The organism is Haladaptatus sp. T7, from assembly GCF_026008575.1.
Classification (GTDB): domain Archaea; phylum Halobacteriota; class Halobacteria; order Halobacteriales; family Haladaptataceae; genus Haladaptatus; species Haladaptatus paucihalophilus.
This window is the reverse complement of sequence record NZ_BROP01000011.1, coordinates 57,672-103,406: the sequence shown is the minus strand read 5'-3', so window position 1 is coordinate 103,406 and position 45,735 is coordinate 57,672. Positions and strand designations below refer to the sequence as shown.

The 45,735-nt window shown below is 55.4% G+C and carries 28 protein-coding genes and 1 pseudogene (1 of these 29 cut by a window edge); 14 read left to right on the top strand and 15 right to left on the bottom strand.

Annotation, left to right across the window (positions count from 1 at the left end; translation table 11 throughout):
- The 4 genes and pseudogenes from OPC11_RS21415 to OPC11_RS21400 all read left to right on the top strand — a co-directional run.
- Positions 1 to 469: DUF6610 family protein (locus OPC11_RS21415; RefSeq protein ID WP_342765964.1), on the top strand; the 469-nt coding region annotated here is incomplete at its 5' end.
- A gap of 72 nt (positions 470 to 541) precedes the next feature.
- Positions 542 to 889: pseudogene (locus OPC11_RS21410) on the top strand (hypothetical protein).
- A gap of 86 nt (positions 890 to 975) precedes the next feature.
- Positions 976 to 1,902, top strand: a complete 927-nt coding sequence (locus OPC11_RS21405) for an ImmA/IrrE family metallo-endopeptidase (RefSeq protein ID WP_264783347.1) — start codon at positions 976 to 978, stop codon at positions 1,900 to 1,902.
- A 109-nt stretch (positions 1,903 to 2,011) separates the two neighbouring features.
- Positions 2,012 to 2,878, top strand: coding sequence for a hypothetical protein (locus tag OPC11_RS21400; RefSeq protein WP_264783346.1), 867 nt, complete (start codon positions 2,012 to 2,014; stop codon positions 2,876 to 2,878).
- Positions 2,879 to 2,948: 70 nt separating this feature from the next.
- On the opposite strand, the gene OPC11_RS21395 is transcribed toward OPC11_RS21400, so the two are convergent.
- Positions 2,949 to 3,887 carry an ADP-ribosylglycohydrolase family protein gene (locus OPC11_RS21395; RefSeq protein WP_264783345.1) on the bottom strand — a complete coding sequence of 313 codons (939 nt, stop codon included), beginning with the start codon at positions 3,885 to 3,887 and terminating at the stop codon, positions 2,949 to 2,951.
- Between the two features lie 66 nt (positions 3,888 to 3,953).
- Here OPC11_RS21395 and OPC11_RS21390 point away from each other — a divergent pair, with 66 nt between their 5' ends.
- Positions 3,954 to 4,970 carry a metallophosphoesterase gene (locus OPC11_RS21390; protein WP_264783344.1) on the top strand — a complete coding sequence of 339 codons (1,017 nt, stop codon included), beginning with the start codon at positions 3,954 to 3,956 and terminating at the stop codon, positions 4,968 to 4,970.
- A 144-nt stretch (positions 4,971 to 5,114) separates the two neighbouring features.
- A complete protein-coding gene (locus OPC11_RS21385; RefSeq protein ID WP_264783343.1) occupies positions 5,115 to 6,155 on the top strand; it encodes a sister chromatid cohesion protein PDS5 in 1,041 nt (346 codons plus the stop codon).
- Positions 6,156 to 6,194: 39 nt separating this feature from the next.
- Here OPC11_RS21385 and OPC11_RS21380 read toward each other — a convergent pair whose 3' ends face one another.
- Positions 6,195 to 6,959 (bottom strand): hypothetical protein, encoded by a 765-nt coding sequence (locus tag OPC11_RS21380; protein WP_264783342.1) that lies wholly within the window; start codon positions 6,957 to 6,959, stop codon positions 6,195 to 6,197.
- A 5-nt stretch (positions 6,960 to 6,964) separates the two neighbouring features.
- On the bottom strand, positions 6,965 to 7,825 hold the full coding sequence (locus OPC11_RS21375) for a hypothetical protein (protein WP_264783341.1): 861 nt from the start codon (positions 7,823 to 7,825) through the stop codon (positions 6,965 to 6,967).
- Positions 7,826 to 7,921: 96 nt separating this feature from the next.
- On the opposite strand from OPC11_RS21375, the gene OPC11_RS21370 reads away from it, so the two are divergent.
- Positions 7,922 to 9,376 (top strand): hypothetical protein, encoded by a 1,455-nt coding sequence (locus OPC11_RS21370; protein WP_264783340.1) that lies wholly within the window; start codon positions 7,922 to 7,924, stop codon positions 9,374 to 9,376.
- Positions 9,376 to 10,803 carry a hypothetical protein gene (locus OPC11_RS21365; RefSeq protein ID WP_264783339.1) on the top strand — a complete coding sequence of 476 codons (1,428 nt, stop codon included), beginning with the start codon at positions 9,376 to 9,378 and terminating at the stop codon, positions 10,801 to 10,803. Before OPC11_RS21370 ends, OPC11_RS21365 begins: the two co-directional genes overlap by 1 nt.
- A 450-nt stretch (positions 10,804 to 11,253) precedes the next feature.
- Here the strand turns inward: OPC11_RS21365 and OPC11_RS21360 are convergent, their stop codons facing one another.
- Entirely contained in the window at positions 11,254 to 16,332 is a 5,079-nt protein-coding gene (locus tag OPC11_RS21360) for a DUF3883 domain-containing protein (RefSeq protein WP_264783338.1), read from the bottom strand.
- Between OPC11_RS21360 and OPC11_RS21355 the strand changes: the two genes are divergently transcribed.
- Entirely contained in the window at positions 16,331 to 17,455 is a 1,125-nt protein-coding gene (locus OPC11_RS21355; RefSeq protein ID WP_264783337.1) for a tyrosine-type recombinase/integrase, read from the top strand. The genes OPC11_RS21360 and OPC11_RS21355 overlap by 2 nt on opposite strands.
- Before the next feature lie 340 nt (positions 17,456 to 17,795).
- Here the strand turns inward: OPC11_RS21355 and OPC11_RS21350 are convergent, their stop codons facing one another.
- Positions 17,796 to 19,073 carry a hypothetical protein gene (locus OPC11_RS21350; protein ID WP_264783336.1) on the bottom strand — a complete coding sequence of 426 codons (1,278 nt, stop codon included), beginning with the start codon at positions 19,071 to 19,073 and terminating at the stop codon, positions 17,796 to 17,798.
- A 91-nt stretch (positions 19,074 to 19,164) separates the two neighbouring features.
- Entirely contained in the window at positions 19,165 to 19,641 is a 477-nt protein-coding gene (locus OPC11_RS21345) for an ArsR family transcriptional regulator (protein WP_264783335.1), read from the bottom strand.
- Between the two features lie 115 nt (positions 19,642 to 19,756).
- Here OPC11_RS21345 and OPC11_RS21340 point away from each other — a divergent pair, with 115 nt between their 5' ends.
- Positions 19,757 to 20,539, top strand: a complete 783-nt coding sequence (locus OPC11_RS21340) for a hypothetical protein (protein WP_264783334.1) — start codon at positions 19,757 to 19,759, stop codon at positions 20,537 to 20,539.
- Between the two features lie 250 nt (positions 20,540 to 20,789).
- On the opposite strand, the gene OPC11_RS21335 is transcribed toward OPC11_RS21340, so the two are convergent.
- Positions 20,790 to 23,693 (bottom strand): ATP-dependent DNA helicase, encoded by a 2,904-nt coding sequence (locus OPC11_RS21335; RefSeq protein ID WP_264783333.1) that lies wholly within the window; start codon positions 23,691 to 23,693, stop codon positions 20,790 to 20,792.
- Positions 23,680 to 26,262: a PD-(D/E)XK nuclease family protein gene (locus tag OPC11_RS21330; protein ID WP_264783332.1), complete on the bottom strand. Its 2,583-nt coding sequence runs from the start codon at positions 26,260 to 26,262 to the stop codon at positions 23,680 to 23,682. The genes OPC11_RS21335 and OPC11_RS21330 overlap by 14 nt, the downstream gene beginning before the upstream one ends.
- 219 nt (positions 26,263 to 26,481) lie before the next feature.
- Here OPC11_RS21330 and OPC11_RS21325 point away from each other — a divergent pair, with 219 nt between their 5' ends.
- The 4 genes from OPC11_RS21325 (at position 26,482) to OPC11_RS21310 (ending at position 30,640) form a co-directional block, all read left to right on the top strand.
- Positions 26,482 to 26,802: a hypothetical protein gene (locus OPC11_RS21325; RefSeq protein ID WP_264783331.1), complete on the top strand. Its 321-nt coding sequence runs from the start codon at positions 26,482 to 26,484 to the stop codon at positions 26,800 to 26,802.
- A gap of 228 nt (positions 26,803 to 27,030) precedes the next feature.
- On the top strand, positions 27,031 to 27,960 hold the full coding sequence (locus OPC11_RS21320; protein ID WP_264783330.1) for a hypothetical protein: 930 nt from the start codon (positions 27,031 to 27,033) through the stop codon (positions 27,958 to 27,960).
- A 24-nt stretch (positions 27,961 to 27,984) separates the two neighbouring features.
- Positions 27,985 to 28,299, top strand: coding sequence for a hypothetical protein (locus tag OPC11_RS21315; protein ID WP_049917019.1), 315 nt, complete (start codon positions 27,985 to 27,987; stop codon positions 28,297 to 28,299).
- A gap of 1,018 nt (positions 28,300 to 29,317) precedes the next feature.
- Positions 29,318 to 30,640, top strand: coding sequence for an orc1/cdc6 family replication initiation protein (locus OPC11_RS21310; protein WP_264783329.1), 1,323 nt, complete (start codon positions 29,318 to 29,320; stop codon positions 30,638 to 30,640).
- A gap of 238 nt (positions 30,641 to 30,878) precedes the next feature.
- Here OPC11_RS21310 and OPC11_RS21305 read toward each other — a convergent pair whose 3' ends face one another.
- The 7 genes from OPC11_RS21305 to OPC11_RS21275 form a co-directional block, all read right to left on the bottom strand.
- Positions 30,879 to 36,851 carry a hypothetical protein gene (locus OPC11_RS21305; RefSeq protein WP_264783328.1) on the bottom strand — a complete coding sequence of 1,991 codons (5,973 nt, stop codon included), beginning with the start codon at positions 36,849 to 36,851 and terminating at the stop codon, positions 30,879 to 30,881.
- Positions 36,852 to 37,089: 238 nt separating this feature from the next.
- Positions 37,090 to 37,731, bottom strand: a complete 642-nt coding sequence (locus OPC11_RS21300) for a hypothetical protein (protein ID WP_264783327.1) — start codon at positions 37,729 to 37,731, stop codon at positions 37,090 to 37,092.
- 78 nt (positions 37,732 to 37,809) lie between these two features.
- Complete coding sequence (locus OPC11_RS21295; RefSeq protein WP_264783326.1) at positions 37,810 to 38,361, bottom strand: TATA-box-binding protein C; 552 nt, start codon at positions 38,359 to 38,361, stop codon at positions 37,810 to 37,812.
- A gap of 79 nt (positions 38,362 to 38,440) precedes the next feature.
- Positions 38,441 to 40,594 carry a BREX-5 system phosphatase PglZ gene (gene pglZ, locus OPC11_RS21290; protein WP_264783325.1) on the bottom strand — a complete coding sequence of 718 codons (2,154 nt, stop codon included), beginning with the start codon at positions 40,592 to 40,594 and terminating at the stop codon, positions 38,441 to 38,443.
- Positions 40,591 to 44,283 (bottom strand): hypothetical protein, encoded by a 3,693-nt coding sequence (locus OPC11_RS21285; protein ID WP_264783324.1) that lies wholly within the window; start codon positions 44,281 to 44,283, stop codon positions 40,591 to 40,593. Before OPC11_RS21285 ends, pglZ begins: the two co-directional genes overlap by 4 nt.
- Positions 44,276 to 44,653 (bottom strand): DUF1788 domain-containing protein, encoded by a 378-nt coding sequence (locus OPC11_RS21280; RefSeq protein WP_264783323.1) that lies wholly within the window; start codon positions 44,651 to 44,653, stop codon positions 44,276 to 44,278. The genes OPC11_RS21285 and OPC11_RS21280 overlap by 8 nt, the downstream gene beginning before the upstream one ends.
- Positions 44,654 to 44,898: 245 nt before the next feature.
- On the bottom strand, positions 44,899 to 45,735 hold the 3' portion of the coding sequence (locus tag OPC11_RS21275; RefSeq protein ID WP_264783322.1) for a hypothetical protein. It continues 2,865 nt past the right edge of the window; 837 of the gene's 3,702 nt are visible here — the last part of the coding sequence; its start codon lies beyond the right edge, outside the window; the stop codon is at positions 44,899 to 44,901.

The window sequence follows — 45,735 nt, the reverse complement described above, 5'->3', positions numbered from 1 at the left end:
TCAGCAGTTGACTCGACCAACGCTCACGAATGACCCACCCGCAGATATCGTCGGTGTTGACTGGAACGGCCTCCATCGCGGGGCACAGTTCGGTGAGTTCTGGACAGCCGCTGGGTGGGACGACAGCGGCCGGGACGCTGACCACGTCACGGTTCGGAAGACCGTTCGTCACAGCCTTGGTCGACTCCGAGAGTTCTGGCAGGGACACGGCGTCTGGCCAGATTCGACACCGCAAGATGCCGGTCTGGATGTAGAGTACAAGGGACCATCACCGAGTGAGCTCGACGGTGCTGCCTGTACTGGATGCGGGACAAATGTCTGGAGAACCCCTCGTGGTCCCTTTGTTGCCGAGTATGATACGGGAGATGTCTGTGGATACTGCAGCTACGACTGCTACTTCTCGCATCGCCATCGGAACAATCTCGAGGAGATTGCCGGTGATCAGAGCGTCTACTTCCCACCGGCGTAACTCGGAGATTGTTTTTCGAGCCCCTGAGAGGGCGAAGGCTCCATCGAGAGTCTTCGTCCAGAGGTGAATCAAGTGAGTCAGCGACAGCACGCGAACGACGTCACGGTCGATGAGATTCCAATCGATATTTCGAACACACAGTCCGGGGAAATCGATCCAGGTGATGTTCCTACGGAGATCGAATCCATCACTCGCGGACTGGCGAGTGAACAGCCGCCGACGAACCCACTCGTCGTTCTCAAAGCAGCTCGGTGGTGGTACATCCACGGCTAAGGTGGGTCCGATCCCGCATTCCGGTGGGCCATCGAGTGGGCGCGACACCTCGCGACAGACACACCGAGCGACGTAGAGATGTTCGACGAGTATCTCAAATACCTCGTTGCAGTCGGTTTCGCGGACGAACCACACGAACTCCGGTAACTCTCAAAGGGAGTTGTTTTTTGCGCCCTGAAGGGTGCGGCGCGTTCTGAATCGATGCAGTTGCGGTAATTCGAGTCCTGAAAATCATGGCTACGAGTAGTGATTCGTCGGTCTCGTTCGAGGAGACCGACACCCGGCACGACGAGATGCACAGTACCATCGAAGCGTGGATCGACGACCTCGTCGACCACGTCGACGATGCACAAGCAAGTGAGGAGTTCCAAGAGTGGCTGGAGGTCCAGAGTCGGTTCCACGACTATTCGCACCGAAACACGCTCCTCATCAAGCTCCAGTATCCCGAGGCAACGAAGGTCGCAGGCTACAACACATGGCGGAACGACTTCGATCGGCACGTCCAGGAAGGCGAACAGGCCATCTGGATCTGGGCACCAATCATCACCAAGCGGTGTCCCGAGTGTGAAAATTCACCGAGCTACCACGAGAACATCGGTTGTGAGTACGACGAAACGTCGCCGGATGACTGGTCGAAAGGCCTCGTTGGGTTCAAACCAGCACCGGTCTTCGACGTATCCCAGACGGAAGGACAACCGCTTCCCGAACTGGAGACGGCGGCAACGGGTGACGCCAACGATCTGGTGCCAGCGCTCAAAGATGCAGCTGATGAACTCGGTGTGACGGTTCGCATTGTCGATGCCGACAGCTGGGAGCATGGCGACGCGAAAGGAGTCTGTAAGTACCGGAGCCTACACGACTTTCAGCCAGTCGTCGAGGCGAGGGCTCGGTCGAACCACGCAGATCTCGCGGTCACACTGATTCACGAGTACGCTCACGCGCTGCTCCACTTCGACGTCAACGACGAGGACGAACGGTCGAAGCGCGAAGTCGAAGCGGAAGCCGTCGCGTACATCGTTGGTCGGTATTGCGGCCTTGATACAAGCGGTTCAGCATTTTATCTCGCTGCGTGGCAGGATGATGAGCCAGAGTCGATCCAAGACCGGTTCGGACGGATTAGCAGCACCGCAGAGGAGATCATCGACGTGATCGACGGGTAGGTCAGTGTAGCGCGTCGATGAACAGCTCTCCACGTCGCCGTGAGTTTCTATTGCGCCGCGGAAGGGTGGCGGCGCGCGTGATCGTGCGCCGCCGGGATTGAACGAATCCATGACTGAACAGTACCTTACAACGGTTCTCGATGAAACCCGCCAAACGATTGAGAGCCATCCGCAAGTCGGCTACGGAACCGAACAGCCACTCCACGAACACCTACGATTCGCGGTACTCCGGCTGCTGGAGAACGAGGCTGAAGACACCCATACGGGCGAACCACGCGTTCCAGGGATCACGGTCGGGTACGGGAACGATGCGGCGATGTTCGATCACTGGAGAGACGAGGTTGAGTGGTGGACCGACATCGAACCGCAAGAGCACTGTACTCGGTTTCGCATCTTCTACGAGCAGTTAGACCAGGACGAGTTGCCGCGACGGGCGTTGGAGGTGATGACGGCACTCGGCGCGTGGCGCGTCTGGGAGGGGCCAGCTGCAGCGTGTGGCTCCTACGATCACCGCGGTCGACGCGAAGCACACTTTCTCCTCCACTACAATCACCCGATTGAAGAGCACCTGGCTCGCCTCGTGGAACCCAACGACCCCGCTCTCGCCCCAGACGGTGGATGGGTGGCAACCAGAGACACCCAGAGCGCCATCAAACCAGAGATAGATACGGTTTCGGCAGAACCTTCAGCCGATGAGCTCGCACCGCGAATGCGGCGAGCATGCGACGAAGAGATGGACGTCTCACTCTTGAAGAAGGGCGGCGTGTACGAGGTTCATTCAGAGTCCGGGAATTTCTACGATGTCGATGTCGTCGCTGAGACGTGTACATGTCTCGACTGGCAGCGACGCGAACCTGAAGGGGGCTGTAAACATATGCGCCGCGTCGATATCGAAATCGATGCAGGGAACGTTCCCCGACCAGACGGACGCCTCCCTCGCACAGAATCGGAACAGCAGCCAAATTCGACACTGTAGGCTGTCAGCAGCCACCTAGACTTAATCTTATTCTTAATATTAAGAATGGGCTAGACCAAGCCCTGGGAAGCTAGCTAACGGAACTCTCGTCCACGGTGAATTCTGCAGTCATAAGTACCGACTCGAGGCGCGCGATTTCATCGGCACACTCCAACTCGCCGATCCATCGATCGGGGAGTGCATCTGCTCCGAATCGAGCTCCCGCGATAGCTCCCGTAACTGCACCGACGGTGTCGGTGTCATCTCCCATATTTACAGCAGAGACGATGGCATCCTCCGCCGTATCCGCTGTAAGTCCGTGATACAGCGATGTTTGCAGCGTATCGACCACGTAGCCGCTTGCACTGAGCGTGTCGGGATTGATACCGTCCGGAACCGAGCGTAATGCTGTGAGGAGTTCCTCGGGAGCATCGGCTTCGATATGATCGAGAGCGTCTCTGAGAGGGGTTGGTCGCCGGGCAAGCAACCCTGCCAAAGTGAGATTGAGCACGATACAGCCATACGTGCAGCGCGGATCCGCGTGCGTGATCGCTGAAGACGTCGCACTCACACGTGAAAGGTCACTCCACTCGTCCCGAAACGCGATCGAATACGGCGCACAACGCATTACACTCCCATTCCCAGCATTGCTCCCTTCGGCGCGGGACTCCCACACCTGCTGGCCAGCATCACGCCAGGATGCTCCGTGTTTGATTTTCTGGATGGTATCGCTGGTCATCAGGCCAATGTCGAACGGACCACTGTCGTACCAAGCGACGAAGCGCTCAGCGATATCGTCCGGCCTGAACGCCTGATGCTCGGCAAGGCTTCGGGCAATACAGAGCGCCAGTTCGGTATCGTCAGTAATGGTCCCTGCAGGCTGATTGTGCGTCCCGTGGCCCAGCATCTCTGTAACCATTCCGTGCGTCTGCGAAATCTGGTTTGAAGAACGGAATTCGACGGGACGTCCGAGGGCGTCGCCACAAGCAAGTCCTAGAAGAACGCCGGCCTCAGCATCTGTTGACGACATATCCCCTTGTTTGAGAGTCGGTGATAAAACTATTAATCAGTGACAGCAGTGGTATCAGCAGTCGCTATGGAGAATACGTATGCTGATATTCGAAAAAAGCAGCATCTCGATATTACAGTCAAGGTTGTGACGTGCAGACCGGGGTCAGGTTCTCGACGCGCCTTCGAGATGACTCTCGAGGACGTTGATGGGACCTCATTTTCATTTACAGTATGGGCGAAAAGCCCGAATGGGCGGGACTACCCGTGGCAGGAGGGGCACTGGTATCGGCTTCACTCTGCATACGGGGAGGTGTGGCCAGCTGGCCGAGAGCTGCATGGGACGGGCAAACTCGAGATCGAACACAAAGGCGTTCGCCCGACCAACCGCCGTGCGAAGCTTCTCTACCTGACTGACACCCATCTGGGGAAGCAAACAGGCGGTCACAAGAACAATTCTTGGAAGTTAGACACCGTCGCTGGCTTCAACGCTGCGATTGACCTCGCGACCGAGCAGGGTGTCGATGCCGTTGTTCACACTGGCGATGTCTTCCATAACGATACCACGAACGGGATTCCGGAGTCGATCGAAGAAGCATGCCATGATGGTCTCACTAAGCTGGCGAACGCCGGGATTCCGTTCTACTTCATCTACGGCAACCATGCGCGGAAAAAGGGGCGCGTCTGTCTCGAACAGTTCTGTGATGCAGGATTGGCTACGCATCTCCGTTCCCGCCCCATTGTGATCGGGGATGCCGTCGCACTCTATGGAGTCGACTATCAGAAATCGTGGGACCACGGTCAGCTAGGCTTTGAGCGTCTACCAAGCGGAGTCGCGACTCTCCTCTGTATGCATCAGTCGGTTGCACCGCTTACGGGAAGTCCGAACCCTGATTGCCACTTACAGGAAGTACTCGAAGAGAGCACGATTTCGATTGACGGGCTTGCTCTCGGTCATCTTCATACGAACGCTGAGAAAACCCTGGATGGCTGCTCTGCGTTTTGTGGTGGGGCGACAGAACGACTGACCAGCGAGCTGGAGCCAAGCGTAGAAACCATCACTGTCGAGAAGGGAGAGATTCGTCGTCATAGGCAGCGCTTGTAATTCCAGGAAATATCTTAATCTTAAGAATAAGATTAATTTCTTTCAGGACCAGGGTTGCCACTGAATCCTTGAGGAAGGTTGAGTTCTCTCCTTAGAGTGTCGACCACCCATTGTTTTATCAATTCAATTACAATCAATCGAATAATGGCCGATTTCAGCGAAGAAGTCGCTGAGCGAGCAACCGACCTACAGCAACTCGCTATCACTAATCCTTCAGAGGTTCCTCTCGACGAATTGTACGAGATTATTTCGACACCGACCGTCTCGCCCAACACACATGGTGCTGCCATCGTCGCTCTACTCAATGTCGCCCGTGCTCGTGATGACGTTGGATCAGCATTTGTCGATGACCTAGATCGCTTACTCAATCGACCATCCCTCAACGACGCGCTCGTTCTTCGCTGTCTCCGTCAGCTGGCGGCAAATGATCCAGCCGCCGTCCTCAGGATTCAAGAGGGAATCACTGCTCGAATCTCGCTCGAAAAATCCGAGATTACTCAGGCTGCAACGGGATGCTGCGTCGAGCTTGCAAGTACAGAGCCACAGGCATTCGTCGATCACGTTCCGATGCTCAGTGCCCTGCTCGACGTCGAGAACGAGACGGTTCGCACGAACGCGATCTATATCCTTTCGCAAGTCGCCCACGAGTATCCAGAAGAGGTGAAGCCGATGGTCCCGCAACTGATTGCGGGGATTACTGAACGCGATCAATCGTACCAGACGAACGCGTTGTCGGCACTCGGGGCAGTAACCTCCGCGTATCCAGCCACTGCGAAGTCAACCACTGAAGTCTTGGCTGAGCTAACGTCTGCATCGGCGCTGAAGGTGCGTGCTAATGCAGCCGCTTTACTTGCCGATATCGCCAAGGAACATCCTGACGCCGTCGAGGACCATGTGCCGGCCCTGATTGACTGTTTTCACAGTGACGACGAATTTCTCTGTGGGAACGCTGCCTCCGCGGTTCTTCAAATCGGGGTTCAAAATCGAGCAGCCGTTGAGGAGGCAATTCCGGCTCTAATTGAACTCCTGGACGATCCCTCGCCAGTTGTCCGTCGAAACGCATGCAAAGCACTCGGGCAGCTAGAGGCGACGGTCGCACTTGTCCAGCTTCACTCCGTTGCTGAATCCGACCCTGACGAGAAAGTCCGGGAATTGGCATCGTGGGCCATCGACGGGATATCGTAGCTTGGAGAGGTCGGTTCAAATCGCCGCTTTACGACGGTTTCAGTTGCCGGCAGGCAGGTCTGGGTCGGCGAATTCGTCTTTGATATATACGACCGGAAGCCCCAACACGGCCCTGATACGGTCGCGGTTTCCGTACATGTGCGACTTGTCCGAGGTCACTATTTTTCCGATGAGGTTTCGGTTCCGCTGGTGATTTGCATCGCACAGGATCACTTTGTCAACATACCCATCAACGAACCAAAGACGTTGGTTCCGCTCTTCCTCGGTCCACTCACTCGTCGGACCCCACGTGAGACGACTCTGAAGTTGGGCCCGCGTCTCCAGTGCATCGGTAATGATGGTGTCGCAGAGCGCGTCCATCGCTTCACGCGCCACCTTACTGGTCACCTGCTGGTCGCCGATTTCGTCGCGGAGAAAGCTGCGAATATTGGGTCGAATAATCTCTCGGATCAATCGCTGAGGATAAACGTTCTCCTCGATACGAGTGACAGCGATAAACTCGTCAACGAGCGTTTCCAGATCCAGTTCCTCATCGGCACAGCTTCGAAGTTTAATCCCTAAGTTGGTCTGCGCAGCTCGAATCTTCGAAAACTTATCGCCGAACCTCCCCTCGTCGGTCTCCCAGCTCACCTCTGCTGAATCGAGAGAGTTCCCTGAGGTGCTGTTGCAGTATTCGTAAATCACTGCCCGACTCGTCGAGAGTGAGTTGTCGGTCTCAAAGAGTCGTTCGGCCTCGTCGCGCCATAGGTCGTGAAGGAATGTCACCCCGACGAGTGGGCCAGTATCAAGGAAATAGCGTGACATGGAACTTATCCTGTCACCTCGAAATCGATGTAAGGCAAGACGAGTGCGTCTGCAGCTCTTCTCGAGGTCCTGTCGTCACGTGCGTTTGCTTCTGCCTTCTCGCGCTCCCAGCTACGAAGTAGAGAGCGGAGCTGTCTCTTCGCATCGTCCAGGCTGTCGAGGCTCAACTCACGTTCAATCTGCTCACGCGTCAGACCGTCGTTCTCACGAACCGCGAGCTCCATACAGAAGAGCCGCCAGAACGTCTTGGAATACTTCTTTGCCTCTTTGGGATCATACCCCGAAGAATCCAGCTCAGCGCTCATCAATCGGTACCAGATATTAAGATCGTCCTCGTAGTCGGGGAAGGAGTCAGTTGGGAAGTCCTCAATGAAATCGTACAGTGTCTCTCTCGTCGGTCCAGCATTCCGGTCGAAGGAGAGCGTCATCTGTGCCGAATCTGCAGTCCCCAACTGCTTATCCAGACGCCGGTAATGTCGCTGTATTTCGTACGGCGCATCGTCGTACATCCGGTCGGTGAGTCCCTCGAGTCCGAGGTCGTAGTAACGTTCAAGCGCGCGACTTGCCGCTCGACGTCCCCGCCGAATCGTCCCCTCTGGTCTGTCAATGTCAGCAGCAGCGACGTCGCAAATTACTGGATCGTCGTTTGGCTCGCCTCCGGTGTGAACGCCGGTATTGGCAGTCGCCGTCATTGTACCATACATATACCAGAAGGTCGGGATGTCGGTCGTAACCCGCTCACTGTCTAATTCGTCTTTCACGAAATAGAGCAGCTTGTGAACGGCCTTTCGGGAAAGGGGACTGTCGTACCTGTGTTCGTCGAAGAGAAGTGCAACCACCTCACTCACGCTCAGTTTCCCGTGCATCGATTCGTCAACCTATCATTAGAATCGGACATATATCTATGCTGTGGGTAGAGGAGAAACACTATCTATCAAAGAGCACGGATGTCCAGTGACTAAATGCCGATATACAATCACGAAGGAACGAGCGAAGCTAGTGGGGACAAGGGTGAAAAGTACAAGCAGGCGATCGAAGAGTACCTCCGCGCTCGGGGCTACAGCATCGAACGACGGTCGAATCATCACAGCACGACCGAAGACCTAGCCGCGGTCACCGTCGACGAGAGTTTCCACTATCTCAGCGGCGAGAAGGTAGGTGACGACGTCAAGAAGTTCGTACGGGTGGAGGCCAAGGGAACCAAGTTGTCGCGACTAGATGACGATTTCCTCACTGAGCTAGCTCGCGTTTTCATCGACTATTGCGAGCAGGACGGAGGATTCGAATACCACATTTATGCATCGTACCTCCAAGCCTTTGACAAGTGGGAGCGAATATTCGATCCCAGGACGAACACCCCGGAGTACATCAATGACTACTTCGATACCCTGAAAGAGAGGCAGAAGCTGAATGACGCCGAGGAAGCAGCCCTCCAAGACCTTGGAGTAGAAGACTTCGAGTGGTTTCTCGCCGATGTCTTCGTCCACCGCGCCAGCTGGAACCGCCTCGGACAGATGGCAGAGGATGAGCGGTCTGTGAATCGCTCCAAATGGGACTTCTACACCCGAGAGAACTCGCCCTCGCGAGAAGCCGAGACGCTCGTCGCTAACTTCCTCCGTATTAGTGGGCTACCAGAATCGATCTACATCGGTAAAAACCTCACAGATCATCCTGAAGACATCTACGTCGATAATCCTCGGCACCTACCCATCTGGGTCGAGTCAGGCCAGTTCTACAGCCTGCTTCCAATGGAAGAGATGCCTGACTCGCTTCGTCCGTTCGTCGGTGGGGAGTCTGTTCAGAGCCGACCGTTCGACAGCTGGCTGGAGAGCGAAGATACTGCACCCACCGTTGCGAAGCGGCTGTTCAACCGCGAGATTCGACGACGCGCAGTCGAAGGGTACGAAGATTGTAGAATGGTGCGCCACCAGTACGAGAATCGCCTGCTCTTCAAACATGAAGGCGAGGAATCTGTCGAAGAGGACGATTCTCCGGCAAAGACGAGGGTCGAGGGATGGGACGTTGCGATGGATTGGGGCGCATATACCGCCCATCGCTATGCGGCACCGGTTGTCAAGCAATATAAGCAGCAGTTCTACGTCTTCATCGACACTGGGTGGATGTTCTCCCGTTCTGGTCGCGGCACCAGTATTGTAAAAGGCGACACCGCCAGCAAACTCCATGACAAACTCCAAAGTAGCGGCCATTACCGTCCAAATAATCTGAAGGCACAATTCCGACAGTGGCGCGCATACCTCGGAATGGACGAATCACCACCGCTTGAGGAGGCAAGTATAGAGGATGACTCCCAACGACTGGAGTTCGAGCACGAAGAGGGGTTAGAGCTCCGCGTGCGGCCTCCGAAAGACGGCTCCGAACGGGAACTTCTCATGCAACGAGGTGTGGACGCGTACTGATGTCTGGGTTCAGAGTGGACTACCTCTCGGAGCCGGAACTCGTCTTCGCCGGTGGCAATACGGCGAAGGACCCGCGGAGCGGACTGCTGAAGTACGGGCCCTGCCCACCGCGTGACGGCTCTAACCATGAGGTGGTACGGGTGGGACTGATTGGTGATAGCTGGTCTATCTCGGCGATGCGAGACCTGCTTGAGGACATGCGTTATGGGATCCTTCCCAAGAGAGACGAGCGACAGCGGTGGAATCAACCCTTCCCGGGACTCGGCCCTAACTCTGAGCTCAAGATGTCGTTCGATCAGCGTCCGATGTGGCGGGGCGAAATCGAACACGATGACATTGACTCACTGAGCGACGTCCGCGATGATGCCGACCGTGTTGAGATGGCACTGGATTACATCAAGTACCAGACAGAGGGCGTCTGCTCGACAACCCCGAGCCCGGACGTAGTCATTGTAAGCATCCCGGAAACCCTCGCTGAGCTGTTCACAGAGGGTAAGAAAGCAGATACCATTCGGACGGCCGACACCGACTTCAGAAGCCGCATCAAGCTTCTGGGGATGCTGAATCAGACCCCGACACAGCTCATCGGCCCCAAGACCCTCCGCGGAGAGGATGTCCAACCACGTCGAGAGGTAGCGTGGAATCTCGCAGTTGGTCTACTCTACAAGGCTCGAAGAGGACGACCATGGAAGCTTACTGAACTCAAATCGAACACCTGCTACGCCGGCATATCCTTCTACGATGAGCGCGGGACGGATCCAGACACCAGAGCGTCAATCGCGCAGGTGTTCATGGAGACCGGAGAGAACTTCGTCATCCGTGGCGATCCGGTCACCGATATCGCCAGTGATGACGATACAGGACGGACACATCTGTCGGCTGGAGATGCCGAGCGGCTAATCCAAACCATCTTGGAGCGGTACGGCGACCGAAGGCAGGATCGCCCTGATCGATTGGTGATTCACAAGTCTTCCAACTTCTGGGAGCAGGAGACAGAAGGCTTCAAATCTGGCTCCGAAGACGTGAGACAGCGAGACTTCATCACCATCCGAGAACACCACCCAATTCGTCTCTTCAGCAACACGCAGTACCCGCCTCTGAGGGGTACAGTCGCCCTGCCACCTGGGAGAGAAGAGTACTACCTCTACACGAAGGGATTCATTCCGGAGATTTCTGCGTACGCTGAGTCCGGCACTCCAAACCCAATCGTCGTCCGTCCTCATGAGGACGTGAATGCTACCTCGTACCGGGAGATCTGTGAGGAGATACTCTCGTTCTCGAAGCTCGATTGGAATAGCTCTGATTTCTGTAAGAAGCTCCCTGTGACGGTCGGGATCGCTGACGCTGTTAGCGACATTCTTGCAGAACCGATGGCGCAGAACCTCCCGGACGGGGCATTCCCGTACCACTACTACTATTACATGTGATCTCGCTCGCTAGAAGTTTCGTTAGAACAGAATGAAGGCAACTGACAAAGGAACACGTAAGTTCGCTGGCAACCCGCCCTACCGTTATGACGAGTTCTCTTATCACTGCCTCTAACGTCACGGCTTTCGGTCTCCTGTGTGATTTAGCTGGAGCAATTCTACTTGGTCCGAACATTGTTCGACAAGCGTACAAAGCCGCACAGGTGCGCAAACAACTACAATACGAAGGCTATGAGCCGAATGATGTCATGACATCATTTTATCTAAACGATGAGCCAATCGAACATGAATCACTCAAATCGTCGAAACAGCAACTTCGGGAGTTTGAGCGTGAATGGCTCTTACCAGCTATTGGGCTAGTGCTCCTCTGTATAGGATTCACAGTGCAATTCATCGCGGTTGCGTTCCTGTAACGAGATTAATCGAAAGTCGAGATCGCCCGGCTGGGCTTCAGAACTTGACGATGAATCGGGAGGGGACAACAGTTAGTCGCTCGCTCTCGGCGTCTTCAACTTTCGGAATGTCATCGAAAACCGTTGTGACGCTTGGATTATCCAGCGCATTGATGATTCGAACGACAAAATAATCTCCATGCTCTTTCTGAGCAACCTGATGCTCATGCCTTGTCAATCCAAACTGGCGGTCCTGTTGTTCCGTCGCCTTCACTTCGATACAAGCTTCTAAACCGTCGTTAATCGATTCTACTGCAAGGGTGTCTCCGTCCAAGACAAGGTCGGCTCCACCAACGTGGATATCATAGCCACGTCCACGCTCGCTCGACACATCACGAATCTTGACGGTACATCGCTCGCCATCGTACTTGCCTGAGAGTTCGATGATGGACGGTGATTCGTCGACTGTTGGTTCAGAGTCGAAATAGTCGCTAATGACTCTCTCCAAATGAGTCATCGCAAAGGCCTCACCCTCATCTCCAATTTCGTTGGCTCGTCCCCCACCTCCACCGGGCCACCCGCCATGGGATCCACTCTGCTTCTCCTTTGCCGGGGTTTTTCGGTGATTTCTGGGACGGTCCTTCGAATTACCTGTATAGGCTTGCTTTGTACGAGTTGAGTCACTGGGTGACGATGGTTCCCTGTCTCGTTCAGCCTGGGATGAAGTCGATTCTACTCTCTGGGATCGGCGCGGAGACGAATTCGTCCTCCCTGTTCTTCCGTTCGTGGAGGTATGTGATTCCGATGAACTGGAGGACGGTCCCGAGCGAGCCGCTTGACCGTTTGTCGAACTCGGTTTCTTGGATTGGTTCAGAGAACCGGTTGGTTGCGGTTTAGAACCTTGTCGATCATTGCTTGTTCCGGCTTCTGAGTCATCTCCATCATTTTGGTTGGCAGTCTGCGAATCCTTTACACCGTTATCATCAGGCGTGGTTGGGTGGGAGCTATGACTCTGAGAGATTTCTGGATAATCATCCACAATCGATGAATGTTGAATCGCTTCTCCGTCGAGATAGGCTTGAATAATTCCTTCTGGTTTGCCGACCGCCCCCTTGGATAACTGGGTATATCGATTTTTGTCGGCACCAGTGAGGTCAAGCGAGGCAGCCAGCGAGTCAATGAGATCGAGCTGTGCTACGTCCTCGTTTGCAAGGAGCACATGCTCGGCATCTTCATCGATGAAAACCGCTTCTTCGTAATTGGAGACTGCTCGCCGCCCATTGAGATAGTAATCACATGCAACACGTGGTGGGCGTTGTATCGTGTACGTGGCAGTCGATGCGAGTAGATCCGCTGCGGCCCCTTGTTCCCTGGATTCTAGAACGCTGTAGCCGACATCGAGAGATTCCTTAAATACGTCATATAGGCGCTCACCACCGATTTCGTATTCCGGATAGGCGACCTCGCGTGTCAGAGCTTCCTCAAGTGGTTCAGCATCGAGAACCGCCACTAACCGATTGATAGCTTTCCCACGGTTGTATCGAGCGTCATACCACGGGAAGACTACTTTTGTCGCGATTTTATCCGGTAGCATTTCTGTGAACCCTGGTCCTCGCGCAACGAATTCAATGTCGTCGTACTGGACCAGTTCCTCGTTAGCATTCGGAAGTGCATCGGCTGCAGCAAGCTCATTGGCGATGTCGTCTAGCTCATGGTCTATTGATTCGTCGTGTGCGACTTGACTCACGATAGATCGCCATGCCTCTTCGACGGTGCTCCACGCGTCTTCATCTGCCTGTGCGAGAAACTCGATATACGTCTCCAGTGCAGGGTCAATTTCGATGTCGAAAATGTCGACGAAGAGATCCTGGAATCCGCGGTATTCGTCTTTAATGGGGACGACGTAGTCGCCTAATTCCCCACTCCATGTGACTTCAGCGGGTGTTCGGAACGCAGGATCGGCACTTGGGATGTAGATAAATGCGCACTCTCGAAGACAATCAATTACCTCGTCTCGCTCTCCTTCGGGTGCGGTCTTGATCTGCTTCGCAAGCGAGTGCAGGTGGGAGCGAATCTCCCGGTTCAGTTCGTCGGCGTCACGTTCGTTACGGGACTCGACCAGTCTTTCAATACCGATCTGGTGCTCCGTAATGCCGACATCATCACGAATTCCGAGAGTATTGAGGAGATTCGCCGAAACAGACTCGATTACTTCAGCAATGTGAGTCACGTCAGCTTCCTCGGTGACAGAGTTCCGTCGGAATAGATGGTCTGGTCGATGGAGTTCTCCATCGTCTCCCGGAAGCCATGAGACAGATCGAAGTAGCTGCCCAAACGTCGTCGGACAGGCACTCTCCTCAGTTTTTACTTTGTACCCGTTATTCGGAATAGAATAGCAGTAGTCGCGATAGAAGCAATCGCTGTAGGTGTCTTCCCAGTACGTGTCAAGCATTCGGGCGAACTCCCGACCAAATCCAGTATTTGTCTCGGTTGCGTCTCTGAACGCTTGTGTAACCTCCTCGTCCAAGGCGTAGTCGACGAGTCCATGCCGGGCATTCTCGCGTTTCATCCAGCGGCAATTTCGACCATTGTAGGGCGCTAGATCGGTATCTAATCGAATATCTGTTCCCTCGTCATCGTGCTCGTCGAGGAACTCCTGAATCTCCCTCTTAGAATCAAAGGTGACTCTATTGCAGTGGTCAGGGTTCTTATGCACCTGAATGCAGTCCTGGACGCCAAGTTCTGCAAGAAACTCACGCCAAGATTGTTCATCATCATCCACGTCATCACCGGTGTCGTCACCATCGAGATACGAGGGCGTTACCGGTGCTTTAGAGGTGATCGTGCCTAAGACAAGACTTGAGTCGTAACGGCCTTCATTATACTCCGAGGGGAGATACAGGTCCTCTGGTCGTGCATATTCGCCATCCTCTGTTCTGAGCTGAATCTTCGAAATCTCGGTTAGAGTTCCGGATCGTTTCTTGATATATCTGAGATAGTCATCCAGAAGGTCATTTCGGTGGGCTTCAGGCTCCGAGTATGCCTCATTGATGATATCACGTACAATATCCCTGTGCTGGAGGGAATCGATACCCAATCGCTCCGAGAGGAGATCCTTTGCACGTCCGGCTGTAGATTCAGAGACCGTCTGGGTCGATTCCAACTCCGCTACGAACTTGCCACTCAGTAGGTCGAGATCCTCATAGAACGGTTCGTACGCAGATTCGTTCTGTTGCGCTGGAAGGTAGATCTTGTCTCCAACACCGGTTAGTGCTTTCCGAACACCCGGTTCATCTCCTCCTTGGAACGGGAAGATTGCAAGTGATCGAAGTGCTGACTCGATGCGCTTGATTTCCTTTCTCTCCTCGGTAGACGGATATCTCGAAAACGAATCCCCACTGAGATATTCCTCTATTGCCCCTAGCAATTCTACAATCTCTGGGGTTGTTAGGTCATCAAGGACGACCATATCCTGAAGTTGTTCGAGCGTCTCGGCAACAGAGAGATCTGTCGTCCCATCGAGTGCACAGAGCCGGTCGTAAATCTCGTTACCTAGGTCGAGAGTCGGATGAGCGTCGACATCCGCGTATGCATTCGCGAACTCTTGTAACGGAAGTACCGACCGTAGTGCCTCCGGTAGAATCACTATCTCTTTAGGCTGAAAGAGGTCCTCCGACTCATTCGGGACGATTGCCTGCCCTTCTATCTGCGTATAGGCATGGTCAAGAAGCGGAGTGAGATATGCAGGGCGATCTTGCGCCGGATTTGGGTCCGGAATGAGTTCGAGGATCGTCTCTGGGGCGACCTGTTCTGCATGGAACGTGGTAATTGCAGTATCGAGTAACTCGCCTGCAGCTCTCAGGAATCGGTCATTCAGCGGATGTCCCGGCCGAATCTGTTGGCGGTTGGATTTCAAGAGGAAATCTGCCTGCACATCGAACGGCAATCCAGTTGTTTGACTCGCAGGGAAATAACAGAAGAGTCGGCTATCAGAATGGGATATCGGCCTTCCTGATTCGTCAACAGGGACCGCAATAGACACTGTAAGTTCAATGGATCGGTCGTTGAGATCCGCAGTTTCAAAATCACGTTCCTCGGCGATCATCTCAAGTGTCTCGTTATCGGAATCTAAAGCGGTAGTAAACAACCGATACCGATCGATACTCGGAGACTCGTCACTACTCGGCGAGGATTTTCGCACCTCGTGGACGTTCTTCTGAGTCTCCTTTCGTTCGTAAGTAGTCGACTGCCCCTCAATCTCGACACGAATCGTTTCTAGGTTGTTCAGGAATGGGAGTAACCGTTCAATCGATTCCAGCTTTGATTTGAGTGCCTGCCTGCGTGTATCTGGGAGGTCCGGTTTGAACGGAAGTCGAACCTTGGTTCCCTTGAATGGGATGTCGTCACTGGGTTGTTCTTGGGGCAGTTCCGGGTCGACCCTGTCATACTGGAACGCGAAATAGCCTGTCTCAATTTGGGGATTGTCGGTGACGCTGAAAATCGTCTTGAATCCAATTCCGAAGTGGCCAATATACGAGAGGTCGTGCTTCGTACTTGCTGTAAACTCGCCGAGAGCGGCGACTTGGTCAGCCGTCATCGGCTCCTGGTGATTCTCGATGCTGAACTCATCCTGCGTGAGGCGAAGTGTGGCTGCAGTACACTCACCACCGACGTCATCAGCATTTTGGAGGAGTTCAGGGACGACTTGAGAGGCATCATCGAGATTTTTCAAGATCTCGTCACTCATCCGCCGTAGTTTCTGCTGTTGGTCCGTTGGCGTCTCCGCTTTCAGATGCTGTTGGCGTTCCTGGATCCGTTCCAGAATCTCTTGGGCCCCTTCTTTGGATTCTGGAGGGGCATTTTCGAACTCCCACTTTTCCGTCGTACTGCTCATTGTACCTGTCAATGTCCTCTCGATTTTTAAACCCCCCTCCCACCGGGGTTTAGGTATAAGAACCGCCTCGCCAGAGCAGAGACTCTGTATAGTCACATACAGTATATGAAATGAGATATCGACGTTATAGCCTGTGTATCCTCCGATATTGAGAGAATTCGAGAATCCAGAGCCACTGTGTATTATCCCAGTTGTACACAGTAGATTTACGTGGGTCGCCGCCGTCGGTCGAGCACGAACCATGGAACCCGACGAGGGCGACGCTACACCCAGGGAAACACCGGTCGAGACGGCCATCCAGCAGTACCTCGACAGCGTCGAAGCCGGGAACTCCAGGAAAAACTTCGCGTCGACCCTCGCGACGTGGCGAACCTGGCTGCGCGAGGAGCGCGGTGTGACGGACCTCGAGGACCTGAACGTCCTCGACTGCCGCCGATACGCGCGTCATCTCAAAAAGCAGGCCCGCGACAGCGATTTGAAAGCGAGTACCGCGACCACCTACTACGCGTACGTCCGCGCGTTCCTCACGTTCTGCGTGGCAGACGAACTCCTCGATACGAATCCGGCCAAAGCGAAGCGTGCCACCGACGAGCTCCCCGAGGATCTCGGTGACGCCGACCGGCAGTTCTGGCGGGAAAAGGAGCGGCGGGCGATCATGCGCTACGTCGACGAACGTGTCGATCACGCCCTTGACGAGGAAGCGGACATGAGTCGTGAGCGGGCCTTTCGCGACCGAGCAATCGTCTATCTCCTGGGACTCTCGGGCGTTCGCGGCGCGGAGGTGTTCGCTGAACCCTCGGACGACAAGCGCAACGGCATCACCTGGGGAGACGTCCAACTCGACTCCGGTGCCGTCCGCGTCCTCGGGAAGTCACGAGAGTACGAGTACGCACAGCTTCCCGAGCGGGCCGCCACGGCATTAGAGCGGTACAGGACGGTCCTCGATCCACCGACCGACGAGTGGCCGGTCTTTCCCAGCGGCCACATCCCATCGAAATATCGCGCCGTTCGCGAGCAGCTGACCCGCGAGGGAGTTTCGGACGACGAGATCGAGACCATTCTCGAGCGCAGCGATATCGAGACGGTGCTCCGAGAACATGAGATCATCCCACCAGCGCTCTCGACGAACGGTGCTCGCAACCTGATGAAGCGGCTGTGTGATGACGCTGACCTCGACGTCGACGGTGACTACCTGAAGCCACACGGTGCCCGTCGAGGGCTTGGCCACGAGCTCTACGCGAGCGGCCACGCCGAACTCGCCCAATCAGCACTCCGACACGCGAGCATCGAGACTACCCACGAGTCGTACTCCGACATCCAAGCAGCCGAAACCGCGAAGCAAGTGGACGATCTCCTCAAGGACTGAATTAACCAACGCCATCCCAATCTCATGGAGATTGTTGGTTAAGCCGTGTGGGAATCCTCCGCGCCATTGGTTGACCTTAATGTTAAGGTTAATTTTAAAACGTCCGGGCAACTGTACTGACACAGCCATCGTTGGCTACAGATGGAATCATTAGAAGATCTATTACCGGGATCGTGCCCCTCAACCTCTTGAAGCTGTTTAATATTAAGATTAGAATTAAGGATTCCACAGTCTATTCGTAGTCTCACAGCAAGGCACCAAGATAGTGGTAGCTTAGAGCTACCATGGTAGCTCTGAGAGTACATTCATCGGAAAAGACAACATAAGGTTCCATCACCCGTCAATTGCGCGGCTTTAGCCACGACCGCCGGAGTTCCTCATCCTCTGGTGTCCCCTTAAAGAAAAACACGTCAGCGCCCGCTTCGGTGAGTTGCGGGATTAGCTCTCGCTGGCTATTAGGAATATGTGCACGACCCGATTTGGAATCCGTGTACTTCACTTCGACGTAGGCCCCCTGATGGGAGAGCGTGACATCCTCGTCGTCAAGACCGGAGAGAAACGCCTCGACATCCGCTTGCTCACCGTAGACGAAGAAGTCAGGAATACCAGCAGGCGGGGTGTGTTTCGAGTGACCATCGAAGATGGCTTCAAGCGCGCTGGGAACAGCCTCGCAGAGCGCTTCATAGTCGAACTCCCACCTCGCGTTGCTCGGGTTGACATCAATGAACGCCCAGAGAGTCTCTGGCCCGTCGACGACCTCTAACCCTGAATCCTGTGCCATCTGCTCAAAGTAGTCCTCGAAGTTCTGTCCGTTCTGATTACCGGCGATGGTTCGGCGACTTCGTGGGTTCAGGTGTTCAGGGTTCTTTCGAAGGTATTCCACTAGCGCTCGCTCGATTTGAGGGATCACCTTCGATGCCGTTGGGAAGAGATTCTTGCCAACGTCTCTCGCCTCAGAGAGGGTTCCGACGGCGTCAAGATCGGCGCGCTCTCCCGCCTCTTCTTGGAGTGCCTCAATGATTGGGTCGAATTGGATACGACTGTCATCTGGACGAAAGTCATCACCTCGAACGACGAGGCCGAACGTCTTCTCCTCAAATCGGATCGGATTCGCGTGCCGGATACGCGGGATCGCCCAGTCAGAATAGTCAATCAGACGTCTACTGTAGGCACTTGGTTCCAGCTCCCAGAGCGGTAGGATGTCGTGATTACCAATGTACGGCTGAAGGACTGAGTTATCAAGTGCTGAGAAAATTCGCTCACACTCAGCGGTTGATCGGCCGCAGATAATGAGTGGAACTTCTTTGTCACCCGTGTTGAGCGTCAGAGATAGGGCCCTCGTAAGTCGGTCTTGAAGGACCTCAACCCACCTCTCGCCTTCCCTACGACTCTCTAATCCGCGAACGTACAACAGTGAACGGCTGCTGCTCTCTTTCTCAGCAACTGCGTAGCCTTCTCCCGAGTATGTCATCACCTCGTCCGACTCAACAATAGAGAACTCCCGCTCTCGTTCGTCCTCCAAAATATGGCACCGGACGCACGAAAACTGGTCCTTCTCGAACACCGGTCCATCGAAAAGGTGTGCACCGCAGTGCTGGCAAGTTATCTCGTTCTCCACGGTTAGTAGAGAGTCGGTGAGAGGGGTCAAAATTCATGGAGTTCCCTATTAGATCCACAAACCACTCTCCTCGAGATCCTCCTGACGAACCCTAGGAAACCTCAGCCTCTTCCAGATCCGGTTCGTCGAATTCGAGTGCCTCTCTAACGGCTTTGGGAAGAGTCGGTCGCGGTGCGTCCTCGTGGCGCTGCACCCGCTCGGATTTTTTCGTCTCCTCGTAGACAGCGCGTGCAACTGGGACGCCCCGCAGGAAATTATGCTCGTAGAGGATCTCAACCCCACGCTCGGTCGGCCCCCAGAACTTTGACGGGAGGTCTCGCGTCGACACGTTGGGTTCGTGCACGTAGACGTCAAGGATTCCTGCCTCTTGGAGTGTCTCGAGCTGGTCGAGGATGGCCGCCTCGTTCTTCGGAATCATGTAGTCGAGTTCGGCCAACGACGCGAGGTGTGCTGGGTGACCAAGGATCAACTGCAAGATGAGGTGGCGCGTCTCCTGGGAGAGCAGCTCACGCATCCGCTGCTGCTCTGCGAAGGGGTCCTCAAACCCTTCCGGGGCCGTGTCGCTCATACTGTAGAGTAGTGGGCTCGACTGCATAACGGTTTGGGTTGAACAAGTCAATAGAATCGCCGAAACACTGACTCAGTTAGAAACGCCTTTTACTCAGCCAGTACTGTTCCCACTTATGAGTGCTCCATCTGTGCCCCCAAACTCGGGCGAGATCATGAAGGCTGTGCAGCAGGCTTTACGTGGGCTCGACGTCGGGTCGACGGAGGCCGTGCGAATCCTCTCGTGGGCAAACAGTGAGACACCAGCGATCTACGACCGGGATCAAACCGCGTATCTCGTCCTCGGGAGCTACCGTGATCCGTATCTCCGACGCGTACGGGCGGTCAGCGATCGGCTAAACCGCCGATACGGAACGTATGCCTTCCTCATCGGAGACCTCTCAGACATCGATCTTCCGCGTCTTCCGGAGTTCCGGGTGAAGTTCCATATCACGGCGACACTCTGTGATTACGTGGCTGCCGTGTTCGAGCAAGACGCGGGCGGGGAGATCAACGAACTCGGCAAACTGGGCGAAACCGAGTACTTCGAAAAGGCGTACGCCTTCCCCCGTGCCTACCAGTGGGAAACGGAGGACCACCTCACCGACGAACGTGACGTAGTCGATGCTGCTGCGCAAATCATAGCTGCCACCGACATCGATGACGAGACAAAGACTGCAGAACTCGAGGCTCTCGTCGAACGAGCAAACCAAACTGGGATCGACATCTCGGTCGATGCGGTGAGGACCACGCTTGAGGAACACGATATCGAGGTTCCGTCGTACAGCTGGGTCCATCTGAACGACTTCCGTCTCTTCGAACTCCACGGGCGATGTTATCCCTGGACGACTGAGGAAGAGCTACTCGACGCTACAGATGATCTCCCGGGGTCGCCGAGACCGGGGTGGGAACAACGATAAGACTTGTTTTAACATTAATTCTAATCTTAAGGATAGGTCTGTCATTGTTGCTCAGCATCAGTGTGTCCAATCGGAGGTCTGCTTGTCCGAGAGAAAAGCTGGAGTTCCCACTGATGTGAATAGGCCCTCATTGAAGCGTCGCTGTCTGCGATCAGGACAAAAGCCACCATTAACCTTAACTCTAAGATTAAACAGGGCTCGTGCCCGTTATCAAGAGACGTGACTGGTAAATTCCTTCCCCGTATTCGGCTTAACGGGAGCTACCTAACGGAGGTGTAGCTTGGAGCGATTCCACATCAGACACCGACTTTACGACGTCGACAAGGTCATCTCGTGAGAGGGGATCGATCTCTTCGCGGACGCCATCAACGGTGTAGAAGATCGACGCCGAAATCTCATGCTCAGGATACAGCTCCCGAAGCACGTGATAGTAGACACTGAGTTGTTTTCGATACTCGGCTTCCGCGTGCCGACCACGGTCGGTCTTGTAGTCGACCACTTCGATGCGGTCAGCTCGAACGTGGACGAGATCGATGATCCCGGAGATCATCACTCGAGTCCCGTCGACGTCCAGCGGAAGATAGGCGTCCTCCTCGACGAGCAGGTCGCCCGACAGGCCGTCGAGAAACGACATCACGTGCTGTTTGTCGTCCCATCCGGGGTCGTCCCGATTCAGTTCTACATCATCGCCGCGCGCGTACGCTTCCGCAAAGTCGTGGACGTCGGTACCGAACGCCTTCCCCATACCATCGTCGACGTCCTCGAAAACATCCTCACGCATCAGCGAATGTGGTGAGTGTCCGACCGGTCCCTCCGGCGTCGGTACCGTGATCAGCAACTCTGTCTGCTCGGTTTCGTCTACGGTGTCTGCATCAGGTTCAGTGTCCCACGCTTCGATTTCGACCGGGAGTTCTTCGAGGAACGTGTTTGGGTCCTCCCCGGCCGAGAAGATCACGTGGCTCTCGGCGCGCGTAATCGCCACGTAGAGCAGTCGGCGCTCCTCGTCGTACTCCCTGGGCAAACACCGACGGAGGACGTCAGTCCGCCAGTCATCGTACACGTGGGGGAGGCCGTCTGCCTCGGCGTAGCTTTTCCGCTGTCGGAGTCCGGCCGGATCCTGAAACGTGATCGTTCCACTCCCGCCGCCCGATGGCGGGAATCGCCCGCTGTTCATGTTCGCGAGCACGACGATGGGATGTTCGAGCCCCTTCGCTGCGTGAATCGTCTGGACCGTCACCGAGTTCGCACCGGCATTCGCGTGAACATCGTGGGTACTGCCCGCTTCGATACCGCGCTCGATGAACCTGATAAGGTCTCCCCGAGTCAGTGTCGTCGCGGTGTGTACTGACTGAATCGTGTGGAGGACGACGTCGGCTGTAGCACCGTCGTACCCATACCGCGAGAAGACGCGTTCGGCCACCCCGCCGAGCGTCTCCAGTTCTGCCAGCTTCTCGCGGAACGAGCGCATGTTCTCGGGATACGCCTCGGTCTCCAGGACGTGCTTGATCTCATCGAGTGTGTAGCCTGCTTCCTCGAGGACGACCGCCCAGCCGCGGTCGGCGTCGGATTCGAGGATGCGTAGCCACGCCAGCAGTAACTTCGCCTGGGGCGTGCGGAACAGCTCGATCCCGCCCTCGTACGCCATCGGCAGTCCGTACTCCTCGGCGGTCTGCAGCAGGTCGCGGCCGAACTCTCGTGTTCGCGTGAGAACTGCGACGTCTCGATACTCGGGCATCCGAAGCGACCCGTCATCGGCCTCAACCTGGTAGGCGTCGTTGCCCACTAGCTCCTGTATCTTCGCGACCACCGACTCGTGTTCCTCCGGGCTCGCGATCGCTTCGATCTGGGTGTTCTCGTGTTCGGTGTTGGTCGAGAGTGAGACAATTCGATCCTGAATGGCCTCGACATCGACGTTGTCCCGGTTCGCCGCCGGAACGAGTAGCCCGTGCTCCGAGAAGTCAAGGATCTCCTGGGTGGAGCGGTAGTTCTCGATAAGCTCGATGGTATGAATCGGCCGAGCGTCGAAGGTAACCCGTTCGTGGTCGGCGTTCAGTTCGGCGACGAACCGATTGAGGCGGTCCTCGAAGGCAGTGATGTTCTCGACTTCGGCGTACTGGAAGCCGTAGATGCTCTGTTTCCAGTCGCCGACGACACAGAGGTTGTTCGTGCCCGCGAGTAGCAGCGTCAGCTTGAACTGGATCTCGCTGGAGTCCTGGAACTCGTCAACCATCGCGTAGTCGAACGCAATGGACTCACGAAGCGCGTGGTCCTCACAGAGCAGGACGAACGCGAACAGTTGGAGGAAGCCGAAGTTGAGGTAGTTCCGGCCGAGCGCGAATTCGAGGTACTCATAGTAGACATCGTGAACGAATGCCTTGAGTCCCTCGCGGTCAGCATCGAACACCATCCGAGCGACAGCATCGGGGACGCGTTTCGTGCCCTGCCCGCGAATTTCGGTCTTCTCAGGGGCGTCTGGCAGGTAGCACTTGTTCTTCCCGTAGCGGTTGAGCTTCGAGCGAAGCCGTGACTGTTTGCTCCCGCCATTCTGTGGCTCATTTACCTCGTCGAACAACGATTTGAACGCCTCAAAGTCGCCGTCGAGATACCGTTCGCCGTTCCGATACCAGCCGTCGGCTGTCGGGAACACGCCCTTCGAGGCGAGTTGTGAGACGAGTCCGAGGAGTTCGGTCGGGTCAGAGACGATGCGGAAGTAGTCATCGTACTCGGGGTGGTCGTCGCTGAACCGGTCGATGAACTCCCCGAACAGGGCTTCCTCGACGAGGTCGTCCTCGACGATCCGCGTCGAGCCCGTGATGCGGTCGTCGATCCCGAGGTGCGTCGGCGCAGCATAGCCGTGCTCCTGGAGGAGATCGTGGCAGAGCGAGTGGAACGTCTGGATCGGCGCGTCCGCGAGGTCTCGCATCCCGTACTCGCAGTGGCCGACGATCCGATCTTTCATCTCGGTTGCAGCGTTGTTCGTGAACGTCACCAGCAGCACGTCTTCAGGGGCGACATCGTCCTCGTCGACGATGTTCGCATAGCGGCGCGTGATGGTGAACGTCTTCCCCGTGCCTGCGCCGGCGTCAACGAGGTATAAGCCGTCGGTGCTGTCGATGAGGTCCTGCTGTTGAGGGTTGGGATTAGTCATGGTCAAGAAGGAGGTCGCGGTTGTCGACGCGACGGTAGTTCGGCTCACCGGCAAGCCCATTCACAGGGAAGCGTTCTTCGCCAGCGCGTCGGTGATTCAGTTCTGACATGCGCTCGGTGACGAACGTCTCGAAGGCATCAAGGTCCTCTTCGAAGTAGTTCTGACTCCGAACTCGTGCCAGCTGACGAAGCAGCTGTTTACAGCCTGACGAGACGTATTTGTACTCACCGACACACGCCTGCAGTCGGGTTTGCATCGCCTGCCCGAACTCGGAGTCGATGAGTTCGTCACTGTCACGCGTCGCCGGTAGCGGGGCCGTCTCGAACGCGGCTTGGTAATCAGTGTGCGCAATCTTCGAGAGCGTCTTTTGGCAGTTCTTTGCCCCGTCATCGCGGAGCTCCTCGAACGTCGCTCGCGACCGGGCGTGCTCCTCGAATGGGATCGGATGATACTCAATGGTCGTCAGCGTCTCCTCTACGTCCGCCTCGCCGGCGACGACGTCGTCGAGCGTCTCGAGAAAGTGGAAGAACGTGAACTGTAGGCGCTCGCCTGGGCGCTCGCTCCGACGGTGGGCGAGATAGAGAAGTGCCTGGAAGTTCGGCGTATCGCTCGGTGGATCGAGCGCGGAGTTCTTGACGACGCGAGACGCCCGTTTCCGACTCCCACTCTTGTAATCGAGGAGGTGAGTCGGTCCATGAACAAGGTCGATCTTGCCTTTCAGTCCGAGGTCTTCGTTCTCGAACCAGCGCTCCGTGAACGGCGAGTCGACTTCCCTGTCAAAATGGGCCGCGAAGAAATTCTGGCCCCACCCGCTGTTCGGAGTGAGCAGATCGTCACCCTCCGGGGTGCGTTCGTCGAGCAGTTCGACGATGGTTTTGAGGCCGACCCGGTACTTGGTACGGCGCGTTGGACGGTCGACGCGCCGCACGAACGGACCCGCCTCCTCGAGCATTACGTCTACGAGGTCTTCGATGGTCTCCTCGTCGATCAGGTCGGGATGGTTGACGTAGAACTCGGCGAAGTCGTGGAAGAGATTCCCCTCCTTGAAGTAGTCCTTATCGGGGCCGTCGACGAGCCGACTGAAGAGGTAGTCACGGGGGCTGTTGACGTACGTACTCAGACTGGACTGGCTGACGGTGTCGATTTGCGTCGGTGAGACGTCGAGTGATTCCTTCTCGAACCCATCCTGGGCCGCACTGAAGGTCCGTCCGTGAGTCACCGTATCGAGATCACTGAACCGTTCGAAGTCGTCATCAAGGAGGTCCTCGAAGTAGAGACACGGCGTTGCGGGTGAGCCGCCGATCGTGTCCTGAACGAGGTAATACTGTTCGACGCCGTTCTGGAGGAGGAGCTGAAACTGCGTCAGGTTCCGACTGAATTCAGCGTCACGGTCGACCCATGGACGACGTGGTGGAGAGTGAGTCCACGCTTCGTCGAGGCCGAGGTAGAATACGACGGGGCGGTCCACGTAGGCTGCTGACTTTGCGTCGGCCAGGAGAACCCCTTCGTCTTCGCGGTCGACGGGGACCTCGTAGCTCTGAAGGTAGTATTCGAGCCGATCAATGCCCTGTCTAGTGACGTCGTCGGTAGCGATCCCGAGCGCCTCGAGTTCATCTCGGAACGCATCGAGGCTGATCCCGGCCTGTCGTTCGTATGCAGTAAGTGCTCCAGCGAACGTTGTCTCGCCGATCTCCGCGCTGAACTCCTGAAACCACGTCAGACTGGCGGCGTCGACATCCTGTAGCCGCTTGTCGTCGTGTTCAACGTCGACGGCGATCCCGAGGCTGGAGAGAACAGAACGAATGGTCTTCACGCGCGTCTCCGTCCCGCGAGTAGCGGCGCGAAGGAACTGGACGAATCCGCGGTGGTGCTGTTCGTCAGCGAACCCGGGGCCACCGATAAACGGAATATCGGCGGCTTCGAGCGCGCTCGGGACGAGCGTTGCATATTCACTCCCGCGATCCGCGACGACCGCAACGTCCTCCGCATTGTCGGCGGAGACGATGCCGAGCACAGCGTCGACTATTGCTGTACTTGAATCGAAAATGTGGAACGGCGGTCGGTCGAATGCGGCATCGGTGAATGGATCGAACGTATCGTACTGCGTGGGGAGAATCGATCGTTCGAGGGTCGTGAGTTGGTCGTGGCCGACGACGGCGACGTCTTTGCTGTCGTCGATTTGGTACTCGTCGAGTCGCCGGGAGGTCGTATCGAGCGTTGAGAGCTGTTCGACGGTGGTCTCAGTCGCGGTGTCGGCGTAGGCGTCGTAGTCGAGAACGGCATCGACCCGTCCCTGGTGCTCCCAGCATTGGAGCGTGTTTCCGATCGCGTAGGCAGCCTGCTTCCACTCGAGATCGGTAGTCGTAACGAGTTCGAGAAAGGCGCTCCGGTCCTCGGCGCGTTCGCGACGACCTGCTGCGAGTCGACGCGGCGTGATGGCAAATATACCGAGATGAGCTCGGTCAAGACGTCGGTTCAGCCCACTGGCAAGCGGCGCATCAGGAACGATGACGAGGTCATAGTCTCGGACTTCGTCGTAGAGGGAGTCAAGTGGTTTCGCCCGCGTAACTGGCACGGCAACAATAACTCAGCCAATAATTCATATAATTATCGCCAAGTGTGTATTGGATAGCGATCACTTGGTATCGGTGAGAAAGAAGTCGCCGGCTAAGACACCAACCCCTTCATTTGCGGAGAAGTGGGTCGGGAAGCGCAGGACAGTCGTAATCGAAGGCCCCCTGTTTAACCAACAAAATTAAGCCTCAGAGCCCCATCTGTTGGTTAAAGTGCTCCCATGTCGTACTCAGAACCAGCGACCCCACCCGAGGTTCCCGAAGAAGTAGCGTCCTCACTCGAGGAGTGTAATGCGGAAACGCTCCGGTCTATCGCCAAGTATGCTGATGCACTTGCGGAGTATCGAGAGCGAGAGGCACGGTTGGATGAGGCTGATGACGACGAACCTCAAGAACGCCCTGAGGATCTACCTGAAGACGTCCCTACCAAAGCCACACTGACAGAGAAGGAAATCAACGGGAATCGGTATTACTACTGGCAGTGGAGAGAGGGTGACAAAATCAAATCTCAATACAAGGGGCCAGTGAATCCGAGCGAGTAAAGATTAACCAACAACTGAGGAATACTGGCGTGTCTGTTGGTTAACCGTGTGGACTTGGTGCTGCCGATTCCAGTATCAAAATCTTGCCGTAGGAGGGATGTCTTCCGCGCATTCGCGATATTCAGATTTCGATGGTGACTCGATTCAGAGAGTGACTGAAACGACCGTAGTTAATCTTAAGATTAATATTCAGATTAGATTTAAGTCGGTTCAGTATGTGGAGCCACTATGAGCGACCAATTCACCGAGGCCCTCGATAAAACAGAGGAGGCACAGGAGACCTATGCGAATCAACTCGGAATCAAGCCAGAGCGGATTCCATTCACGGCTGAAACACTTCCTGACGCGAGTATTGCGGTGCGTGCGAATCAAGACCTACTCAATGAAGTCGCGAGTCACATCCTGAATCGAGCAGGCCACATCTCGATCATCGATGAACGGGGCGCTGGGAAATCTCACTTCCGTGATCTCGTTTACGATGCTCTTTCAGATGGCCCTCGGAGCGAGGAGTTCCGAGTCGCTCGAATACGCGAAGTGGAGTCCATCACGACACGTCGCTTCTACACACGCCTTCTCGACGAGCTCAGTGAGTACGATGACCTCGAGATTCCAGAGTCGTACCCTCACGCCACAGACGAAGTTCGACAGATCGTCGAGGAGGTTGCCGACCAGCTCGAGGCCCTCGATATCGCGTGTATTATTCAGGTCGACCAACTCGAGGATGCAGCTCGGAATACACGGACCTTCGAGCAGCTCCTAGCCGCGTTGCAGAGTGTCGGTGACCTCGGAGAAAGTGAACCTGTTTTCATTCTCTTCCTGTTCGGAACAGAGCGTGCTGGTGATCGAATCGACGAACTGCGCGAGACACTCAGTTCACGACTCGTCGCGAAGGATCGGACGCTGGAACGGTTCGGGTTCGCAGAAACAGAAGAACTCATTGCCAGGTGGCTTGCCTGGGCTCGTGAGGAAGAGTACGATTCTGGATATCCGTCCGACCCCTACACGGCGAGTGCCATCGAGACCGTCGTCGAAGTCAGCGATGGCACTCCGCGTAATACTCGACAGAAGTGCTATCACGCCTTCCGAGCTGGCGCGCAGCAATTCGCAGCCGAAAAAGACGTCGAGATTACGGACGAGACGTTAGACGAATATCTTTAATATTAAGCTTAAGAATAAGGACGTATGAGCAACGACAATCCATTCGGCGAAGCGATGGATGACGCAGCGGAGGAAAAAGACCGAGTGGACCAGCAAGGGTCGTCGGACTTCGATACCGAACCCTACTACGACGCACTCAACACTGGCGTGAAGGACCACACGATTGGCGTCTCCGTAAGCGAAGAAATGCATCAGTTTTGGCGTGAACTCCAGGACACGGATGATGTCGACGTCAATCCAGCCCAGTCCATTCGTAATCATCTCGAGAATCTTGCCCATCGCCACCCCGACGTATTCGAACGAGCCATGCGGAAGCTCGAAATCGATCGGGAGATGTGACCGACGCCCTTAACCAACAAGGCTATCGGAAGACGTCTCCGCGTTGGTTAACTGGCGAGAGACTCAAATCGTCTTGTAGTTGGTGACTCGCGGACAGTAAGCATTGACCCTGCAGTGACGTAGAATCCGATGAATTGCATTCTAATCGCCAGGCAGGATGCGGAGGCTCACCTCTATCGACTTGTTCACCGAGATCACGCGTGTACACAGAGTCACCCCTATCGATTTGTTCTGGGGCGTAGCTATGGGCAGTTCGATCTTTGAGGAGAGACATTCCCGAATTACAGGATAGAATTATGAACGCGGAAAGCCTCGCTGGGGAACGGGTTCTGCATATTGCGGTACTGACTTTGGAACCACCCTCTCACCCCTATCGATTTGTTCTTCCGAGAAAGAGGACCACCGGAGCAGTTTGACACCGGTGGAAGTAATGAGAGATATGGTGATCAGGATTTCTCCCCTACATTCTACTCTTTTATAAGATTGCTTTTCGACTATTTCGGGGGACGAGGACGATATAGAACAAATCGATAGGGGAGACTGGTTGAGTTCAGAAGTAAGTCTAAGGACTTGTATTGGGGATGTAGAGGCTGACCACACCCACATTACAGGAACCTGTTTAAGTCAGGAAACGAAGCCAAATCGAACGACTGCAATTGATTAGAACAAATCGATAGGGGTGTGTCTACTCTAGCTAGTCTAGTACTAGAACTAGAAGAAAGAAGAAGAGATAGAGAGGACAACAGCTCAACCAACGAAAGTTCACCTTAGAGGTGGCGACAGCGTGATCAACATTGAGTGACCCCTACCCCTCCTTTGTGGGTAGAACAAATCGATAGGGGTGAGAGGGTGTTGTTCATTTCCCGTGAAGTCGACCAAAGAAAGCCTCCCTAACAAATCGTCGGAGGTCTACGAGCAGAACGCTATAACTCGTTGATTCTATACCGATGAGCCTCATAACGGTAGAAAAGAAATCGACAGGGGAATCTTTTAGTATCCTGATAGAGTGGGGTCGGGTATGCCCACGGATCCTGGTCCCGAGGAAACACCCGAGTCTACGGGTTCTATTAAAGATCTCATCCTCGAGCAGGAAGAAGCCGCGAGTCTCATCAAGAACCGTTCTCTTCTCGAACCGAATGAGATCGTCGACGAGGAACGTATCGTCGGTCGCGACTCCCAACTCACCGACATCACCCAGCATCTTCGCGTCGCGATCAGCAACGAACGTCCCCCGAATCTCTTCCTCTACGGGCCGTCAGGGACTGGGAAATCGCTCATTATCAACGCCGTCTGTTCGAACATCCTCGAACTCTGTGAAAGTCGTGACATCAGATTCGGCGTAATCCAGATGAACTGCCAGAACGTCGGGACTCTCGGCTCAGCCGTTTACGAGCTAGCCCGAAAAGTCGCGAACGACGTCGGAGCGACCGTTGAAGTCCCAGAACACGGTATCCCGAACAAGAAGAAATGGAGAGAACTCTATCGTCTAATTAACGAGCACTACGACACAGTCGTCTTCATCCTCGACGAACTCGATATGCTCGTCGGTCGCCGAGATATGGACGAGCCGGCCTTTTCTCGTCTTCTGTACCAGCTATCTCGTGCTGGGAGCACAGACGAGATCACTGCTCAGGTTTCGGTGACCGCCATCACCAACGACACGAAGATGATGGAAAACGTTGGGAGTCGAGCACTCAGCTCGTTTACACCCGAGGATGTCCACTTCAGCGACTACGACGCCAACCAGCTCCGGGCAATCCTTCGAGCTCGGAAGGACGCATTCCACGAAGGGGCTCTCAGTAACGACGTGATACCTCTAGCAGCAGCGTTTGCTGCTCAAACGAACGGGGACGCACGGAAGGCGATCGACCTCATGCGAACAGCAGGGTCGATCGCTGAGAAAGCAAACGCGGACCAGGTTCGTGAAGAGCACATTCGAGAAGCCCAAGACAAGGTCGAGAAGAACCGTGTTCTGGAGGTAACTCGTGGAATTAGTACCCAGAAGAAGCTCTGTCTCTTCGCGACTGCTGCCGTTGCCCGGGAAACCGGAGGGGCAGCGAAAAGTCCGCTCGGGTATCGAGTGTATCAGTATCTGACGGGGACGCTTGATGCAGATCAGTATCACCAGGAGACGTACGTGAACAAGATGAAGGAACTCACGACCTATTCCTTGGTCGAGACCGAGCGGAAAAGCCAGGGACCGCATTCAGGAAGCTATCTCGAGTTTACGTTTGGAGAGAACCCGAACACCATCATCGAGACACTCCGAGAAGATTCGCGACTGAAGGACGTCAACGTGGACGAACTACGGACCGTCGTGAAGGCTCAGATCAATAAGTAGCTTCTTCTCGGAACAAATCGATAGGGGCGAGGGTGCGGCGACGACCTAGCTCACTCGACATCGAGAACAAGTCGATAGAGGTGTGCCCCAGGTCCTTGGTGGTTTCTCACACAACAAATCGATAGGGGCGTCTGTCTCGCTCCAATCTACGGTATTCTCAGGCACCATTCGTTCTATACTGTCCTCGAAATATGGGATGCGAATGGTGCCGCCCCGCCAGCCTTCTGGCGGAGTCGATTTACGGGTCTACGCTCATATTCATGTAGCCGCCTTTAACGACTTCCTCGAAGGGATCTCCACGAACCAGGGATTCAGCGTCCGACACATCTTCGAGTACTATCTCAGAGACGAACCGCGTCTCTGACGCCCAGTTGGGTGTCCCTGGTTCAGGAACGTGGACGAGCCGAATCACGTACGACCGATCTCCTCGGAGAAATGCCTTGCAGCGACGGTATTCGTTGGTCGTAAGTCGGAAGTGGAACGGTGGGGTACGGCCGCCGACCGCCTTCACCTCGACGGGAACGAACTGGCTGATATCAAATTCTCGCCGTGGACCTGATAATGGACCGAATGGGTCGATTACGTCGAACCCGGGGCCCTGTTCAAGCGTGACGTTACAGAGCCTAACCAGTGGGTGATCTCGAAGCCGCCCATCTCCCAGGTGATCACGCCAGTCGACGATAGATTCTCGCGTTAACCCACCGCCCGACAAGAGCGGTAGTAGTTCCTGGTCCCAGACTCGGTCGAGGTGCCAGTTGTGATCGCCGTTCTGCTGATCGTCGTGCAGCGCACGGAATGTCGAGCGGATCGACCGAATCATCCCGATGGGTTGGTCGTCAAGCCAGCGAGCAGCATCATCCAGAATTGCGACGAGCGTTGCAGCCTCACCTTGCTGACCGCGACCACGATACTGCGTACTCCCACCACCACCGCCACTGCCAGTTGTCCGCGTCGAAGCGCTTTGCACTTCGAACCCTGCATCGAGAAGGCTCTCGGTCGAGAATTGCTGTCCACTCATGGCCGCAGACTGGAGATCAGCAAGTGCGCCGTCCTGGTGGTCGGCAGCGGAGACCGTCGCTTCATCTTCCGGTAACTCTCCCTCCAGAATATACCGTCGCAGCATTGTCTCCAGATTCGCTGTTTCGCTCGCGATAGCTCCGGAAAGTCCCTCGAGGAAGGGAGTGACGACCTGCGACCGGAACCGATCTTCGGGTGAATAGTAGAATAACAGCTCACCGTCTGCGTCCTCATTCTGTAATCGGTCGGGGAGTCGGTCCACCCACTCAACGTGTGACTCCGTCGATAAGGCGCGAAGCCGCGATCGCCACACCTCGACGTCGTTGAGCTCTGCCGTCTCCGTCCGGTCCCAGACGTTCATCACAGCGAGCACACGGACGTAGCCGGACAGAACTGACTGTGGGAAACACGCTGTCGCGTCGAGCACTCTCGCGTTCTTCGCCAGCCAGTCAATTACATCCGATTCGCGGCCGCTGTCGGATTCCAAGATGATCTCCCGCCACGGTCGCCGATCTTCGCCAAAGAGCCGATCGAGAACGAATCTAAGCTCGTGAGGAAGGCTCTCCCGAACGTCGCGAACGAACACTCCCTGGACCGATGTCTCATCTAGAGTAGTGGCTTCATCGCCGCACAAGGCCCGCTTGAAGTCTTGGACAGCGATGTCCTCCTCGCGCTCGATTGCTTCAACGACTTCGTCGACGGTCGGAGTAATCGTGCCGTCGAAGCGCTCAATCAAGGTGACAACAGCGTCAAGCCGTTGTCGGAGGTCTCGACGTCGTCTCGTACCCAGTATTCGTGCGACGTCGTCGACGGGGAAGGTTCGCCGCTGCCATCGCTTCGTGAGTTCTGCTGGTGAGAGATCGCCGTCGAGTGCCTCGCGGAACGTCGCGATTGTCGTCGGTTGTTCGGCAAGCAGCGAGACAGCGTTCGCGAGCCCGTCAAGGGTGAGTCCGTCGTCGAAGGCTGCTGAATTAAACACGAAGGCTTCCTCACCGCTTCGAGGTGCATAGAGCCCCGATTTCGGGGCGTCGAGATCGTCCTCGATCACTTCGGGGAACTGTTCAGCTACTCGCAGCTCCGCGATTGCGGCGTCTAAATCATCTGCAAATTCGCGGATTCGATCCTCACTCCGCTGTTCGAGTGATGCAACGAGGAGCACCATCCGATCACGGAGTGCCGAACGGAATTCGGCGACTGACTCGTCTGTGAATGTCAGCTCGTCCGCATCGAAGATTGGCTTCGACGCGTCGACTCGGGCAATCCCGAGAGCGTTGGTGAGCCGGGTAAACGGCCCTGACGCAGTTCGGGGTAGGAGCCAGTGTCCGCCCTGTTCGACGGCACGGCGTTCCCACGGCTTCGGTGACTGATCCTCGTAGTAGCGACCCTTGTCGGCGTTCTCTGCCAGCCACTCTAGCGACGCAACTTGCCACTCACCGCTACGCTTAATCGGGAGGTGGGACAGGAACGGCAAGTCGACGTCTTCCGCTGCTGGGTCCTCTGCAGGCAACTGGCGCAGAATCGGTTCTAGGAGTGCCGTGTAGGCCGCGTTCCAATCATTATCCCGGTCGTCGGGGATATTGAGAGCGACCGGTTCCTCGTTTGGGCCGTCGACGGCGAGGACTTCGAGGAGCCGGTGCAGGTGCCATGCAGCTTCAGTTGCATCGAACGAACCGACTGGTTTCACACCCAGCTTTCGGAGCAGTTCTTCAGAGAGATCGAGGTCATCCGGATCGATGTGCGGGAAGAGTCGCGAGGCTCTAGCCCCACGCGACCCTGTCTTTACGACTGTGTAGGCAAATCGGGCAGCGTCATCTCCCCAGCGGTCTTGGAGTTCTGGATTCACTGTCACGGTCGCGTCCCAGACTGCCAGTTGGCGAAGCTGCCAGTTCAGGAGCGTCGGGATAGACTTCGACCATCCGTAGCCGTCACGCTGATGACCATGCGTACAGGTCCAACCCGTCTGAAGTATCGACTTGGTGAACTGGCCTTCGTACCGGTGAAGGAGTTCGAGGAGATTCTCTTCGCCGAGCTGCTGAACTGCGTCGAGGTCGTCGAACCAGATCCACGTCGCAAGGAAGATATCTTCGAGGACACCATCTGTCTTGACGTTACATGCGTTCGAGTGCTCGGCTGTCGTCTGGGGGTGTCTGCCCGGCGCGGTGATCCACTGTTGATAGACGTTTCCTGCATCAGCTAGGGAACGCTGGAGTGCGCCAGCGCTCTCTGGAACGCCGTCACCCGCCAGAAAGTCGCCTGCAGACCACTCGACGGGATTCCAGGATGCGTCGCGTTGAGTTCGTGGATGTCCGGACCCATACATCCACACCGTTCGGATATCGGGAAGCACCGAGACACCGAACAACGAGAGTGTTTTCGCGATTCGCTCGTGAGCGTCGTCAGTCTCAAGCGCACCGGCAATCGGAACCCACGCCTCTTCAGTCGGCGCTGGCCACGTCGTACTTGCATCCCCATCGAACGTGTCCCAGTCTTCAGTCGCATCTTCTCCGTGGGCTAGCGCCCGGATACGCTGCCAGTCATCGTCGAGTATTGTTTCCCGGATGGTATGGGTGCCTCCCTCTCGCGGGAGGGTGAGGCGATTATTTCGGAGATTCAGGCGTCGGCGGAGGTTTTGCCGCTGGTCACCTTCTGACCGTGCAACCGCGGATTTCACGTATTCAGTCGGAATAAACGACCCCTCGTCTGTCTGAAGGTCCGTCGACTCGCTCCCGAGTTTGTTGATCTGCTTCGCGAGGAAGTAGAAGTCCAGCGCCTTCACACGCGTCGAGTCATCCATCGCGAATGTATCCAAGAGTTCGCGGAAGTAGCTCGGCGTGCCATCGTAGACACGAACTCCCCACGGTCGACCAGCGAGGTCAAGAACGCGACGGGCCCGTTCGTTCTGTTCGACCGCTCGATCCAAGAAGTAGACTCGGAAACTCGACTTCTCACGCGGTACTTCAGGTGGTTGGGTGTCTCGTTCCGGTGAGTTGACGTCCCAGATGACTGACCGTGTGCGGCTCGTCCCACGCTCGTTCGGATTTGGCCCCGATCGTGCCTCGATGGGAACGAGAAGGGTACTATCCGCCGCATCACTCTCAGAACGTGTTTCTTCGGCGTCGTCACCGACTACTCCGTTCTCGCTCGTGCGACGGCAGGGCAGGAGGTATACGCCCTCCAGGTGCGAGGAGAGCATGTCGAGCGTTGCTGACAGCTCGTCGTCATTCGAGCCAGAGCGAAGTATCGTCTCGACAGTACCGACAAATAGTGCCCGAGCAGTACCGGAGTCACAGACGAGATGTGACGTATCCTGACCGACCATTTGCCTGTCGAGGTGGCTGCCAAGGATTGCGCCCCATGAGCGGGCAATCTCGGTTGAGAACTGTTCTGCATCGTCAATCCAGAGAAGTGCCTCGATTCTCTCCTCCCATGTGGCCGGGACGGAACGACAACCTTCGAGTGTTTTCTTCGTCGGGAAATGACGGTCGACGACAGCGTCGGAAACTGATTCATCAAGCGAATCAGTCACATCGAACAGTGCGAGGAAGCCATCGCGCACGGTGCCGTCCCAGTGCAGAAGCGACTCACCGGGTACAACAGGTGTCGATATCCCATCTTCATCGCTAACTGTGGGAACGCACGGCCGCTCCCGGAGTTCCTCATATACTGCAGCACGGAACCACGTGAGCAAGCTCGCCTGTGAACTCGGGTCGTCCGGGTAGCTCTTCGGTGGTGGCGGGAGGAGGATCCACGGATAGCGGTCGCCAAAGTTGCTCCCTCCTGCTGCCTCGGCAACTCGAGCAACGAGCTCCACTCCTCGTTCGAGGACTGTCTGATTCTCGTCGAGGCTATTGAGACTGAGATCCTTCCGATTTGTCTCGACCGTGAAGTGCCCATGGAGACAGAACGGAAGCGACACGTCCCGTGTATTCTCGATCGGATAGTAGAGGTATAGCGGATATTCCTGTGGCCGCTCTCGTTCAGTTCTCGTCTGCGGAACGAGCAACTGCGTGGATGCGTCGGCGTCAGCAAACCCGAACTGGTCAAACTGCTCGTCCGCGAACGATGCGTCTGTTCCCTCGACAGCCACCGTAACTGTCTCATGACGCACTGTCTCGCTATCGAGTGGCCCAGCGGTACGGTCGACGTCCCATCGCTCCCGGCTTGGTTGCTCCGTGCCGTCGACGCGTTCGAGCAGCAATGACTCGATCCCGCCAAACTGGATGAGCGTTTCGGCTGTCAGCGTTTCACTCGTCGCGCGTTCGCCGTCAGCCTCCTTCGAGAGATACGACCAGAGCCGTTCGGCCCGACCAGCACTATCTCTGTCGGACGATTCAGGCAGTGGAATATCGAACGCCTCGAGGAGGTCGCGCCACTCTGTGTCCTCGTACTCAACGAAAACAGCCGTGCGGAAGGGGTCGCCGTACCATTCGTCGACATCGCCAGTAAGGAGCGCCGACGCCCGGTCAGCAACGGGATCATCTGTCCCAGAAGCGGTCGTCAGGGGAACCGGAAAATCGAATAGCGGGAGCTTGCCGATGTCCTCCCGAGCGTCTTGGGTCAGCTCCTCGGTTCGCTGATCAGCATCCGAAACTGTGGTGAGTGACTGGATCGCTTCGTTCGAGACAGCGCCACGAAGATCGAACCCAGATGTATCGTACCCTAACGACGAGAGCAACGCAGCAGTGACGTACGACCGACTGAGCCTGACGCGAAGCGTTTCGTTTGTAGCACTTTCGTGGCGCGTCCAGATCTCGAATGCATCCCCAGTAGCGAGTATTGACTTCAGGCCCACCCCCTTGTGTCCGATTTCTTGGTCGCTGTTTCCCTTCGAGGATTCACCGATCATCGTGACGGCGTCCTCGACATCTGGGTCGAACATATCGAAGGGGTGGCCGGTGTTCGCGACGAGAACGCCTTCGTCGTACACTCCAACGTAGACGCGGCCACCATCAGTATCTCCAGGGATTGCGTCACGGGCGTTCTGGAGGAGTTCAAGGATTTCTCGCCCTTCGTGACCGCCGGCGATTGCTCGCTCTGCGTTCCCGCTCTTCACCTTGTCTCGGAGGCGTTCAGAAATCGTGCCTGAGGCCGACGCCGCAGAAAAGTCATCGAGGAAATGGTCCCAACGATCGCTCCACCGCTCGAAGAGTTCCGCTTCCGAAAGGTGGTCAACAACCGCTGACTGACTTGCCATGCTATCGACAGAAGCGTAAATCGTTAATAAATGCCATGGAGGCGTTGTCGAGAACTGTGTAGTTGGGACATTGATCCTCCTCAAGGACTGATTACACGGGTCAGACAGCTGCGAACCCCTGTGGTGCGGCCTGAAGATTTCTCACAATGAACTATATGGTCGAATCCATGAAGCTCCCAAATTTACCGTTGACATTGCGGTTCCGCTTGCCAGTTCGGATAGATCCGCTTGTGTTCTCTTACTCGTTCACTGCCACCTGTGTATCCACCCTGAGTACCAGACTTTGAAACTCTGAGTTCGACGAGACACTAATATCTTCACGATATTCATAGTCAGTCCATTCAGCGACGTACTGGCCGACCAAGTTGATTGGCGCTTCCTCACCGCTCTTCGACATCCAGTCTCGTTGCTCTCGCCAGTTCAATTCTCCTTCACCAAATTCGCGCCCTTCGTGAATCCGAAACTCGTCATAAAGCGCTTGACCTGCCGGTGAAGTCCAATAGTTCGAGTCATTTGTTAGAAGAACTGCATAGCCGTATCTACCTTGGTTGGCAACAATCTGCTCTACACGGTTGATATCGCGAAGAAAGCGGTAGTGAGCCCGGTCGTGGGCACCTTGTGTTTTCAACTGAAAGGTTTCCTCAAAAACGGCGTCTTTGACGGTCGCCTGTTTCGTTTTGTATTTCAGCTCGATAGGAATGGTGACATCTCCTCGCCGTACTCCGATGTCGACTCTGACACCCGGCTCTGGGTTCCATTCTAGTCGAACTCGTTCATTACCATACATCTGGGCGAGTTCTGCTCCGAGAGCCAGTTTGAGGTGATCCTCAGAGTGGAAGATTTGCCCAAGCTGACTCAGAGCCCACTCAACGTCGACCATATTTTGCTATGCCTGCCCACCAATGATAATTCCGACCCACGGCATAGGGCTTCTCAGGCTGTTCCCAGGCGTACCTTCTCAAATGAGTTCTAGGTCTTCTAACTTCGATTGAAGCGATTTGAACGCCTGATTATCCTCTTCCTCGCTTCGCCCACCTGTGATCACCACTTTGCCGCTGGCAAACACAAGGAGGACACAACGGGTACCTGATGGTCGGTAAACCAAGCCTGGGAACTGCTCTGGTTCGTATTCTGTTTGTTCCAAACCGAGTCCGATAGTCAATGTATTGAGGTCAATCTCGTGATGGAGGGTCCCGACGCTGACGACGTTTTTTACCTCCAGAGTAGGTTCGTCAACAGTTATCCCGAGGTTTGCGATGAAATCAAGAAACTCTGCATTCACTTGGTGCATCCTCTCGAATTCGTCTCCCCCACGGAGAATGTACTTCCCAGAGGTGTAGAGAATAATCAGTTCTCCATCTTCCTCGAACCGGAAGAACGCAGCATTGTATTTCGGATCGAAGTTAGCCACCGGGAGCTCGGCATCTTCAACGATTTGTTCGATATCGACTTCGATCCCGAGTGTGCCCAACGCTGCTATATTGACGACCTCCAGCTCTTTCTCGGTCATTTGTTAGTGGTTCTTCATAGCTGCAACAAGACTTGAGGTTCTAAACACCGTGGTGAATCGCTCAGGATTGCTCCGGCTACTATTCCTTCTCAATCCGGAGGAAGTTCAGCATACATTCCTGAGGAAGGATCCCGCCGTGGTAATATCTGGCGTCGGTTAGCCCGCTTTTGCTGTTGTACTGCCGAGGTTTGGCGAGCAATCGAACTGACGTGTTCAGATATTCTGTCCCAGGTGTCTGACCCGTGACTCGGACGCCTGTCCCTGCGTCCTCGATATCGTCTCCAGCGATTCGCCGATATTTCACTTCGCCATCGCCGTCGTAACTGGAAATCGATTCCATCGTAGTCCCTTTCGGTAACAGGACGAACCCGTGATCCGTCACGACGTAAATCCGATCCCTGTTCCCGTTCTCAAGTTCCTCAGTGATCAGATCGTAGAGTTCGTCGATGTAATCGGTGAAGTGGCTCTCTGGGTTGTCGAGCTCGTTTTCCCCAATGTCGTCGATATCTTTGTCGTAGTAGGCAATTTGGTTACGCTGCCACCCCGAATCGCTGTCTTCCGGAACGTCCCACCCCTCTCGTTCGAGCACCTTCACTCGATTTCCTTTGTTGTCGAGCCGCTGGCCACCCCGTTCGACAGATAGCTTCCCGTTCCGGAGTTTGATACGGAACCTGTGAGCTCGTCCCGGCGTGAGTGCAGCCATTCCGAACTTGGTTTCCGACGGAAGGGTGCTAACCCTGGTATCTTCGGTGATCGAATAGTCTTCTCGAAGACGGTTAGCCAGCTCCCGAGCTAGGTCTAACCGCAACGCATCGATTAGGAACAGGGCGACTGTCTCCCCTGTTGCGAGCTCATTCTCGTTGTCAGTCCACCACTCGTAGGCAGCGTCTTTCCCTGCCAAAGGAGATCCAGTACTGAACGAACTGATTACGGCCTCACTCATCTCCTCAAGATAGTTCATATACCGCGTCTCTAAGAGCTCGGAGCGAAGCTCGGGGAGTGTTCCCGTCGCCGGGTGAGAGTTGAGAAGTCTATCTTGTTCGGGTTCGCCAGTTATCTCGAGTTCCAGTACACCGTAGTCGATCTTCCAGGTCCCATCATCCTGGGCGGAATACTGGTCGAAGGGGTCGAGCGATTTGGAACGCTCTTCCCAAGCTGAAAACCGTGCTTCCAATTTGGCCACTTGTTCGGCCTGTTTCCAGAGCGTCGTCCACGGAATATCGTCCGGATACACCTCAAGGGCTCGTTGGCGCTCGTTTGCCCTTTCGATACATTTCGTGTACTCCTCCTCTTCTAGTGATTCGAGCCACGCATCCCACAGTGCTGCGTCAAGCGCCCCATCAACTGGACACGCTGCGAGTTCCCAAGCATCGTCGTACGCTCCGATTACGTCTTCCCAGTAGCTCTCGCTTAGATAGCGTTCTGCCAACCGCGTGCTCTGTCGGGTATCGACAATTCGTTTTAGCGGGTTGATGTCGCCGAGAGTGCTACCCACGTTTCCGTATCCCCCGGGGAATGCGTCGACGTCTATTCCTTCGGCGACGAGCCAACGGGCAACAGCCCACTTCCAGACGACGTCCTCGATCTCTTCCGGTGTCTCAGCACTGTCTGCAGGAGCGACGTGCCTGTCTTTCAGTGATTTTTGTACCCGGGCGATCGTCTCGTCATCCTTGTCGATTTCTGGCCATCCACCTTCGAGGAGGTGCTCTAAAATCTGGCCCTCTCCCTTGGTGATGATTTCACCGATTAGATCTCCGTAGCGTGGGATTCCACCGCTCGCAAACTGATTCTTGATTACATTCGCTGCAGTTTCGCGATCAGACTCCGTTCCTCGTTCAACATCGTAGATGTCCCAGGGATTCACTTCATACAGCTCGGCAGTCAGCTGTTCGATCGTGAGTTCGATTTCACCGCCAGTTTCGCGGATGTCTCTGAACCAGTCCCGCTCAATCAGTCCCTCCTCTGCATCTTCGACTGTTTTCGCTTCCGGGATGTACCAGACGTGGGGTGATTCCGGTTCTTTTACTGCGGTTTTCCTCAGTTCGAGAGGGAACCGTTCCGCCTCCGAGAATCCCACTCCAATCTGGTCGGCAGCAGTACGTACGACCTCCCGGAGGTGCCCACCCTCGTCCCACCAGACGACCCGAACAGCCGTTGCGTGTTCATCAGGGAATTCGTCTTCGAGATGGGCTTTCGCTTGGTTTTCGAGTGTCGTAGTCGGTTGCGACTTCATCGGTCTCCCTCCTCTGTGTCGATAACCACGATAGTTCCGTCACCTGGTTCTGTTACCTCTGCCCAGAGCTCGTCGACTGATGGTCCATCGTCCTCTTGCTCATCATCGTCTTCGTCGTCCTCGTCATCGTCTTTTGACTGGAGCTTTGCATCAGCCTGTTTTACCAGCGCTTCTGCTCGAGACGGTCTGACGAGGTCTGGCCCGCTTAGCGCCCGCTTCACCTGCTTCGTAATGAACGCATCCGAGTGTTCCGCCTTGAGTTTCTCGTACCGAGATTCGAGCTGGTCGTAGAGTGACCCGTCTGGTTGGTCCGTAAGTAGCCCGCGTGCTTTCTCAAGCTGGCCAGCTTCGCTGACTGCGTTCCCTGATGCGATATCTGATTCGGAGATGTCTTCCGCGGATGCCGCAATCTCATCGAGTTCTCTGAGCGACTCGAAAGTTACTCCTGAAATCGTCTCGGTGGCGGTATCGATATCCACGATTACATCGTGATCCAGGAACACTTGCTCGACCGCTGAACAGAGGTCCGAGATCGAATCTGCTTCAGGTGTGGTTCCCGTGAGAAGATGATGGAGTTCACTAATCTGTGACGCGCGGAAGTCATGAGCCTCTGTCTGGAGTTTTGTGAGGCTCTCCTTGGACGGGATGCGTGACCCCTCGACGGCGTCCTCCATCTTGTAGGTAATCGCAGCATCAGGGTACAGTGACCGCATCGTCTCGAGTGAACTGTTGAATTCGTCCCAGAGCGGCTCATCGCCCTCGAATAATGGTTCTGCTTTGTGGAACCACTCTGCCTGCGTTGGTACTGGTGATTCAGTCAATACTGCATCGTCAAGTTCGCCACCAGCCATCCCTGGTTCTAAGGCGTCACGAAGCGCATCCAGCGTGATTTCCTCGTCGAATTCGAGATCCACACGAGCACAGGTATTCCGAATGTCCGAACTATTCTTTTCTGCCCAGGATGCAAGATTGGAGAGCCAAGCGGTTGGATCGTTCCCTTGCGGTGCGAATCCTCGGAGTGATTGATAGACCGCCTTTAGATTGCTACTACCCTCAATGTCCACCGGATCGAATCCAATATCGATGTCACGGATATCGGAAAGGCGTATCATTGAACGACCGATCTCACCTGGGTCCTCGATACGGACACCATCGCGTCTGATCTCGATTTTGTTTGCCGCGGCGAGCGTGATCAGAAGCGCGGCGAGTGCTTCGCGTGGCGTACCGAGATATTTCCCACGCCGACCCGCGATTTCTTCGAGGACAGTTTCTCCGCTCACTAATTCCTCACCAGCGTAATCGGTGAGGAATTCCTCAGCCCAGCCATCGCTAATCTCTCTCGGAACTGTCTTGACTCCGAGCGTTTCTGCGTCGTCGGCTGAGAACGGCCACGTACCATTCCCATTGAAGAACTCGAAGAGGGTGCGAGCGTCGTCGACCTCCTGCAGCCGCGTATCGAGCGTCTTCCTGTTCTTGAACTTATCCCTGACAGCATCAGCGAGCACACTATCGATGTTGCTTAGATAGGTCCCTCGCGTCGTGTTATGATCCGGCGTATAGAGCTTCGCTGCATAGAGGAGTTCTTCAATCTCGTCTTCGACAGTCTCCTCCTCTTGTTGTTGCTCGATCCGGAGCTCTGCGCTCGCCCCTGGTTCCAATAACGAATCCAACGCAATCAGATGCCGAATACTTTCGCGAAGCCCCTTCGAAAGCTCAATAACGACAAGAACATCTTCGATCCCCTGCTCACCAGCGTTCGCTTCCTGCCATGTCGTTCGCGACTCTTCTATTGTATCCGAGTCTGCTGCGAGTACTCTGGCAACCACACCATCGAAACGGGGTTCCGGTGATGCATCGACTTGATCTAATACGGTGTAGCGGAACGTGTACGGGGCATCGGAGATTCCGTCGATGTTCCGCGTACGGAGCGAATCATCGGCGGTCAACCGACCACGGTCCGCCTCTCGAAGAAGATCCTCAATATTGTAGCGAACTTGGTGTTTGGGGAGTCCTGCGGCCTCTCGATGGACCTGGTCCCAGAATTCGACGATCTCCTTCGACAGAATTCGGTACGTCTGCGGTTGGACACTCTCGTCAGTTCGGACGAAGTTGTCCTTCATCAGCGCTTCGAGGGCTTCCTCGACCTTGCTTTCGAGCTGATCGATGTCAGTATCTACTGAACCAACCAGAAGTCGCGTGATGTTCTTCTTCGTTGTCGGGACGGCGTCGACCTGGCCAAGGAGATAGAGGACCTTCGCGACGCTCACTCCCATCTCATTAGTCGTGTTCTCGACTTTCTGGATCTGGTCCTTTGCCCACCCCGGAATGTCCGTCGTTTCGCGCTCTATCAAGTCATAGATTTCATCCCACGCAACGACTGCTCCCGGTTCCTTCTGGGCCCAATCGAAGCTCGTGAAGAGAGAACGGACGAGAATCAGCAGTGCGCGTCCCTGAACATACTCCCTGTCCACTTCCAAGTCTTCTTTCTTGAGGCTCTGCATGACCTCACGGAGCAACCAGAGGTCGTGGTCACGGAAGGGGTACGCCTCCAGAGGATCTCCGAGGTCGGTGTATTCGGAAGCGTCTTCAAGCTCTGGTTCGAAATCAGGGGCTCGTTCAAGCAAGTTGTGAACCGTTTCCGTGCCGGAATCTGACTTTCGGAGCCACCGCTTTCTGACGATGATCTCTGTATCGGCACCACTCAACATTACCTCGTTCGTGTACCACGCCTCGTCGTCGACTTCCCCGACGAAATCCTGTTGGTTATCTCGAATTGACCATTGACCTGTCGCGACTATCGGTGGATTAATTCCATCAATGAGTGTCTCTACAGTCTCGATAAACTCTCGATAGCGGTGTTGCTGGTCACCGACGTAGATGGCGACTTCGTCAAGTCCAATGAGGAATTCATACGTCTCGCCCGATTCCTGCAAGTAGCGCTTTGTTCGGTCCAGTCGTTCTACGAGTTCATCGGGCGTGAACGCTTCAGTACTGATCTGGCCCGTGGCTTGCTCGATCGATTCCTTGACGTCCTCTTCCGTAGCGTAGGGCGTTCCATCAGTCTCGTCCATCTCGGGAAGAGCTTCATAGAGCCAAGGACGAAGCGCAGCCTTGTCTTGTGCAGCTTCCTGCAGCGACATACCGTTGTGCTCTACTGAGTGCACGGCCTCCCAGAGCCCGTGCTCGATTTCTAAGGTCCATACCCATTCGAGTAACCAGAGCGGGTCAGTCGGGTAGTTGAGTTGATTCCCCAGCTCCTCGTAGATCAGGAGCGAGAGCGTCGAGTCACGAACCTTGTCCCGGTCGAGGAGATTCATGAACAGGGGAACAAGGTGGTCAATGTGGGACGAATTGAGTCGGTCTCTGAATTCCTTGAACCCGGAGAATTGACTCGAAAGCTTCGGGGCGACGGTTTCGAGTCCCTCAATCTCACCAGTCGCGATTCCGATTAGCTTCAGGAGGTGTGTTTTCCCGGATCCGAAGGTGGCATGGACGTACCGGAACCGTGGCTGTGATCCTGTGCTGTTGACGATCTCTCCAAGTTCTGTGAGGACCTTTCGAGCGCTATCAGTCTCGTAGAACTCGTCGATGTCGCGTTCGGCTTGGCCGACTTCGTTGACTTTCTGTACTTCTTCGAGTTCTCGCGTCGGCGAGCGAGCAAACAGGGATTCAAGTGTTGTATCAGTCATCGAGATACACCTCAGTGATTTTCTCGTCAATTCGGTGGGCTGGGTAGTAGTGGCGAGCGTCCTCGTTGAAGAAACTCAATTTCCCTCCTCTAATCGAACCAGGAAACGGGATTCCGATTGTGGTATTCACGTTTCGGCGATCCATCTCGTCGAGCAACTCTGAGGCCCGAGTAAACGGGTAGAGGCTCCCAAGGTTCACTAGCAGGAGGATGTGTTGCTGTGCGTTCTCGCCCTTGAGTTGTTCATCGACGAGCTTCCCGATGAGTTCATCAGCCAGACTCGTTTCGAGCGTCTCCGTCACTCCTTTCGTCGTGGTCCGCTCGAGAGGTCCGAGATCGAGTGTGGTCTCGAAAACGCGTGTCTCAGGCATCAAGTGGTCTAATCGAACACACTCGACAGTGAGTTCGTTCCCAGCTTGGTCCTCAACGCCAACCCAGTTCGTTAGTGTATCTGGTGTTGTCGGATCTGCCCATCGGACCAACCGTTCAGTCACGCGATGTTCAACAGATGGTTCGACTGGGACCATGACGAAGGGATTTCGAATTCCCCGTCGTTCGCCACTCGCGAAGTCGACCAATTCCTCGGTAAATCTCTTGAGAGGGTTTCGTGTCGACGTCATTTGATAATCACACCTCCATCAATCTGCTCGATAGTCGGGTTCCTCGATTTCACAATACGCTCAAACTGACTCTTGAGTGCAGACTCATCACCGAACAGCACTCCTACTCCTTCGATTTCATCGGGCCGAGTACCACCGACCAGCTGTTCTACTGTCTCGTACTTTTCTCGATACGAGTCGACTCGATTCACATTGAGGCTGTCCCAATCCGTCGTTGAGGATACCGTCCCAAGCGCTCGTTTCAGTGCGCGTTCATCGTGAGTTCCGGGCTCCCTGTTTGTCAGCGCGCTAATGCAGGCTTGGATGCTTTCGTGGGTATCTCTGAAGTGTCGAAGTGGGCGGAGATATCCGGACTGGAATCCATCGTGAACGCTGTGTTCCGGGAGCTGTAGGGGTGGAATCAGCCATTGATGTCCCTCGAGTTTCGTCGCTAGCGATTTCGCGTTGGTCTCTGCTACCTGAGTCGACCAATCCTCTTCAAGCGCCGAAATCGCGGTTAACCGGGCGTCCAGTGACTGATCGAAGGACTGCCATCCCTCCTGTGTCCACCACTCCCGACCAGATTCGTTATCGAGTTGTTGGCTCAGCTGATCCAGTTCGTCGTAGAACGACTGGCTAAGCCAGTCAATCTCCAACTCTCTGAATCGCAATAGACCGTCGAGTTGTAGCAGGTAGGACTCTCTAGACTCCCACCGATCCTCGACTGCAGTCATCCACTCTTCGTCACTCGCTACTCGGTCGATTACTTCCTCCCAGTCCGTGTCGTCAGCAGCAATTGCTTTGGCGCGAGATTCTGCACCATCCGACAGTTCAGAGAGTGCATTACTGAATGC

Coding starts and splice junctions, on each gene's coding strand:
- OPC11_RS21295 (WP_264783326.1), bottom strand. CDS start 38,361: ATGACCGAGAAAGAGCTGGAGGTCGTCAATATAGCAGCGTTGGGCACA.
- pglZ (WP_264783325.1), bottom strand. CDS start 40,594: ATGAAGTCGCAACCGACTACGACACTCGAAAACCAAGCGAAAGCCCAT.
- OPC11_RS21325 (WP_264783331.1), top strand. CDS start 26,482: ATGTCGTACTCAGAACCAGCGACCCCACCCGAGGTTCCCGAAGAAGTA.
- OPC11_RS21395 (WP_264783345.1), bottom strand. CDS start 3,887: ATGTCGTCAACAGATGCTGAGGCCGGCGTTCTTCTAGGACTTGCTTGT.
- OPC11_RS21405 (WP_264783347.1), top strand. CDS start 976: ATGGCTACGAGTAGTGATTCGTCGGTCTCGTTCGAGGAGACCGACACC.
- OPC11_RS21380 (WP_264783342.1), bottom strand. CDS start 6,959: ATGTCACGCTATTTCCTTGATACTGGCCCACTCGTCGGGGTGACATTC.
- OPC11_RS21300 (WP_264783327.1), bottom strand. CDS start 37,731: ATGGTCGACGTTGAGTGGGCTCTGAGTCAGCTTGGGCAAATCTTCCAC.
- OPC11_RS21365 (WP_264783339.1), top strand. CDS start 9,376: ATGTCTGGGTTCAGAGTGGACTACCTCTCGGAGCCGGAACTCGTCTTC.
- OPC11_RS21400 (WP_264783346.1), top strand. CDS start 2,012: ATGACTGAACAGTACCTTACAACGGTTCTCGATGAAACCCGCCAAACG.
- OPC11_RS21385 (WP_264783343.1), top strand. CDS start 5,115: ATGGCCGATTTCAGCGAAGAAGTCGCTGAGCGAGCAACCGACCTACAG.
- OPC11_RS21320 (WP_264783330.1), top strand. CDS start 27,031: ATGAGCGACCAATTCACCGAGGCCCTCGATAAAACAGAGGAGGCACAG.
- OPC11_RS21340 (WP_264783334.1), top strand. CDS start 19,757: ATGAGTGCTCCATCTGTGCCCCCAAACTCGGGCGAGATCATGAAGGCT.
- OPC11_RS21360 (WP_264783338.1), bottom strand. CDS start 16,332: ATGGTTCGTGCTCGACCGACGGCGGCGACCCACGTAAATCTACTGTGT.
- OPC11_RS21310 (WP_264783329.1), top strand. CDS start 29,318: ATGCCCACGGATCCTGGTCCCGAGGAAACACCCGAGTCTACGGGTTCT.
- OPC11_RS21280 (WP_264783323.1), bottom strand. CDS start 44,653: ATGCCTGAGACACGCGTTTTCGAGACCACACTCGATCTCGGACCTCTC.
- OPC11_RS21370 (WP_264783340.1), top strand. CDS start 7,922: ATGCCGATATACAATCACGAAGGAACGAGCGAAGCTAGTGGGGACAAG.
- OPC11_RS21355 (WP_264783337.1), top strand. CDS start 16,331: ATGGAACCCGACGAGGGCGACGCTACACCCAGGGAAACACCGGTCGAG.
- OPC11_RS21315 (WP_049917019.1), top strand. CDS start 27,985: ATGAGCAACGACAATCCATTCGGCGAAGCGATGGATGACGCAGCGGAG.
- OPC11_RS21285 (WP_264783324.1), bottom strand. CDS start 44,283: ATGACTGATACAACACTTGAATCCCTGTTTGCTCGCTCGCCGACGCGA.
- OPC11_RS21375 (WP_264783341.1), bottom strand. CDS start 7,825: ATGCACGGGAAACTGAGCGTGAGTGAGGTGGTTGCACTTCTCTTCGAC.
- OPC11_RS21305 (WP_264783328.1), bottom strand. CDS start 36,851: ATGGCAAGTCAGTCAGCGGTTGTTGACCACCTTTCGGAAGCGGAACTC.
- OPC11_RS21345 (WP_264783335.1), bottom strand. CDS start 19,641: ATGAGCGACACGGCCCCGGAAGGGTTTGAGGACCCCTTCGCAGAGCAG.
- OPC11_RS21390 (WP_264783344.1), top strand. CDS start 3,954: ATGGAGAATACGTATGCTGATATTCGAAAAAAGCAGCATCTCGATATT.